General features: G+C 66.1%; 53 protein-coding genes, 3 tRNA genes and 1 pseudogene (1 of these 57 running past the window's edge). 13 read left to right on the plus strand and 44 right to left on the minus strand.

The window, feature by feature from the left end:
• Window positions 1–68: 68 nt before the first annotated feature.
• Both F817_RS0106635 and F817_RS0106640 read right to left on the minus strand, forming a co-directional pair.
• A tRNA-Ser gene (locus tag F817_RS0106635) sits at window positions 69–159 on the minus strand.
• 95 nt (window positions 160–254) lie between these two features.
• Window positions 255–584, minus strand: coding sequence for a DUF1820 family protein (locus F817_RS0106640; protein ID WP_024326914.1), 330 nt, complete (start codon window positions 582–584; stop codon window positions 255–257).
• 111 nt (window positions 585–695) lie between these two features.
• Here F817_RS0106640 and F817_RS0106645 point away from each other — a divergent pair, with 111 nt between their 5' ends.
• From F817_RS0106645 to F817_RS0106660, 4 genes are all read left to right on the plus strand, one after another.
• A complete protein-coding gene (locus F817_RS0106645) occupies window positions 696–1,556 on the plus strand; it encodes a diiron oxygenase (protein ID WP_024326915.1) in 861 nt (286 codons plus the stop codon).
• Between the two features lie 61 nt (window positions 1,557–1,617).
• On the plus strand, window positions 1,618–3,171 hold the full coding sequence (gene mltF / locus F817_RS0106650; RefSeq protein WP_024326916.1) for a membrane-bound lytic murein transglycosylase MltF: 1,554 nt from the start codon (window positions 1,618–1,620) through the stop codon (window positions 3,169–3,171).
• A 415-nt stretch (window positions 3,172–3,586) separates the two neighbouring features.
• Window positions 3,587–4,894 carry a TlpA disulfide reductase family protein gene (locus F817_RS0106655; RefSeq protein WP_024326917.1) on the plus strand — a complete coding sequence of 436 codons (1,308 nt, stop codon included), beginning with the start codon at window positions 3,587–3,589 and terminating at the stop codon, window positions 4,892–4,894.
• Between the two features lie 241 nt (window positions 4,895–5,135).
• Window positions 5,136–5,810, plus strand: a complete 675-nt coding sequence (locus F817_RS0106660; protein WP_024326918.1) for a rhodanese-like domain-containing protein — start codon at window positions 5,136–5,138, stop codon at window positions 5,808–5,810.
• Window positions 5,811–5,973: 163 nt separating this feature from the next.
• On the opposite strand, the gene F817_RS0106665 is transcribed toward F817_RS0106660, so the two are convergent.
• From F817_RS0106665 to F817_RS0106675, 3 genes are all read right to left on the minus strand, one after another.
• Window positions 5,974–7,263, minus strand: coding sequence for a TlpA disulfide reductase family protein (locus tag F817_RS0106665; protein WP_024326919.1), 1,290 nt, complete (start codon window positions 7,261–7,263; stop codon window positions 5,974–5,976).
• Window positions 7,264–7,338: 75 nt separating this feature from the next.
• On the minus strand, window positions 7,339–7,911 hold the full coding sequence (locus F817_RS0106670) for an NUDIX hydrolase (protein ID WP_024326920.1): 573 nt from the start codon (window positions 7,909–7,911) through the stop codon (window positions 7,339–7,341).
• Between the two features lies 1 nt (window position 7,912).
• Window positions 7,913–8,527, minus strand: a complete 615-nt coding sequence (locus F817_RS0106675) for a BMC domain-containing protein (protein ID WP_018167879.1) — start codon at window positions 8,525–8,527, stop codon at window positions 7,913–7,915.
• A gap of 316 nt (window positions 8,528–8,843) precedes the next feature.
• Between F817_RS0106675 and F817_RS0106680 the strand changes: the two genes are divergently transcribed.
• From F817_RS0106680 to F817_RS0106700, 5 genes are all read left to right on the plus strand, one after another.
• Window positions 8,844–10,865 carry a site-specific recombinase gene (locus tag F817_RS0106680; RefSeq protein ID WP_024326921.1) on the plus strand — a complete coding sequence of 674 codons (2,022 nt, stop codon included), beginning with the start codon at window positions 8,844–8,846 and terminating at the stop codon, window positions 10,863–10,865.
• The gene (locus tag F817_RS0106685; protein WP_024326922.1) at window positions 10,855–11,889 is read left to right on the plus strand and encodes an alpha/beta fold hydrolase; all 1,035 of its coding nucleotides are present in this window, start codon (window positions 10,855–10,857) and stop codon (window positions 11,887–11,889) included. Before F817_RS0106680 ends, F817_RS0106685 begins: the two co-directional genes overlap by 11 nt.
• A 224-nt stretch (window positions 11,890–12,113) precedes the next feature.
• Entirely contained in the window at window positions 12,114–14,696 is a 2,583-nt protein-coding gene (locus F817_RS0106690) for a bifunctional diguanylate cyclase/phosphodiesterase (protein ID WP_024326923.1), read from the plus strand.
• The gene (locus tag F817_RS0106695) at window positions 14,693–15,844 is read left to right on the plus strand and encodes a diguanylate cyclase (protein ID WP_024326924.1); all 1,152 of its coding nucleotides are present in this window, start codon (window positions 14,693–14,695) and stop codon (window positions 15,842–15,844) included. The genes F817_RS0106690 and F817_RS0106695 overlap by 4 nt, the downstream gene beginning before the upstream one ends.
• A gap of 18 nt (window positions 15,845–15,862) precedes the next feature.
• Window positions 15,863–16,246, plus strand: a complete 384-nt coding sequence (locus tag F817_RS0106700; RefSeq protein ID WP_024326925.1) for a YajD family HNH nuclease — start codon at window positions 15,863–15,865, stop codon at window positions 16,244–16,246.
• Window positions 16,247–16,274: 28 nt separating this feature from the next.
• Here the strand turns inward: F817_RS0106700 and F817_RS14145 are convergent.
• Together F817_RS14145 and F817_RS0106705 are read right to left on the minus strand one after the other, a co-directional pair.
• Window positions 16,275–16,451: pseudogene (locus F817_RS14145) on the minus strand (GNAT family N-acetyltransferase); the annotation flags it as partial.
• 17 nt (window positions 16,452–16,468) lie between these two features.
• Entirely contained in the window at window positions 16,469–17,506 is a 1,038-nt protein-coding gene (locus F817_RS0106705) for a DUF21 domain-containing protein (RefSeq protein WP_024326926.1), read from the minus strand.
• 223 nt (window positions 17,507–17,729) lie between these two features.
• On the opposite strand from F817_RS0106705, the gene F817_RS0106710 reads away from it, so the two are divergent.
• Window positions 17,730–18,179 (plus strand): host attachment protein, encoded by a 450-nt coding sequence (locus F817_RS0106710; protein ID WP_024326927.1) that lies wholly within the window; start codon window positions 17,730–17,732, stop codon window positions 18,177–18,179.
• An 80-nt stretch (window positions 18,180–18,259) separates the two neighbouring features.
• Here F817_RS0106710 and F817_RS0106715 read toward each other — a convergent pair whose 3' ends face one another.
• Together F817_RS0106715 and F817_RS0106720 are read right to left on the minus strand one after the other, a co-directional pair.
• The gene (locus F817_RS0106715; protein ID WP_369774204.1) at window positions 18,260–18,835 is read right to left on the minus strand and encodes a histidine phosphatase family protein; all 576 of its coding nucleotides are present in this window, start codon (window positions 18,833–18,835) and stop codon (window positions 18,260–18,262) included.
• A 77-nt stretch (window positions 18,836–18,912) separates the two neighbouring features.
• On the minus strand, window positions 18,913–19,509 hold the full coding sequence (locus F817_RS0106720; protein ID WP_024326929.1) for a histidine phosphatase family protein: 597 nt from the start codon (window positions 19,507–19,509) through the stop codon (window positions 18,913–18,915).
• 163 nt (window positions 19,510–19,672) lie between these two features.
• Here F817_RS0106720 and F817_RS0106725 point away from each other — a divergent pair, with 163 nt between their 5' ends.
• On the plus strand, window positions 19,673–20,497 hold the full coding sequence (locus F817_RS0106725; RefSeq protein WP_024326930.1) for a proteasome-type protease: 825 nt from the start codon (window positions 19,673–19,675) through the stop codon (window positions 20,495–20,497).
• Between the two features lie 18 nt (window positions 20,498–20,515).
• Here F817_RS0106725 and F817_RS0106730 read toward each other — a convergent pair whose 3' ends face one another.
• Together F817_RS0106730 and F817_RS0106735 are read right to left on the minus strand one after the other, a co-directional pair.
• Complete coding sequence (locus F817_RS0106730; protein ID WP_029681053.1) at window positions 20,516–21,475, minus strand: alpha-E domain-containing protein; 960 nt, start codon at window positions 21,473–21,475, stop codon at window positions 20,516–20,518.
• A gap of 1 nt (window position 21,476) precedes the next feature.
• Window positions 21,477–22,925 carry a circularly permuted type 2 ATP-grasp protein gene (locus tag F817_RS0106735; RefSeq protein ID WP_024326932.1) on the minus strand — a complete coding sequence of 483 codons (1,449 nt, stop codon included), beginning with the start codon at window positions 22,923–22,925 and terminating at the stop codon, window positions 21,477–21,479.
• A 137-nt stretch (window positions 22,926–23,062) separates the two neighbouring features.
• On the opposite strand from F817_RS0106735, the gene F817_RS0106740 reads away from it, so the two are divergent.
• The gene (locus tag F817_RS0106740; RefSeq protein WP_024326933.1) at window positions 23,063–23,341 is read left to right on the plus strand and encodes a hypothetical protein; all 279 of its coding nucleotides are present in this window, start codon (window positions 23,063–23,065) and stop codon (window positions 23,339–23,341) included.
• A gap of 240 nt (window positions 23,342–23,581) precedes the next feature.
• Here the strand turns inward: F817_RS0106740 and F817_RS0106750 are convergent, their stop codons facing one another.
• From F817_RS0106750 to rlmE, 31 genes are all read right to left on the minus strand, one after another.
• Window positions 23,582–24,199 carry a class I SAM-dependent methyltransferase gene (locus F817_RS0106750; protein WP_024326934.1) on the minus strand — a complete coding sequence of 206 codons (618 nt, stop codon included), beginning with the start codon at window positions 24,197–24,199 and terminating at the stop codon, window positions 23,582–23,584.
• Between the two features lie 67 nt (window positions 24,200–24,266).
• The gene (gene pnp / locus F817_RS0106755; protein WP_024326935.1) at window positions 24,267–26,354 is read right to left on the minus strand and encodes a polyribonucleotide nucleotidyltransferase; all 2,088 of its coding nucleotides are present in this window, start codon (window positions 26,352–26,354) and stop codon (window positions 24,267–24,269) included.
• Between the two features lie 122 nt (window positions 26,355–26,476).
• Entirely contained in the window at window positions 26,477–26,746 is a 270-nt protein-coding gene (rpsO, locus tag F817_RS0106760; protein ID WP_018867806.1) for a 30S ribosomal protein S15, read from the minus strand.
• Window positions 26,747–26,858: 112 nt separating this feature from the next.
• A complete protein-coding gene (gene truB, locus F817_RS0106765) occupies window positions 26,859–27,818 on the minus strand; it encodes a tRNA pseudouridine(55) synthase TruB (RefSeq protein ID WP_024326936.1) in 960 nt (319 codons plus the stop codon).
• Window positions 27,819–27,849: 31 nt separating this feature from the next.
• Window positions 27,850–28,311, minus strand: a complete 462-nt coding sequence (rbfA, locus tag F817_RS0106770; protein ID WP_024326937.1) for a 30S ribosome-binding factor RbfA — start codon at window positions 28,309–28,311, stop codon at window positions 27,850–27,852.
• Window positions 28,311–31,070: a translation initiation factor IF-2 gene (gene infB, locus F817_RS0106775; protein WP_024326938.1), complete on the minus strand. Its 2,760-nt coding sequence runs from the start codon at window positions 31,068–31,070 to the stop codon at window positions 28,311–28,313. The genes rbfA and infB overlap by 1 nt, the downstream gene beginning before the upstream one ends.
• 63 nt (window positions 31,071–31,133) lie before the next feature.
• On the minus strand, window positions 31,134–32,630 hold the full coding sequence (gene nusA / locus F817_RS0106780; protein WP_024326939.1) for a transcription termination factor NusA: 1,497 nt from the start codon (window positions 32,628–32,630) through the stop codon (window positions 31,134–31,136).
• Between the two features lie 75 nt (window positions 32,631–32,705).
• Window positions 32,706–33,176 carry a ribosome maturation factor RimP gene (rimP, locus tag F817_RS0106785; RefSeq protein ID WP_196801207.1) on the minus strand — a complete coding sequence of 157 codons (471 nt, stop codon included), beginning with the start codon at window positions 33,174–33,176 and terminating at the stop codon, window positions 32,706–32,708.
• Between the two features lie 179 nt (window positions 33,177–33,355).
• Window positions 33,356–33,432: transfer RNA gene (locus F817_RS0106790), tRNA-Met, on the minus strand.
• A 60-nt stretch (window positions 33,433–33,492) separates the two neighbouring features.
• Entirely contained in the window at window positions 33,493–33,837 is a 345-nt protein-coding gene (locus F817_RS0106795; protein WP_024326941.1) for a DUF2818 family protein, read from the minus strand.
• Between the two features lie 3 nt (window positions 33,838–33,840).
• Entirely contained in the window at window positions 33,841–35,289 is a 1,449-nt protein-coding gene (gene nuoN, locus F817_RS0106800; protein ID WP_024326942.1) for an NADH-quinone oxidoreductase subunit NuoN, read from the minus strand.
• 13 nt (window positions 35,290–35,302) lie between these two features.
• Window positions 35,303–36,817 (minus strand): NADH-quinone oxidoreductase subunit M, encoded by a 1,515-nt coding sequence (locus F817_RS0106805; protein ID WP_024326943.1) that lies wholly within the window; start codon window positions 36,815–36,817, stop codon window positions 35,303–35,305.
• 52 nt (window positions 36,818–36,869) lie between these two features.
• On the minus strand, window positions 36,870–38,873 hold the full coding sequence (nuoL, locus tag F817_RS0106810) for an NADH-quinone oxidoreductase subunit L (RefSeq protein WP_024326944.1): 2,004 nt from the start codon (window positions 38,871–38,873) through the stop codon (window positions 36,870–36,872).
• A 6-nt stretch (window positions 38,874–38,879) separates the two neighbouring features.
• Window positions 38,880–39,185, minus strand: coding sequence for an NADH-quinone oxidoreductase subunit NuoK (nuoK, locus tag F817_RS0106815; protein WP_018141813.1), 306 nt, complete (start codon window positions 39,183–39,185; stop codon window positions 38,880–38,882).
• 89 nt (window positions 39,186–39,274) lie between these two features.
• A complete protein-coding gene (locus F817_RS0106820; protein ID WP_024326945.1) occupies window positions 39,275–39,931 on the minus strand; it encodes an NADH-quinone oxidoreductase subunit J in 657 nt (218 codons plus the stop codon).
• A gap of 15 nt (window positions 39,932–39,946) precedes the next feature.
• On the minus strand, window positions 39,947–40,435 hold the full coding sequence (gene nuoI, locus F817_RS0106825; protein WP_024326946.1) for an NADH-quinone oxidoreductase subunit NuoI: 489 nt from the start codon (window positions 40,433–40,435) through the stop codon (window positions 39,947–39,949).
• Window positions 40,436–40,445: 10 nt separating this feature from the next.
• On the minus strand, window positions 40,446–41,510 hold the full coding sequence (nuoH, locus tag F817_RS0106830; RefSeq protein ID WP_024326947.1) for an NADH-quinone oxidoreductase subunit NuoH: 1,065 nt from the start codon (window positions 41,508–41,510) through the stop codon (window positions 40,446–40,448).
• 12 nt (window positions 41,511–41,522) lie between these two features.
• The gene (gene nuoG / locus F817_RS0106835) at window positions 41,523–43,922 is read right to left on the minus strand and encodes an NADH-quinone oxidoreductase subunit NuoG (protein ID WP_024326948.1); all 2,400 of its coding nucleotides are present in this window, start codon (window positions 43,920–43,922) and stop codon (window positions 41,523–41,525) included.
• A 33-nt stretch (window positions 43,923–43,955) separates the two neighbouring features.
• Window positions 43,956–45,236 carry an NADH-quinone oxidoreductase subunit NuoF gene (nuoF, locus tag F817_RS0106840; protein WP_024326949.1) on the minus strand — a complete coding sequence of 427 codons (1,281 nt, stop codon included), beginning with the start codon at window positions 45,234–45,236 and terminating at the stop codon, window positions 43,956–43,958.
• Window position 45,237: 1 nt separating this feature from the next.
• Window positions 45,238–45,768 (minus strand): NAD(P)H-dependent oxidoreductase subunit E, encoded by a 531-nt coding sequence (nuoE, locus tag F817_RS0106845; RefSeq protein WP_024326950.1) that lies wholly within the window; start codon window positions 45,766–45,768, stop codon window positions 45,238–45,240.
• Window positions 45,768–47,021 (minus strand): NADH-quinone oxidoreductase subunit D, encoded by a 1,254-nt coding sequence (locus F817_RS0106850; protein WP_018146234.1) that lies wholly within the window; start codon window positions 47,019–47,021, stop codon window positions 45,768–45,770. The genes nuoE and F817_RS0106850 overlap by 1 nt, the downstream gene beginning before the upstream one ends.
• Window positions 47,014–47,733, minus strand: coding sequence for an NADH-quinone oxidoreductase subunit C (locus tag F817_RS0106855; protein ID WP_024326951.1), 720 nt, complete (start codon window positions 47,731–47,733; stop codon window positions 47,014–47,016). Before F817_RS0106855 ends, F817_RS0106850 begins: the two co-directional genes overlap by 8 nt.
• Window positions 47,734–47,750: 17 nt before the next feature.
• Window positions 47,751–48,227, minus strand: coding sequence for an NADH-quinone oxidoreductase subunit B family protein (locus tag F817_RS0106860; RefSeq protein WP_024326952.1), 477 nt, complete (start codon window positions 48,225–48,227; stop codon window positions 47,751–47,753).
• Window positions 48,218–48,574, minus strand: coding sequence for an NADH-quinone oxidoreductase subunit A (locus tag F817_RS0106865; RefSeq protein ID WP_024326953.1), 357 nt, complete (start codon window positions 48,572–48,574; stop codon window positions 48,218–48,220). Before F817_RS0106865 ends, F817_RS0106860 begins: the two co-directional genes overlap by 10 nt.
• A 264-nt stretch (window positions 48,575–48,838) precedes the next feature.
• Window positions 48,839–48,923 (minus strand) — tRNA-Leu (locus F817_RS0106870).
• A gap of 22 nt (window positions 48,924–48,945) precedes the next feature.
• On the minus strand, window positions 48,946–49,326 hold the full coding sequence (gene secG, locus F817_RS0106875) for a preprotein translocase subunit SecG (protein WP_024326954.1): 381 nt from the start codon (window positions 49,324–49,326) through the stop codon (window positions 48,946–48,948).
• Window positions 49,323–50,090 (minus strand): triose-phosphate isomerase, encoded by a 768-nt coding sequence (gene tpiA, locus F817_RS0106880; RefSeq protein WP_024326955.1) that lies wholly within the window; start codon window positions 50,088–50,090, stop codon window positions 49,323–49,325. Before tpiA ends, secG begins: the two co-directional genes overlap by 4 nt.
• Before the next feature lie 178 nt (window positions 50,091–50,268).
• On the minus strand, window positions 50,269–51,609 hold the full coding sequence (gene glmM / locus F817_RS0106885; protein WP_024326956.1) for a phosphoglucosamine mutase: 1,341 nt from the start codon (window positions 51,607–51,609) through the stop codon (window positions 50,269–50,271).
• The gene (gene folP / locus F817_RS0106890) at window positions 51,609–52,502 is read right to left on the minus strand and encodes a dihydropteroate synthase (RefSeq protein ID WP_029681054.1); all 894 of its coding nucleotides are present in this window, start codon (window positions 52,500–52,502) and stop codon (window positions 51,609–51,611) included. Before folP ends, glmM begins: the two co-directional genes overlap by 1 nt.
• Before the next feature lie 98 nt (window positions 52,503–52,600).
• A complete protein-coding gene (gene ftsH / locus F817_RS0106895) occupies window positions 52,601–54,580 on the minus strand; it encodes an ATP-dependent zinc metalloprotease FtsH (RefSeq protein ID WP_024326958.1) in 1,980 nt (659 codons plus the stop codon).
• 42 nt (window positions 54,581–54,622) lie between these two features.
• Window positions 54,623–55,249, minus strand: a complete 627-nt coding sequence (rlmE, locus tag F817_RS0106900; protein WP_024326959.1) for a 23S rRNA (uridine(2552)-2'-O)-methyltransferase RlmE — start codon at window positions 55,247–55,249, stop codon at window positions 54,623–54,625.
• Window positions 55,250–55,316: 67 nt separating this feature from the next.
• Between rlmE and yhbY the strand changes: the two genes are divergently transcribed.
• Complete coding sequence (gene yhbY / locus F817_RS0106905) at window positions 55,317–55,616, plus strand: ribosome assembly RNA-binding protein YhbY (RefSeq protein ID WP_024326960.1); 300 nt, start codon at window positions 55,317–55,319, stop codon at window positions 55,614–55,616.
• Window positions 55,617–55,662: 46 nt separating this feature from the next.
• Here the strand turns inward: yhbY and greA are convergent, their stop codons facing one another.
• A complete protein-coding gene (gene greA, locus F817_RS0106910; protein ID WP_017941361.1) occupies window positions 55,663–56,142 on the minus strand; it encodes a transcription elongation factor GreA in 480 nt (159 codons plus the stop codon).
• On the minus strand, window positions 56,139–56,525 hold the end of the coding sequence (carB, locus tag F817_RS0106915; RefSeq protein ID WP_024326961.1) for a carbamoyl-phosphate synthase large subunit. Its footprint extends 2,847 nt past the window's final position; the window shows 387 of its 3,234 coding nt (coding positions 2,848–3,234); its start codon lies beyond the right edge, outside the window; it ends in the stop codon at window positions 56,139–56,141. The genes greA and carB overlap by 4 nt, the downstream gene beginning before the upstream one ends.

A 56,525-nucleotide genomic window follows, 5' to 3' on the forward strand; every position in this document is an offset into this window, starting at 1 on the left:
GGATTCGAATCCCAGAGCGCCGGGGACAACCATGCAAAAGGGGCCGCTCGGGCCCCTTTGCTTGAATCTGGCGGAGAGGGAGGGATTCGAACCCTCGATACGGGGTTACCGTATACACACTTTCCAGGCGTGCGCCTTCGACCGCTCGGCCACCTCTCCGTTTTCCGCAACCGCTACACGGCCACGAAGCGCGGAATCCTAAACCAGGCGCGGCATCGGCGCAATGCAGGGCCCCAGGGGAAATGCTTGCGCACTCAGGAACCGCCCTTGCCCGGCAGCCCGGGAAACGCGTGCACGTTACCGCCAGCCGTGCCCGCATCGTGGATGCGGGGCGTCCCGACGGCCGTGACCTCGTCAATCCGGATCAGCGCGTGCATCGGCACATGAAAGCGCTCCACCCCCTCGAACTCGGTGCGCAGTCGCTCCTCCGACGGGTCCACCACCACCTGCGAGCGTTCGCCAAACAACAGGCCCTCGATGGTGACGAACCCGTAGAGCTCGTCCTGGTAGACATCGCGGGCGAACAACTCGTACGTCTTTCCGTTGTTCAGGAAGCTGATGCGGTAGCGAATGTTCTTTTCCATGGGCTCCATAATGGGGGAGCAACCGCAGATTGCAACGGGTTGGCGTTGGTCCATGCGGACAGAGTCGGTATGATTCCCGCCGTCATCCGCATGGGCCCCGGCACACCAACGATGAATTCCTCCCAGGAGCTGCTCGATCACCTGAGCCGCAACAGCTCGCCGTACCAGGATCCGCTCACGCGGATTCGCTGGGATGCGCTGTCGTCGGAGGATTTCTGGATCCCGGAAGAGGCCATCTCGCTGTTCGGCACCCCGGAGTACTCCGCCCTGTCCGGCGAGCAGAAACGCCGCCTCTCGCAGTACGAGTTTCTCTATTTCATCAGCGGTGCGCTGTGGCTGGAAGGTCTGTTCATGGAGCGCATCTCGCGCATCTCCATGCACTCGACCGGCCGCCTGGACCGGCTGAACTACCGCCTGCACGAACTGCGCGAAGAGGCCGGGCACAGTTTGATGTTCATCGAGTTCATGCGCCGCAGCGGCCTGAACCTGCCCGAGAAGCGATTCCCCAAGCCCCGGCTCGCCACCCTGGTGGGCCGCTTTGCCCCGTTCGAGTCCTCGGTTTTCTGGATCGCGGTCATGATTGGCGAGGAAGTCCCCGACCGCATGAACCGCCTGATCCACCAGCGCCGCGAACAGATCAGTCCCACGGTGCATGACGTGGTGACCACCCACATGATCGACGAGGCCCGCCACATGGCGCATGCCCGGGATACGCTGGAAAGCTGTCTGGACACCCTACCGGCGTGGCAGAAGGCGGCCTACCGTCCGCTGATGCGGCACGTGTTCCGGCAGTTCGTGCACGCCTTCTACTATCCAACGGCGGATATCTACCAGTTGGCAGGCCTGCCCGCGGGTCCCGACTACCGGCGGCTTGCCCGCGATAACCCCCGCCGTGCGGCCTTTATCGATACCTGTGTCGATCCCGCGCTGCAGATCCTCCGCGCCCAGGGGCTGGTGCTGAACTGGCGGTAGCGGCAGCGCACCGGACCCGCGGTCACGCTGCCTGCATGACCGATTGGGTATGATCAGGCCCATGGCCCCGTACCTCCACCTCCGCCCGCCGAGCACCACGTGGCGCCAGATCGAACTGGGCCTCTTTGTCGTGCTGCTGGTCATGATCGGCCTGCGGGTATGGTTCCAGCCGCCCTCGGCCCTGCAGCAGCTTACGTTCCGCGAAGAGTTGCAGGTGGTGCTGGTCGAAAATCCGCTTGGGCGCTCGGAACTGGCGGCCACCAACGGTCACGGCCAGCTGGAACTGGACCTCCTGCACGGCTTTGCGCGGGAACTGGGCACCCGCATCCGGGTGACCCGGGTGGAGACGGCGGCCGAGGCGCACCGTCGGCTGCGCGAACAGCGCGTGGACCTGGCCGCCGGGCTGCTGGTGGCCCCCGACGACCCGTCGATCAAGGCAGGCCCGGAGATCCTCGCCATCCAGCAGGTCCTCGCCTTCTGGCGCGGGAACGAATCCACCGCCGCCCTGCCGTCCCTCACCGATCTGCCAGCCGGGACGCGGCTGGGGTTCACCGCCCAGTCGCCCCTGCCGGAGCGCCTGCGCCTGTACGTGGCCGGGGTCGACGACGACCCGGCACCGTACGCCATACCGGAACAGGACCCCGGTGCCGAGTCCGCGGATCGGGAGAGGCCCGGCCGGGAAGACGATATGGCGCACGTGCCGGCCGTAGAACTGATCCCCATGGGCACCGCCGAGGCACTGCGCCAGGCCCTGGCCGCGGGCGATATCGACTACGCCCTGATGAACTCGCTGGAATTCGGTCGCCTGCGGCGGCTGCACCCCGAACTGCGCACGGCACACGAATTCGAGACCGGAGCTACCGTCACCTGGCTGTTCCCGTCCGGGTTCGACCGCAGCCTGATCGACGCGGCGGAGCGTTTTGTCGAACGTCTGCGCGAAAACCGGGAACTGGAGCTGCTGAGCGACCGATACCTCGGACACCTGGAGATCCACGGCCTGGTGGACGCCCTGACCTTCGCCCGCCGGGTGGAAAATCGCCTGGGCCGTTTTCGCGAGCTGTTCGAGCGCGCGGGCGAGGAGTACGGCCTGGACTGGCGCTTTATCGCCGCGGTGGCCTATCAGGAATCGCACTGGAATGCGGATGCGGTCTCCCCGACCGGGGTCCGCGGGCTGATGATGCTGACCCAGGACACCGCCGCCGGACTCGGCGTCGAGGACCGCACCGACCCGGCATCCAGTGTGGATGGCGGCACTCGCTACCTGCTGGATCTGCGCGAACGCCTTCCGGAACGCATCCCGGAACCCGACCGAACCTGGATGACGCTGGCCGCCTACAACGTGGGCCTCGGCCACCTTCACGATGCGCGGCGCCTGGCCGAGGCCAATGGCGATGATCCGGATCGCTGGCTGGACGTAATGCAGTGGCTCCCGCGCCTGGCCGACCCCGAATGGTACGAGCGCACCCGCTACGGCTACGCGCGTGGCTGGGAGCCGGTGGTCTACGTGCAGAACATTCGCAGCTACTACGACAAACTGATCCAGCGCTTCCCCGAGAGCAATGACCATGCGCAACCGGCTCCCGAGCTCTACCGAAGGGTCCCGCTGTCGCTCTAGGGAAACACTGATCCATGTACACACTCGCGCTCGAGTCGCTTTTGCGTGCGAACAAGGCGCGGTGACTGCCGTGCAGTCATTCTGCACAAAGGAACCGCAACGCCGTGCGCGCGCAAAAGCGGCCGAGCCCCTTGGGGTTGGCACCCCAGGTTCCCCGATCCGGCGTTGCGCCGCTTGCGGGTAGAACCACTACCCGCTGCACGACGCGCCTTGTCTCGGAAAACCTGGGGTACCAACGCGAGTGTGTACATGGATCAGTGTTTCCCTAGGTGTGATCTCTCAATAGGTTGTCCACGGGGCGAGTTCGAATCCTGGCCGGTCCACGCGCATCCCGGGCACGGCTGCTCGCGGGCCAACCCTGGATCAATCCCGAGCGCTCGCGCGTCTATTCTCGAATCCCGCCACCAAGGTTTCCATGACTCGCCCCATTACCGCAGTACTGCTCGCTATGCTACCTCTTGTCTGGACGCCGTTCACGGCCGTGGCCCAGGCACCCGCCGACACTGCAGGCGCCGTGGATGCGTCCGCCGCGATCGAAGCCGGCGGTACCGAAGTGCCGATAGAACGCTACCGCGTCGCGGGTGACGCGGTCCTGCTGTGGTTTCCCTCCGAACACGGCGTCCAGGACGGGCACCGGGAACAGGCCCTGGCCCTTCAGGCGTCCGGGGTCGAGGTCTGGCTGGCCGATCCGTTCACCGGCCACTTCCTGCCCGAGGCGGCGTCCAGCTTCGACGACATGCCCACTGCCACGGTGGCGGAGCTGATCGAGGCGGCGCACGCCGACACCGGCCGCCCGGTTTTCGCGTTCGGGCACGACCGTGCCCTGCCCTGGCTGCTCACCGGGCTCTATCAATGGCAGCAGGCTCACCCCGGTGCGGATCACCTGGGCGGCCTCCTGATGGCCAGCCCCTTCCTGCACACCGGCGCGGACACGGAGGCGACCGAACTGCAGCCCATCGTCGGGCTGACCAACCTGCCGGTGTACATCCTGCAGCCCGAACAATCGCCCCAGCGCCAGCAACTCGGGCGGGTTCGCGCCGGGCTTGCCGAGAGCGGCAGCGCGGTAGGCGTCCGTCTGCTCGCCGACATCCGCGACCGGTTCTTTTTCCGTCCGGACGCCACGGAAGGGGAGCGGCTGGCAAGCGAGACCTTCCATCGCGAGATCGTCTTCGGCATGGAGCTGTTGTCGCGTCTACCCCGCCAGCGGATGCCCGCGGTCGCCGATGCCGACACGGACCTGGCCGTACGAACCCCCAGCGGCACCGACGCACAACTTAATGCCCTGGAGGAACCCGTGGTGGCCCCGCCACTGAAGCGCTCCGACCTGGAGGGCAACATCCACCGCCTGGAGGACTATCGCGGCGAGGTGGTGCTGATCAACTTCTGGGCCAGCTGGTGTCCGCCCTGCGTACACGAGATGCCCTCCATGCAGCTGCTGGAGGACGAACTGCGCGATGAAGGCTTCCGCATCCTGGCGGTGAACCTCGGCGAGGACGAGGACACCATCGGCCGCTTCATCGAGGACGAAGTGCAAACGGAATTCACCATCCTCCTCGACCCGGATCAGGATTCGCTCGAAGACTGGCGCGCCATGGCCTACCCCACCAGCTACGTCGTCGACCGCGAAGGCCGCCTGCGCTACTACCTGTTCGGCGCCATCGAATGGACTGAACCCGGCGTGATCGGCCAGATCCGCGAACTCCTTGAAGAAGATGATTCATAGGAACCGGGGGCCGCAGAACCGGCACATTCCCGGCAGCGCTCGGCACCGGGGGAACACTGACCGAAGCGACCCCGCCTTGGCGCATCCGGCATCCGGACGCTTTCCGCCGGGCCCCTGCGGCGGGCAGCCCGTCCCGCAAGAAACCGGACCCGGACAGCCCCGACGCGCGTGCGGTCTTGCGTGCGGACGCTGCCAGCCGGGCCTATCTTCAGGATTGGGGGCACGCGAACCGGAGATGGCCATGAAGACACGCCGGAGCACAGGAACAGCCGCACTCCCACTACTCGCGATCGCGGGATTCTGGCTCGCGTTACCGGCATTCGCGGAGGTGGAGGTCGGCATCACCACCGACCTTTCCGAGTTCGAGGTACTCCACGGCGACGAGCGTGTGACGGTGTCTCGCGACCAGGACACCTTCGCGACGATCGACCTCGACTACGCGCAGATCGCACGCCCCTGCCCGCCCTTCTGCATTCAGCCGATGAGCCTTGGACGCGGCGTCGAGACACTGGGTGAACTGGAGTTCATCGACTATCTGCAACAGACCACCGAGCGCGACGACCTGGTGATCATTGACTCGCGCACGCCGCGCGAGTACCGCCGCGGCACCATCCCGGGGGCCGTCAACATCCCCTGGGACCGGCTGCACTTCGCTTCCGGGGCCGACCCGGACGACGTGCGCAACGTGCTGACCGAAGACTTCGGCGCAATCTTCGACGGCGACTTCTACAACTTCAGCCGCGCGAAGACCCTGGTGCTTTTCTGCAACGGCCCCTGGTGCGGCCAGTCCCCCACCAACGTCCGCACCCTGACCAACCTCGGCTACCCGGCCGAACGCATCAAGTGGTACCGCGGCGGCATGCAGATGTGGCACGCCTTCGGCCTGACGATTGTTGAAGGCGAGACCGACGACTAGCCCAAGAGGACGTCGACCCCGTCATTGCGAGCGCAGCGAAGCAATCAGCCCGCTGAGGGCACCGCCATATGCGCGATCAAGGCCCCACTGGATTGCTTCTCTGCGCTCGCAACGACCGGGTGAGTGGCCGAATCAGCGATGACTCCGCCTGCCTGCCCGCAAGCTACTGCTGCTCCGCCATCAGGGCCTCGACGATGCCGATCACGTCGGGGTCGTCCCATTCGATGGCGCTGTTGACCGAAAAGCGCACGCGGCCATCACGGCCGAGGATGAACGAGCTGGGGAAGGCGAACACGCGCCAGTCAGCGGCGACCCGGCCGTCGAAGTCCATCAGGACCGGGAAGTCCACCTGTACCTCGTCCATGAAGGCGGTAATGTGCTCCGCGCTCTCCTGGTAGTTGACCGAAACGATGGCAAATCCGTCTCCCAGGGTCTCGGCCATGCGGTTCATCGACGGGATCTCGTGTACGCAGGGCGGGCACCAGCTGGCCCAGAAATTCAGCAGCACCACCTGCCCTGCGTAATCGGACAGCGACTGCTCGTCACCCAGGTGATCGGTGAGCGTGAAGTCATTCACGGGTGGCCGCTGATCGCGCGCCACCAGCCCCCGACCGGCCTCGATGTCACGCGCAGTCTCGGGCATCGGCGCGGCCTCCAGCGGGCGCCGGACACTGGCGAGAAGCCGGCCCGCCTGCAGCAACTGCGCGGGCAGTCGCCCGGCCGCGGCGGCCTCCTCCGGCTCGGGCTCGGAACGGCGCAGGTAGTAGAAATCGCGCACGTCCGGGACCATCTGGACGAACACCGCACTGCCGCCGCGGCGCAGGTCGGCGAGGATCTCGTCGAGGTGCCAGCGATAGACGCCCTGGGTCGGCTGCAGCAGGTAGACGGGCAGGCTGGTGGCCTGCACGACGTCCACGAACTCCGCGGGCGCACCAGCCACCGGGGTGTCCACCATGAGGTTGGGGAAGGCCAGTGCCGCACCGAGCACGTAGGCTGCCTCGGGCCCGTCTTCCTGCCACTGGCGCAGCCCTCGCAGGGCCGTGATGGCCGGACGGCCCGAGGCCACCAGCATCACCTGCTTGCCGGTCTGCGTGTTCGCGGCGCGCAGCAGCGCGGCAACGCTGACACCGTCCAGGCTGCGCATGCTCTCGTTGGTGCGAGGGAGGAAGTGGGCATCCAGCAGATCCACCTGCCAGACCTCTATACCCATCGCGGCCAGCTCGTGGCCGAAGCGCGCATGGTTGGCGTGTTCGCCCGCCTGCGGCAGCAGCCAGAGATAGAGGCGGTCGCCGGCGGCCGGGTACACGGTGACGTCCAGGCCGACGCCTGCGGGATCGGTGACTGTCAACGTGCGCGGTTCAATCTCTCCGGCACTCGCCGGCGAGAGCAGGAGAAGCAGAGACAGCAGCAGGTACACGCACGGCAGGAATCGTATCGACACGCGGGCATCCATCAAGGGAACCGACCGCGACTATAGCGCCCCGCCCCGTCTGCGGGAATGCCGCGCGCAGAGCCCGCGCGGGTGGCGTCAGCGCGGGTGCGTGTGCCGGTAGGTCCGCAGGCGGCGGGTCTTCTCCACCATGCGCCAGAGAGAACGGCTGTTGTTGTAGCGCGAGACATGCTGCAGCGGCACCCAGAGGATGTCATGCGACTCGTGGCTGCCGGGCACCGGCAAACGGTCGTCGATCTCGAGCAGGAAGCGCACGTCGATGTGCTCGTGCATGGGGAAATGCGGGCTGGCCGGGATGGTGTGGATGTCGAGGTCGAAGACATCCTCCTCCACCAGGCGGATCTGCTCGGGGGCCAGACCGGTCTCTTCGTGGGTCTCGCGCAGGGCCACCTGCAGGATGTCGGCCTGGCCGTCGGCATGCCCGCCCGGCTGGAACCAGCGGTGGTGCTTGCCGTGCAGCAGCAGCAGGGCCTGTTCGCGGTCGGGGCTGACCACCCAGGCGGAACCGGTCACATGCGCGGGCAGGAGGTCGCAGTGGAAGCAGTCCGGGTGCTCGCTGACGAACTCCAGGGCGCGACGGACGTATCCGGCCTCCTCGATGAAGGTCGTCTGGTGTCGGGCGAGCAGGTCCAGCAGCTGGGCGCGATGCATCTCAGGTCCCGGCGGGGTTGTGCAGCGCGTGGATCGCCGCACGCGCGGCCTCGTCCACGTCGCCTTCCCGGCCGGCCAGCGTCAGACGGCCAAAGGCACCCACCGCACGCACGTCGATCAGCGAGACGTTAGCGGCCTTCAGCGCCTGGTTCGCGGCGTAGATGATGTACCCGGCCGGCTCCGCCTCGAGGATGAACATGCTCTGTTCCGGAAGGATCATGTTGCCGCGACGGTTCTGGCGGTTGATCAGCACGGTGTGGTCCGGCGTCATCCCGCGGATGGTCTCCTGCCACGGGATGCGACAGGGCTGGCGATCGTCCTGGCTGGCACCCAGGCGCGCCAGCAGTACGCGGCCAGCCTCCTGCACGTCACTCTGGTCGCGGTGGTGGATCACCATGGAGCCGAATTCGCGCTCCACCACCTGCTGCGCGAGGTGCACGTTGGTCGCCTTCAGCGCCACGTCGGTCAGGCGGTGCACCGCCATACCCGGCGAGACCTCCACCCACAGACAGGAGTCCCCCGGAACGGGCAGAAAACCCTGGGAGACCGTAGCCATGTATTCCGCCAGCTGCGGCTGGAGAGAATCCATGTAGACGTAGGTACGCAGCTGGATCATCGATTCGCTCTGGGCCAGGACCCGGGGTCGCGTGGTTCCCGCGCGTCGCGGCCCGAACCCGCACGGGAGTCCGCGCACGCGCGCTGCCGGCCGCCTCGTCAACGCCGGCCTGCGCGGGCACACGGGAGAATTGGAGTGCGTATTGTGAACGCAGCGCGCCCCAAGCTCAATCTCCGGGCCCGGGCCGGCGGCACCGCCCTACCCACGTCGGGCCACTCCAGCGACGCGCGCCGGCATGGATCGACGCCCCGGGAAGCGCCGCCCTGGCCTGCATTCGTATAATGATTCGCTCACGTCCATCAGCCCAGGGATTGCCATGCCAAAGCAGGATGCGGACCACCTTCTCGCCCGCGTGGAAGATGCCGATCTCGACCTGGCCGAGACCCTGCGCCAGATCGTCGACTGGCTGCGCCCGGAAGACCCGCGCAACGTCGCGCCGGTGATCGCCCGGATCGAACAGCTGACCCTGGCGCTGGCGGAGAACCCGCGCCTTCAGGAGCGGCTGCGCACGCGGCTGGAAGACGGGCTGGAAGACGCCCGGCACCTCACGCTGTACACCGGCATCGGGTTGTTCTCGCGCAAGGGGTTCTTCCGCGAGGCGGCCGAGCTGATCTACGAGCGCGTCAATCCGCGACCGATGGATCGGGGCGACCTGAAGGACGTGTTGTTCCACGTCTTCCACCAGACCGATGACGCCATCTGGGTCGCGGCCCTGCCGGACGATGCCTGGTGGCGTTTCCTGGAATCGCTGGGTTGCCTCTCCGGCGAGCACCCCGGCGTCCTGCACCGGGCCCGCGAAGAGATCCTCTACGCCCTGGAGATGCTCTCCATCTGGGTCGCCGCGGAGGAACTGGAACCGGAGCTGCTGCGCCTGGACCCCTCGATCGCCGAACGCAACTCGGCGTTTGTCGCCCAGGAGCGGGAGATCTCGGCCTACGTGCGCGACTACCGCGCCGCGCTGGAAGACCCCAACCGCGAGCGCATGGACGACCGCCACGCCCGGGTGCTGCTCGAGCAGTGCGGCGAGCAGATCGCGCGTCTGCGCCGTCTGGCCATCACCCACGGCAACAGCCTGTCGCTCACGCACCTGCTGGAGCGGCTGGACCAAACCCTCCGGCGCATCCACAAGCTGCTCGACCTGCTGGAGCCCGACCCGGACCGCGACGCCCGCGCCGCCTCGGTAGGGGTGTTCCGCGAACTCATCACCATCAGCGCCCGCCAGCACGGCGTACGCGCGCTGTGGCAGGACAACATCAAGCTGGTCTCGCGCAGCATCACCCAGCATGTCAGCGACACCGGCGAGCATTACATCACCCAGTCGCGCGGCGAATACTTCCAGATGCTGCGCTCCGGGGCCGGCGCCGGGCTGATTATCGCAGTGATGGCCCTGATCAAGATCCAGATTGAATCCCTCGGGCTGTCCCACGCGGCCAACACCCTTTGGGTAAGCCTGAATTACGGCCTCGGCTTCGTGCTGATCCACATCCTGCATTTCACGGTGGCCACCAAGCAGCCGGCCATGACCGCCGCGCGCCTGGCCGCCGCCATCGAGGAGAGCGACCGCGGCACGGCCGACCCGCGCAAGATGGCGGATCTGCTGATGCGCGTGGGACGTTCGCAGTTTGCCGCGGTGCTTGGCAACGTGGGCATCGCCCTGCCCACCGCCATCGTGATCGGCTTTCTTGCGGCCACCATGTTCGAGGCCCCGATCCTGTCCAGTCGCGAGATCGACTACCTGATGGACGGCCTGCGCCCGATCATGGGCCTGGCGCTTTTCTTCGCCGCGATTGCCGGGGTATGGCTGTTCGTCTCCGGCCTGATCGCCGGCTTTTTCGACAACCGCTGCGCCTATCTCGACCTGCCCGGGAGACTGCGCGAACACCCACTGCTGCGCCGGCTCCTGCCGACCGGCGCACGCCACCGCCTGGCCGACTGGATCGGCTACAACTACGGCGCGCTGATCGGCAACTTCCTGTTCGGGGTCCTGCTGGGGGTTACCGGCTATATCGGTTACCTGCTGAACCTCCCGCTGGATATCCAGCACGTGGCCTTCGCCTCGGCCAACCTGGGCTATGTGACCGCCAGTGAGGCCCCCGGCCTGGCCATGTTCGCACTGTTCCTGGTGTTCGTGCTGCTGATCGGCGCGGTCAACCTGTGGGTCAGTTTCGGGCTCGCGCTGTACGTCGCGCTGCGCGCACGCGGCGTGCGTATCGGGGCCTTCGGCCGCGTGTTCCAGGCCTACGGTCAACACCTGCGCGAACGCCCCCGCGAGTTCCTGTTCCCGCCCGGTCCCCCGAACAGCGCCGACGGGGACGACGACCCGTCCGATGCGCGGTAACCGGGCCCTTCGCCTGCTGGTGCCGGTAGCCGCACTCTGGCTGGCCGGCTGTGCCGGGGCGGCCCCCAGTCCATCCGGCGACGGGACGCGCGCCGCGATGATCGCACCGGACGCCATCCACACGGCCGATGGCGACCAGCTGCCGCTGCACCGCTGGGGACCGGACGACCCCGAGCAGGTCGCGCTCGCGCTGCACGGCTTCAATGACCACGGGGGCAGCATGCAGGCCCTGGGCGAGGCCCTCGCCGGGCACGGGATCACCGTCTACGCCTATGACCAGCGCGGCTTCGGGGGCACGCGGAACGTGGGCTACTGGTCCGGTCATCATCTGATGGCCGAGGACGCCCGCACCGCGCTGCGGCTGCTGCGCGAGCGCTATCCCGAACAGCCCCCGTTCGTGATTGGCAAGAGCATGGGAGGTGCCGTGGCCCTGCTGGCCGTGGCACACACACCCGAGCCCGGTGAGGCATCGTCGCTGGTGGCCGGTTCGGTACTGATCGCACCGGCGGTATGGAGCCGCGGCGACATGCCCTGGTACCAGCGCTTCGGCCTGTGGCTGGGGGCGCGCCTGGCGCCCGGCTGGCGCCTGGACGGGGAGATGGCGGCGGAACTGGATATCCGCCCTACGGATGACCCTGCCGTGCTGGAGCGGATGCGCGACGACCCACTGGTGCTGCGCGATGCCCGCATCGATGCCCTGGACGGCCTCACCACCCTGATGACCCACGCGCTGGAGGCCGGCCCCGACCTTCCCCCGCCCAGCCTGACGCTGTACGGGGCCCGCGACGACCTGGTGCCGCCCCTGCCCCTGGCGCGCCTGCTGGAGGGCCTGGCCGCTCAGGAGTCCAGTGATCATCGCGCCGTGCTCTATCCCGAGGGCTATCACATGCTGACGCGCTACACCCGCGCCGAGGCCACCTTCGCGGACATCGCCGCGTGGCTGCAGGACCCGCGGGCCACCCTGCCCTCGGGTCACGAACGCACACCCGCGGACCTGGCCCGGCACCTGCGCGACAAGGACTGAGCCCCGGCCACCGGGCGGCGGCCGTCACCCGCCGCGCATCCCGCCGGCCCCGCAAGACCCGGCGCCAGCAAGCACCGGCAAAGACCACCCCATCCATCGATACATACCGATATATGGATTTTCGATGGTTGTTGATCCAGATCAAGCCAAAACTGTGACCGAGTCCGCACCCTGACGACCTCCATGCCCGGCCACGGGCCGTCCACCCATGCTCGAGGTCATCCATGAATGCGGCATCTCGACCCGCCCCCCGCCGTGCCCTGCGCCTGAGACTGTTCATCATCGCGGCGATCATGGCCGTGGCCCTGCTGGTATTCCTGGCCGTCAACGCGACCACCACCCTGATCTACGAACGCACCATGGCCCGTCAGGCGGAGCAGACGGCCAGCGGTATCGCGCACCAAACCTTTGCCTCGATGTTCCAGATCATGCGCGAGGGCTGGAGCCGCGAGCAGCTGGAGGCCTTCTCCACCGGGATCGAGGAATCGCTGGACGGGACACCGCTGACGCTGGAGCTGTACCGCGGGGAAAAGGTCGCGGCGCTCTATGGCGAGGTTGGACAACCCTCGTGGAACGAACGCATCGAGCACGCCTTTGACACCGGGGTCATCGAAAGCCGCCAGGACAACGGCGAGCTGCAGTACACCTTTCCGCTGCGGGCGCGCAACGAATGCCTGAGCTGTCACACCAATGCATCCGCCGGCGATGTCCTGGGCGTCATGGAGGTGCGACAGGATCTCGGCACCGCGATCAACGAAGCACGCAGCCAGCACATATGGACCTTCTTCGGCACCGGGCTGGGAACCCTGCTGCTGGGCACGCTGATCGCGACCTGGGCGACCGGGCCCATCACCCGTTCGGTGCGGCGGTTCCAGGACCAGGTGACGCGGGTCAACGCGATCAAGGATCTCAACGAGATGGAGCCGCAGGCAATCGACACCGGCTTCGTCGAGCTGAACCAGGTCGTCGACCAGGTGGACGAGCTGGTGCGCAAACTGCGCTCGGTGGCCGTGGACAAGGACATCCTCGAGTTCGAGCTGAAGCTGCTGGACAAGTTCATCATCACCTCGGACGTGGTCCGTGACTGGCGCGAGTACATCGGTGTCCTGCTGACCGAGATCAACACGATCATCGATGCCTACACGTTGTTCACGCTATTCAAGGCCAACGACGAGGTCTACGAACTGGAGATCTTCTGGCGCGCCGAACCGAGCGAGAACACCCGGCGCACGGTGGAGCGCCTGGCCGCACACCGGATCCGTGCGGCCGAACAGTTCGCAATGGACGCCAACCTGACCATCCGCCACAACGTCGCGGACTCCAGCCACGCACTGCCGGAGCTATCGCCACACACCATCGAGATGGCGACCAAGTCACTGCTGCTGGATGCGCCGCGCATCGGCGGGGTGGTCGGCATCGGCGTGCAGTCCGACCTGGTGCGCGATCCCGTGAGACATGTGGTCATCGAAAGCATCCTCTCCACCCTCCTGAATCTGGTCGGGTCGGTGAAGGCCATCTACAAGTACACCCAGGATCTGGAGTACTACGCCACCCGTGACCCGCTGACCAACCTGTACAACCAGCGGGTGTTCTGGGAGCTGTTCAACTACGAGATCAAGCGCGCCGAGGGGCATGCCTATCCGTTTTCGGTGATGGTCGTGGATCTGGACAACTTCAAGACCATCAACGACCGCTATGGCCACGCCTTCGGCGACCGCTTCCTGCAGGCCTACGCCGAGACGATCCAGGGGGCCATCCGCAACGAGGACATCCTGGCCCGGTACGGCGGCGACGAATTTGCGCTGATCCTGCCGGAGACCGACCAGCAGGCCGCCTGGCAACTCGCCGCGCACATGGCCGAAGCGACGGACCGGCTGTCGCTGCCCGCCCCGGACGGGTCGCGGGTCAAGGCGACGACCTGCATCGGGATTGCCGCCTACCCACGCCACGGCCGCGACACCCGAGACCTGTTCCTGGTGGCCGACAACATGATGTACAAGGCCAAGCGCGAGGGGAAAAACGCCGTCTGCGTCCCCAGCGACGAAGAGGTCGCCGCGGTGTTCCGGGAGGCCGGCGAGACCGGGATCATGATCATGGAGGCGCTGGAGGACCGGCGTATCGTGCCCTTTTTCCAGCCCATCATGGACACGGCTACCGGCGAGGCCCGCATCCACGAATTGCTGATGCGCATCCGCGTGGGTGACCAGTTGATCCCGGCCGGCCAGTTCGTGGAAGTGGCCGAGACCATGGGGGTGATGCACCAGCTCGACTACGTCCTGATCGAACAGGCCTTTGCCGAGGTGCAGCGCTCGGACTATACCGGACTCCTGTTCATCAACCTGTCCCCGCGCGCGCTGATCATTGGCGAGTTCATCGGCAAGGTCCGCAAGCTGGCGCAGGATCACCAGATCGATCCGGCCACGGTCGTATTCGAGATCACCGAACGCGACACGGTGAAGAACATGGCCGTGCTGGAGAAGTTCGTGCTCGATCTCAAGCAGCAAGGGTTCCAGTTCGCCGTGGACGACTTCGGCTCGGGGTTCTCCTCGTTCCATTACCTGAAGCGCTTTCCCATCGACTTCGTGAAGATCGAAGGTGACTTCGTGCGCAACATGGTCCACGACCCGCGCGACCAGGCCTTCGTGCGTTCCATCGCCGCACTCGCCCGTGACTTGGACGTGCGCACCATTGCCGAATTTGTCGAGGATCAGGAGATCCTCGAAGCGGTCCAGTCCATCGGCATCCATTACGCCCAGGGTTTCCATGTCGGCCACCCCGGTCCACGGCTCGGGAACCCACCGGCATGAGCGGGCCCCGGACCACCCTGATCCAGGGGCTGAAACAGCAGCTGGGCTGCCCCGATCCGGAGTTGTTGCTGATGCCCTGGCGGCACCACGCCCTGCTGGAGCATCAGCGAGCCCGCCTGATTATTTCCCGGGTGCGCCTGGTCGCGTTTCTTTTCGCCCTGCTCACGCCCCTGTGGATCCTGGTGGACCTCGTGTTCCTGCCCTGGCCGGTCTGGGGCGAGCTCGCGCTGGCGCGCCTGCTGACGAGCGCCGCCTTCCTGTGGATGTCGCTGCGCTATCAGCCCTCCGACAGCATGCCGCGGGCCTGGGTCGCGCTGGCCCTGCTGTTTGCCATTCCGACCCTTTTCTTCCTCTATTCCCACCCGCTACTCGCCTTCCGGGAGATGGCCGGGATCGAGGCCGCCATCGCCGCCGGCTACGCCTTCCTGCCCTTCGTGATGATCGCGGGGCTGGCCATCTTTCCACTCACCGTCACCGAGGCCGTGGCCTACTCGATCCCGGTGCTCGCCGGCCAGGCCGTGGCGGCCCTGCTCCAGCTCGACAGTATGGACTGGACCACGCACGTCGGTGCCTTCTGGTTGCTGCTGCTGATCGCGTCGGTTGGCGCGCTGGCCAGCACCAGCCAGTTACAGTTCCTGGCGGCCCTGGTGCGGGAGTCTTCGCGTGATGCTCTGACCGGGTGCTACACGCGCGGGAGCGGCAAGCGCCTGCTGGAACGCGAGATGGCACGGACCCGGCGACAGGGCCGGCCCCTCGCCGTGGCCTTTGTCGACCTCGACCGCTTCAAGGCGCTGAACGACCGCTTCGGACACGAGGAAGGCGACCGGGCCCTGCGCGCCGTCGCCAACGCCCTGACCAAACGCCTGCGCAGCATCGACAGCGTGATCCGCTGGGGCGGCGAGGAGTTCCTGATCCTGATGCCGGAGACCAGCCGGGAGGAGGCACGCCAGGCCCTGGAACGGGTGCTGAGCGAACCGGCCAGTCACACCCCCGACGGCCAGGCATTGACCGCGAGCATCGGCATCGCGAGCTGGCCGGAGGATATCCGGGCGACCGACGCCGAGGCCCTGGTGCACGAGGCGGACCTTCGGATGTATCGTGCCAAGAACAAGGGGGGTGATCGCATCATCGACGCCCGCGCCGCCTGAGCATGACTGGAGGGCAGCATGAAGCATTCCAATGACCGGCTGGACCAACTCGTTGCACAGGCACGGCAGTCGCAGGCCGAACGGGAGCGCGGCTACCGCGAGCAGGCGCTCAAGATGTACCCGTGGGTGTGTGGCCGCTGCGGGCGCGAGTTCACCCGCGCCAACCTGCGCGAGCTGACCGTGCACCATCGCGACCACAATCACGACAACAATCCCAGCGACGGCAGCAATTGGGAGCTGCTGTGCCTGTACTGCCACGACAACGAGCACCAGCGCTACACCGACGCCACCCCCGGCAGCGACAAGACAACGGGGACCGCCGCCACGCACAACCCGTTCGCCGGACTGGCCGGCCTGCTCAAGGGCGACAGCGATCCGGACGACGACCATTCCGGGACGTAGCGCCCGGACACCAGGAGCCGCTCAGAGCCAGCGCCAGCACCAGCGTGCTCTCCGGACAGTCGACGTAGTCCTGCAGGTAGCGCGCCTCGTACTCCGCGCGGTCCTGGTAGAGATAGGACCACTCACGGAACACCGCAATGCGCAGGCGCGCCACATCCTCCAGGTAGGGCACGATCCCCGCGCCGCTGACAATCCTGAATTCAATCCGTCCCGAACTCCTCGTCAGGCCAGTCCAGGCGCCTGCGCCGGTACCGGACGTCCCACGCCGCGCAGCAGGCGTCCCAGGATATCGGTCCCGCTCAGGATGCGCCGCTGGTCATCGGTCCACAGCAGGATCACGTCGTCGCCGACCACGGTGTCGCCGCTGCTCGCCGGTCGCACCTTGAAATACGGCACCAGCCCGCCGAGGCGCCGGGCGCCGTCGCGCACCACCAGCGGGTGATGGCAATGATGGTGGGGATCAAAGCGTTCTGGCGCAAACAGGGCCTCGCGGGTGAACTCCGCGACCCGGATCACGGTGCGCGGCTCGCCCTCGGGATCGGTGATCACCATCCAGCCACGTCCCGGCCGATTGAGTCGACGCAGGAACGGATCGTCGGTGCGGGGCTCGATCGCCGGAAACACCGGAAGACTGTCCGCGAATTCGAGCGTGATCACGCTGTCCGGGTCCAGTGCCTCGCCCTCGTGCTGCACCAGGATGTCATCCAGCTCGAGGAAATTGCGCGCGCCGCGCCCCTCCACACGCGTGATCTCGCTGCCGTGCGCCTGCATGTGCAAATCGAGCAGATGGTGCAGGTCCCGTTCGGGAAAGAAGCGAATCTCCTCGCCTCCCAGCCAGCGATCCAGAACCCAGGCAGTGGGCCGCGCCACCGGATACATCAGGACCTGATAGAAGCGCAGCAACGGATACAGCGTCCCGGCCACCTTGAGGGCGTGCCGGGAAAAATAGGACTGCGGCAGGATCTCGGCAAAGATCGTGATCACCACGGTGGAAAACAGGAATGCCGCCACGCCGCCCATCGCCGAACCCGACAGCAACGCCAGCAGGACATTGACGCCGACATTGCCCCACAGGATGGTCACCAGGGCGAAGTTGGCATCGCCGCGCAGGGCCAGCAGCCGCTCCGCGCGCGCGTCCCCCTTCTGCGCCTCGACCTCCAGCTCCAGCTTGCTGCGCGAGAACAGGCCCAGATTCAGTCCGGACAGAATGGCGGACTGGGACAGGCAGACGAGGATACCCAGCCAGGTCAGGAGGCTCATGGCAGCTTTTCCTTGGCATTCAGAGGCATTCAGGGTACCGCGCGAGGTGGTGCGTGCGCGTCCGCACGGAACGCCCGATCCATTGCACGGGACCCCTCCCGGGACACCGCAAAGCATCTACACTTGGAAACGGGGCCGGCGCCTGCCGGGCCAACCCCGCAGCGGTCCCCGCGGCCCGGAAACGGGCCGGACGGGACCCCGTCTACGCTACAGGAGGATCTGCATGGATACTGTCTGGATCGTTGTCGCCGATGCCGCGCGCGCCCGCATCTTTTCCTGCGAGGGCCGCGCCTGCCAGGGGATGCACGAGAGCGAGACGCTCTCGCACAGCGAGTCCCGCGCCCACAATCAGGACCTTGTCTCGGACCGCCCCGGGCGCAGCTGGAGCAGTGCCAGCGGGGACGCCCGCCACGCCATGCAGGACAGCACCGATCCCGCCGCCAACGAGCGCAACCGCTTTGCCCGCCAGGTGGCGGAGCGGCTCAGGGCCGCCTACCACGACGGCACTTTCAAGAAGCTGGTGATCGTCGCCGCACCCTCGTTCCTGGGCGCCCTGCGCGACATGCTGGACCCCACCGTCGCCCAGAGTGTCACCGCCGAGGTGGCCAAGAACGTGACCAAGTCCACCGACGCCAGCACCCTGCGCAAGCACCTGCCCGACTTCCTCTACTAGCGGGCCCACCCCGGCCCCGCCCTGCGGGGCCGGTTCGCCCGGTCCGGCCGCGGACGGCCCACGTCTTCGCGGCATCCCGGTCAGGGGCCTGCCAGAGCGTCCGGCTGCAGCGTCCCCAGCAGGCGCGCCCCGTCGGCGTGCGGCTCGAACACCGCCATCTCCGCCTCCTCGATCTCCACCTCGGCGGCATGGCGCAGGTTCAGGTCGTGTCCGACCATGACGGTGTTCTTCCGTGGATCCTCGGGTGGGGTGTTCAGGAGGCGCCGCAGGCCCTCGATCAGATCCTCGCGCCGTTCGTCCTCCTGAATGATGGGAAGATTGTAGAGTTCGGTCCGGATCTCGTACCGGCCGAAGCCGTAGTGCGCGGTCTCCCAGTTGCGGCAGAACTCGCTGGTCAGCACCTCCTCCACCGGGATCGCGTGCTGTTCGAAGCCCTTGCCCACCTGCCGCGCCTGCTCGCGCCCGCGCGTACTCAGGTTGCGCTGCCCTTCGCAGTCATCCATGTCCGACAGGTCGTAGTCGTCATGCGAGCGATCCGTCGCCGCGTGCCGCCAGTAGACCACCAGCCCGCCCGCCTGCAGGCGCTCGATCAGTGCCTCCGGCGCAAGTGTGTCGGCGATCGCCGTGGTGAACCCGCCCAGCAACAGCACCAGCATCCCGATCGCGATGGTGTCTCGCATCCCGCCCTCCTCGTGATTTCCGTCCCTTGCGTACGCAGACGATCCGCCGGCGGTCAGTCGAAATCCTCGGGGCTGAGGATGCCGAGTACCCGGGGCTCGCCACCGCCCGGCTCGAACACCGCGATCTCGCCCTCGTCGATGCGCACCCGTGCCGCGCGTTGCAGATTGATATTGTGGCCCACGATGACCACGTTCTTTTGCGCATCCTTCGGTGGCGTCACGAGATAGTCCTGCAGGGCGCTCACCAGGGCCTGCTGACGCTGCCGATCGCGTACCGGTGGCACGTTGAACAGGTCGTCCCGGATCTCGAAGGAATCCTCGCCGAAGGCGATCCGGGCGGTGTCGATATTGCGGCAGAACGGCGAGCTCAGGATGCGTTCCACCGGAATCGCGTGGCGTTCGAGGCCCTCGCCTACCCGGCGAGCCTGCTCGCGTCCAAGATCATCGAGATTCCTCTGCATCTCGCAGCGGCTCATGTCAGTGAGATCCCGGTCACGGCGGCTGTGATCCGTGGCCGCGTGGCGCCAGTAGATCACCAGCCCGCCGGCCTGCATGCGCTCGATCAGGGCGTCGGGTTCGAGGGTGTCGGCACTTGCCGCAGAGGGCAGAAACAGCAGGATCAGCAAGAGCCACAAGGCGGACCGGACCATCGGGATCTCCTCGACGAATAGGCATTCTATGGGTTAACTGACCACGGCTGGGCGGAACCAGTTCGGTGCACCCGCCCGCGGCGCTCACCGGTGCAGTGCGTTGACGCCCCCCGACCCCAGCCCTAGTATGCCGTCACTGCCTTGCCCGGAAACCCGCGCCCCCATGACCTACTGTGTCGCCATTGACCTGGACGACGGCCTCGTCTTCGCCTCCGACTCCCGCACCAATGCGGGCGTCGACCAGGTCAGCACCTACAGCAAGATGCACACCTTCGAGATCGAGGGTCAGCGGGTCTTCGTGGTCCTCGCCGCGGGCAACCTGGCCACCACGCAGTCGGTGGTGCAGCAGCTCAAGCGCGACATGGAGGAAGGCGCGGAGGAAAGCCTGTCAACGGTGGAGCGCATGTCGGATGCCGCCGAATACCTCGGGCGGCTCAACCGCGAGGAAGCGGAAAAGCACTCCGAGGCCCTGTCCCGATCCGGCATCAAGGCCGAGGCCACGCTGATCATCGGGGGCCAGATCGGCGACGACGCCCCGGCGATCTTCCTCGTCTACCCCCAGGGCAACTACATCACCACCTCGCAGCAGACGCGCTTCTTGCAGATCGGCGAGAGCAAATACGGCAAGCCGATCCTGGATCGCATCATCGAACCGGCCACCCCGCTGGGGGATGCCGCCCGCTGTGCCCTGGTCTCCATCGACTCGACCATCCGCTCGAACCTGACCGTGGGGCCCCCGATCGAGGTGATGGTTTACGAGCGCGGCACCCTGACCTTCGATCACTACCTGTGCCTGGAAACCGACGACGCCTACCTGCGTTCGCTCACTCAGGCCTGGGATATGAACATCAAGAAGGCCTTCACCGACCTGCCGCGCTTCGACTGGGAGTCCGCCCACGCACGCAAGCAGCGCGGGACCCGCGTCAGCCGTGAGTCGGGCAAGACGGCGGGCACCTCCTCGAGCAAACCGAAAAAATCCCGCCGCTGACCCCCGGTCGGCCGCGGACTACGCCACCTGGGTCTGCACCTGCGCCGGCGCAGCCAGGAACCAGGTCTCGGCGTTCGCGCCGTGAATGTCCGCGATATCGCGCTGCAGCACGTCGATGAAGGCGTGCAGGCCATCCTCCTTGATGAGTTCGTCCACCTGCGCGCTGGAGGCATGGCGGCGCGCCTGGATCACCAGCCGCAGCGGCAGTTCGTTGTTCGGCAGCTTCTCCAGCGCGTCCTGTACCTGGGTCAGGGCGTGGGTGACCGAGCGCGGGAAGGCCTTGTCCTGCAACAGGTAGCGCACCACGTCCACCCCATTGATGCGCCGCTTCACGTGCTGACGATACATCTGGAAGCCGCTCTCCGAGCGCAGGATGCTGGTCCACAGAAGCCCCTCGTACGGCTCCGGATCCTCGCCGTCCTTCTTCAGGTGCCGCAGCGCCCCAACGTCGATCTGGCGCGTCCCCATGTCGGCCCGCTCCAGGTTGCGCCCCAGGCGGATGAAGTCGTAGGCCGCGTCGTGGCTCATGGTCCCGGCCAGCAGCCCGGTGAGGGTCTGGCAGCGCTGGATCACCTCGGACAGGAACTCGAAACGCCCACGCTTGCCAATGCCCTGGTCGATGTGGTCACGCGCGAACAGGTACAGTTCGTTCATCACCTCCCAGGCCTCGGACGGCACGAGGTCGCGCGTGGTGCGCACGTTCTCGCGGGCCGCACGCAGCGAATTCAGCACGGAGCTCGGGTTGTCCGCGTCGGCCAGCAGGAACTTCACGCAATTGCGTTCATCGTCGCGCTGGTAGTGGTTGTCGAACGACACCTCGTTGCCGGTCACCTCGACCAGCCCCTTCCACGACAGCTGGACGGACTTCGGCATGTCCAGGGCCAGCAGGTTGAAGGCCATGACCATGCGCGCGGTGTTCTCGGCACGTTCGACATAGCGCGCCATCCAGTAGACGCGTTCAGCGACTCTCGAGAGCATCTCAGTTCTCCTCGTCCACGATCCAGGTGTCCTTGCTGCCCCCGCCCTGCGACGAGTTCACCACCAGCGACCCCTTGCGCATGGCGACGCGCGTCAGCCCGCCGGCGGTCACGTCAGTGCGTACCCCCTGCAGGATGAAGGGACGCAGGTCCAGGTGACGCGGCTCGATCTCGTCACCGCACAGGGTCGGTGCCACGGAAAGATCCAGCGTTGGCTGGGCAATGTAGTTGCGCGGGTCCTTCTTGATCAGCTGCGCAAACTCTGCCCGCTGCTTCTTGGTGGCATGCGGGCCGACCAGCATCCCGTAGCCGCCGGACTCGTTGGCCGGCTTCACCACCAGCTCGTCGAGATGGTCCAGCACGTAGGCGCGATCCTTCTCGTTCACGCACAGATAGGTCGGCACGTTGGGGATGATCGGTTCCTGGTCCAGGTAGTAGCGGATGATGTCCGGCACGTAGGCATACATCACCTTGTCGTCCGCCACGCCGGCGCCGGGGGCGTTGGCCAGCCCGACGTTGCCCTGGCGCCAGGCCCGCATCAGGCCGGGCACGCCCAGCATCGAGTCGGGATTGAAGACCTCCGGATCGAGGAACTCGTCGTCGATGCGGCGATAGATGACGTCGACGCGTTCCAGCCCGTCAATGGTGCGCATGTAGACACAGTCGTCGTCGCCGACCACCAGGTCCGCGCCCTCCACCAGCTCCGCGCCCATGCGCTGCGCGAGGAAGGAGTGCTCGAAGTACGCGGAGTTGTAGATGCCGGGCGTCAGCACCGCGATCTCCGGGTAGTCCTGCGGCCGCGGCGAGATCGACGCCAGCATGTCGAACAGCTGGGTGGGGTATTCGTCCACCGGCAGGATGCTGGAGCTCTCGAACATCTCCGGGAACACGCGCTTGGTAACCTGCCGATTCTCCAGCATGTAAGAGACCCCGGAGGGCACGCGCAGGTTGTCCTCCAGGACATAGAACTGCCCCGATCCGTCACGCACCAGATCGCTGCCGCAGATATGCGCCCAGACGCCCTGCGGCGGCTTGATCCCGATGCACTGCTCGCGGAAATTCTTAGACTGGTTGAGGACGTAGCGCGGGATCACCTTGTCCTGGAAGATCCGCTGCTCGTTGTAGATATCGTCGATGAACAGGTTCAGCGCGTTCAGCCGCTGCTCCAGCCCGGCCGAGACCTGATCCCACTCCTTGCGCGCGATGACCCGGGGGATGATGTCGAACGGCCAGGCGCGGTCGATGTTCTCGCCCTCGGTGTAGACCGTGAAGCTGATGCCCATCTCGAGGATCGCGCTGTCCGCCGACTGCTTGCGGCTGTGAATCTCGCCCTCGTCCAGCGAGGCGAGGTATTCGGCCAGCGCCTTGCCCGGGCCACGGGGCTTGCCGGGCTTTTCGATCAGTTCGTCATAGAACGGGGCGGGGTCGTAGCGCTTCCAGTCGATGGCCATTCGTCGGGGTCCTCTGACGCGGTGGGCGGGGTTCCTCTACAGTAACGCCTTTTCGTGACAGCAGGCGCAACCGTCATGCAAACGCGGATCAGCGTCTCGCTCAGGTCTTCGTCCGCCACGCCCCAACCGAGGTTCCCATGTCCGACCTACTCGAACAACGGCTGATCGAACTGTTCCAGCACCCGCAGATCCAGGGCTGCAACTGGCAACCGCGCCTGTTCTGGCGCCCGACGGCGGACGGTTCGGCCTTTGGCGAGTTGCGGGTGGATGGCCGCGAACTCGAGGTCTTTTTCGCGACCATCATCGGCGAGGCCTCGACCGAGCAGGCAGCCCTGGACCAGGAGCACGACGGCAGGGGCCGCTTCATCGCGGCCAATGCGCGACGCCACGAACTGCCGCTGTTCACGCGCCGCTGACTGCCGGCGCGCCTACTCCAGGCACCGTCATCACGACGCCCCGTCAGGGGCCATGGCACAAAAGCGCGAAGCGCATTGAACGACCGCAGTTCGGCCCGAAGGGCAAGCGCAGGGAGGACCCTTCTGACGGAGCCCCGGCATTTGCCCGCCTCCGGCGTCGGGGCGCTCCATGGAGATCGCCACGGCGCTGCGCGCCTCGCGATGACGGTGCTCCTGGCGGAGCCCTGCGAGGAACTGCGTTCAGGCCGGCTTGCGGAACTCGACTTGCTTCCAGTAACCGAAAAGACTGGCCGGGGCGACCATGCAGGGTTCCTGCCCGGTTACCCGCACGAAGTCCTCGTATTCCATGTCCGGGCGAAAGCCCACGGCCTTGGAGAGCGGCCGCAGGCACCGCTCGAAGCCCCGGAGCAGCCATTGCTGCGAGGCGAAGTGATTGACCACTAGCAGGCGCCCGCCCGGACGGCAGACCCGCCACATCTCGGCGAACAGCGCCTCGGGGTCGGGGACAACGGTCGCCACGTACATCGCCACCACCGCGTCGAAGCTGTTGTCGGCGAAACCGAGTTGCTCCGCGTCCATCTCGCACAGCCCCGATACGGCGGGCAGACCGCCATTCAGGCGGCCGCGCGCGACCTCCAGCATCTCCCGGGAGACGTCGATACCCACGACCTCGCAGTCGTCGGGGTAGTCCGGCAGCGAGATGCCGGTACCCACGCCAACCTCCAGGATTCTCTTGCCGGAAAGCGGCGCCAGGGTTTCCTGCGCACTCGCGCGCCCGGTCGCGAACACCCGCCCGAACGTCGCGTCGTAATGGCGGGCGTAGCGGCGATAACTCTTGCGAATACTGACGAGATCCATGCCGAAGCGTCCCGAATCTGAATAGCCGGGCACCGGACTCCGGTGCCCCTGAACGAACCGCGTCCGATCAGGACTCGGGCTCGACCGCCTTCATGCTCAGACGAATGCGACCCTGCTTGTCCACCTCCAGCACGCGCACGGTCACGGAATCCCCCTCGGAGAGGAAATCGCCGACGTTCTCGACCCGCTCGTCGGAGATCTGCGAGATATGCACCAGGCCGTCGCGGCCCGGAAGGATCGAGACGAACGCGCCGAAGTCCATGATCTTGGCCACCTTGCCGGTGTACTGGCGACCCACCTCGATATCCGCGGTCAATTCCTCGATACGGCGCTTGGCCTCGAGCCCGGCCGCCTGGTCGGTGGAGGCGACCTTCACCGTACCGTCGTCCTGGATGTCGATGCTCGCACCGGTCTCCTCGGTCAGGGCACGGATGGTCGCCCCGCCCTTGCCGATCACGTCACGGATCTTGTCCGGATTGATCTTCATGGTGATGAAACGCGGCGCGTGCGAGGACATCTCTTCACGGTGCCGCGGCAGCGCCTCGTTCATGCAGCCGAGGATATGCATGCGGCCCTCGCGCGCCTGCGCCAGCGCCTGCTCCATGATCTCGCGGGTGATGCCGTCGATCTTGATGTCCATCTGCAGGGCGGTGACGCCGTCCGAGGTCCCGGCGACCTTGAAGTCCATGTCACCAAGATGATCCTCGTCGCCCAGGATGTCGGAGAGCACCGCGAAGCGTTCGCCTTCCTTGATCAGGCCCATGGCGATCCCCGCGACCGGGGCCTTCAGCGGCACACCGGCATCCATTAGCGCCAGCGAGGTACCACAGACCGAGGCCATCGAACTGGACCCGTTGGATTCGGTGATCTCGGAAACCACGCGGATCACGTAGGGGAAGTCGGTCTCGCTCGGCATGACCGCCTGTACACCGCGCTTGGCGAGTCGCCCGTGACCGATCTCGCGGCGCTTGGGCGTGCCGACGAAACCGGTCTCGCCGGTGCAGTAGGGCGGAAAGTTGTAATGCAGCATGAAGCGGTCGCGGCGCTCGCCTTCCAGGGCGTCGATCACCTGCGCATCGCGGTCGGTCCCAAGGGTCGCAACCACCATCGCCTGCGTCTCGCCTCGCGTGAACACCGCGGACCCGTGCGCGCGCGGCAGCACGCTCGTATCCACGTGGATCGGGCGCACCGTCTTGGTGTCGCGGCCATCGATGCGCGGGTTGCCGTCGAGGATGCGATCCCGCACCAGGCGGTACTCGAGGTCGTGGAATGCCGTCTTTACATCGTCCGCGCCGGGCCCGGACTCGTCCTCGCTGGCCAGGGCCTCCACGGCCTTGCCGCGCAGCTCGCCAATGCGCTGGGTGCGTGCCTGCTTCTCGGCGATCTGGTACGCCTCGACGAGCTCACTGCCAACCACGCCCTTGACCTGGTCCTCCAGCGACTCGATGGATACCGGCGGCTGCCAGTCCCAGGCGGGCTTGCCGGCCTCGGCAGCCAGCTCCCGGATCGCCTGGATGGCGGCCTGCATCTGCTCGTGACCGAACATCACCGCGCCCAGCATCGCCTCTTCGGAGAGCTGATTGGCCTCGGATTCCACCATCAGCACGGCGTTCTCGGTCCCCGCCACGACCAGGTCGAGGTCGGATTCCTCCAGGGCGCTGTAGGTAGGGTTCAGCAGGTACTCGCCAGCGCGGTAACCGACGCGCGCGGCGCCGATCGGGCCGGCAAACGGCACGCCGGACAGCGCCAGCGCCGCGGAGGTGCCAAGCATCGCGGGGATGTCGGGGTCCACCTCGGGGTTGATCGACATCACGGTCGCCACCACCTGGGTCTCGTTCTTGAAGCCCTCGGGGAACAGCGGACGGATCGGGCGATCAATCAGTCGGCAGGTCAGGGTCTCCTTCTCGCTCGGACGCCCCTCGCGCTTGAAGAACCCGCCGGGGATCTTGCCGGCCGCGTAGGTGCGTTCCTGATAGTTCACGGTCAGGGGGAAGAAGTCGCGTCCCGGATCCGCGTCCTTGCGGGCCACCACGGTGACCAGAACCACGGTCTCGGCCATGTTGACGAGGACGGCGCCACTGGCCTGGCGGGCGATGTCACCGGTCTCGAAGGTGACGGTATGGTTTCCGTACTGAAACGACTTCTTGTATGCCACGTTATTTCCCGTTTCCCGTGTTCATGCGACGTTGATGCCTGAATTCTAGCCTTCGCGGGACGTTTGCGCGGCCCCGAAAGCGAACGGGCCCGCACCAGTGGCGCGGGCCCGTTGTGCCAGCCTTAGCGGCGCAGCCCAAGCTCCTGAACCAGGGCCTGATAGCGGTCCTGGTCGTGGCGCTTGAGGTAGGTCAGCAGCTTGCGACGCTGGCTGACCATCTTCAGCAGCCCGCGGCGCGAGTGATGATCCTGCTTGTGCTTGTCGAAATGCCCCATCAGATGCTGGATGCGGGCCGTCAGCAGCGCGACCTGGACCTCCGGCGAACCGGTGTCGTTGGCATCGCGCTTGTGCTTCTCGACGATGGCCGATTTTTCTTCGGTAGTGAGCGACATGAAAACCTGACTCCTGAGATTTCTAGACCGTTAATCGACCAGTGGCGCTGGCGATAGGCGCGCAATGGTAGCACGACGCACGCGGCCATGAACAGAAAACAACCCGGCGCGCTCAGGCCGCCGGCACGAACAGACGCCGCGCCCGAACCTGCCCCTGATCGTCGCGCACGCCCACCGCCAGGAAGCGACGGTCGGCATCGAATATCCGCACCAGCGGCCAGCCGGTTTCCGCCTCCAGCGGGGCATCGGGCGCACCCGGGGACTGTGCCAGTACCGCGCCGGCGCCGGCCGGATTGCCATGACGCATGGCGGCGCTGGCGGCCGCATCCAGCGTCACGGCCGGCCAGTGCGCCAGCGCCGTCTGTGCGGGTTGCAGCAGGGCCTCGATGGCGGGCGCCCCACCCGCCTCGAAGGCGGCCTCGATGGCCTCCAGCGACACCATCGCGGACGCATCGAAGTGACCATGCCCCACCCGGTGCAGGGTATCCACCGCCGCGCCACAACCGAGCACGTGGCCGATATCGGCCACCAGCGACCGGATATAGGTCCCCTTGGAGCAATGCACCTCAAGCCGCAGGCGATCCGGGGCCGTCTGCTCGATGCGGAGGGAATGGATGCGCACGGCGCGCGGGGGCCGGTCGACCTCCACGCCCTGGCGGGCGAGTTCGTACAGCCGCCGGCCCTGGTGCTTCAGCGCCGAGACCATGGGCGGCACCTGCGCCTGTTCGCCACTGAAGCGCTGCTCCAGTTCGCGAAGGGTCGCCGGCGCGATCTCCGGAACAACCGCCTCGCGGATCACCGCGCCATCGAGATCCGCGCTGTCGGTCTCCACACCCAGGCGCGCCTCGGCGATGTAGCGCTTGTCCGCATCCAGCAGCCAGCCGGAGACCTTGGTGGCCTGCCCGAAGCACAACGGCAAAAGGCCGGTCGCCCGCGGGTCCAGTGCCCCGGTATGACCGGCCTTCTTCGCCTGCAACAGATACTTGACCCGGCCAAGCGCCTGGTTGGAACTGCGCCCGCGCGGCTTGTCCAGCAACAGGATGCCGTCGACCTCGCGCCGCTTGCCCGCCATGGAAGAACCGTCCGGCCGGATACGCGCGGCCTCAGGCCCCGCGTTCCGGTCCTTCGCCGGGCTCGCGTCCGTGATCTCCGTCTTCATCCGGAGCATCGCCCGTCCGCGATTCCGCGTCGTCGGCATGATGCGCCCGGTCCTCTGCCAGCGCCTGGTCGATCAGCGAAGATAGATGGGCACCGCGCTCCGGGGTGTCGTCGTAGACAAAACGCAGCTGCGGCACCGACCGCAGCCGCATGCGCTGGCCCAGTGCCCGGCGCAGGAAGCCGGCCGCATTGTTCAGCCCTTTCTGCGCTTCCTGGCCCTTTTCCGCACCCCCCAGCTGGGTGAAGAACACCCGGGCATGGGCGAGATCACGCGAGACCTCGACACCGGCCAGGGTAATCATGCCCACGCGCGGGTCCTTGACCTCCATGCGGATCAGCTCGGCCAGCTCGCGCTGGATCTGCTCGCCGACACGGTCCGAGCGATGGAAATCACGGTTCCCGGGCATCAGAGCGTCCGGGCCACCTCGACGCGCTGGAAGACCTCAATCTGGTCACCCGCCTTCACGTCGTTGTAGTTCTTCACCGCGATACCGCACTCGGTACCGGCCTTGACCTCGTTCACGTCCTCCTTGAAGCGACGCAGGCTCTCCAGCTCGCCCTCGTAGATCACCACGTTGTCGCGCAGCACGCGAATCGGGTTGCCACGCTTGACCGCGCCCTCGACCACCAGGCAGCCCGCGACCTGGCCAAAGCCCGAGGCCTTGAACACGTCGCGCACCTCGGCCAGACCGATGACCTCTTCGCGGATCTCCGCCGAGAGCAGGCCGGACAGCGCCTGTTTCACGTCGTCGATGGCCTCGTAGATGACCGAGTAATAGCGCACGTCGATCTCGTTCTCGGCCGCCAGGCGCTTGGCCCCGGCATCGGCACGCACGTTGAATGCGATCACGATCGCCTCGGAGGCCATCGCCAGGTTCATGTCGGACTCGGAGATCCCGCCCACACCGGCGGACACCACCTTCACCCGGACCTCGTCGGTCGACAACTTGACCAGCGACTCGCGCAGCGCCTCGGCCGACCCCTGGACATCCGCCTTGATCAGGATGTTCACGGTGGCGATCTCGCCTTCCTGCATCTGGTTGAAGATGTTCTCCAGCTTGGCCGCCTGCTGCGCGGCCAGCTTGCGCTCGCGCTGCTTGGTGTCGCGGTGCTCGGCCACCTCGCGGGCGGTCTTGTCGTCCGCGACCACCAGGACCTCGTCGCCCGCCTCCGGCACGCCGGAGAGCCCGAGGACCTCCACCGGCATCGACGGACCGACTTCCTTCACCGCCGTACCGGTATCATCGAACATCGCCCGCACGCGACCGTATTCCTTGCCCGAGAGCAGGATGTCGCCGTGCTTGAGCTTGCCGGACTGCACGAGGATGGTCGCGACCGGGCCACGCCCCTTCTCCAGGCGCGATTCGATCACCACGCCACGGGCTGGACCTTCGTCCGGGGCCTTCAGCTCCATCACCTCGGCCTGCAGGCCCAGGGCCTCGAGGAGTTCGTCGATCCCCTGCCCGGTATGGGCAGAGACATGGATGAACTGGGTATCGCCGCCCCAAGCCTCCGGGATCACTTCGTGCTGGGCCAGTTCGTTCATGACCCGGTCCGGTTCGGCTTCTGGCTTGTCGACCTTGTTTACCGCGACCACAACGGGCACACCCGCCGCCTTCGCATGCTGGATCGCCTCTATGGTCTGCGGCATCACGCCATCATCCGCGGCCACCACCAGGATCACGATATCCGTGGACTGCGCGCCACGGGCACGCATAGCGGTAAACGCGGCATGTCCCGGCGTATCCAGGAAGGTCACGCCATCGTGATTGTTCTTCACGTGGTAGGCGCCGATGTGCTGGGTAATCCCGCCGGCCTCGCCAGACGCGACCTTCTCCTTGCGGATGTAGTCCAGCAGCGAGGTCTTCCCGTGGTCGACGTGTCCCATGACCGTGACCACCGGGGGACGCGGCTTGGCCTCGGCGTTCTGTTCGAGACCGGTATCGATCTCGTCCTCCACCGACGTCTCCTTCGCGGCGATCGGCTTGTGGCCCATCTCCTCGACCACCAGCATCGCGGTGTCCTGGTCGATGGACTGGTTGATGGTGGCCATCACACCCATGCCCATCAGGGCCTTGATCAGCTGCGGGGCCTTGATCGCCATCGCCTGGGCCAGATCGGCCACGGTGATGGTCTCCGGCACCTCGACCTCGCGCACCACCGGAGCGGTCGGCTTGGCAAAGCCGTGCTTGCTGGTCACCGCCTGGGCGGCGGCGGACTGGGCCTTGCGGCTCTCGCCCTTCTTGCGGCGGCCGCGACGATCGCCAGCCACGTGCAGTTCCTTGCGGTCGTCCTTGCGGCCACCCTTGCGGGCGCCCTTGCCGGACTTGGCATCGCCTTCCGGCGCCGCCGGCGCGGCCGCCCGGGCCGCGGCCTCGCGCTCCAGACGCGCCTGCTCTTCCTTCTCGCGCTTGGCTTCCTGGGCCTCCAGTTCCTTCTGACGACGCTTCACGCGTTCCTCGCGGTCGGCGGCTTCCTGCTTGCGCGCCTCGGAGGCCTTGCGCTGGGCCTCGCGCTCGGCCTCGACCTGCAGCGCCAGTTGCTCGGTCCGGCTCAGCGGACGCTTCGGCTTGGCCGGCGCCTCTTCAACGGGCTCCGGTTCCGGCGCGGGCTCTTCGGCCGGCGCCTCTTCAGCCACCTCGGGTTCCGGCTCGGCCGGCGTCTCTTCCACGGGTTCCGGCTCCGCGGCGGGCGTATCTTCGGCGGCCGGGGTCTCCTCCACCGGGGCCTCGGCCGCGGGCTCTTCCACCGGGGCGACGGATGCACGGGTCTCCTCGGGGGCCTCCGGAGCCGGGGCCTGTTCCTCGGCCGCCGGTTCCTCTTCCACCGGCGCCTCGGGCTGGGCCTCGGCCGGCTTGCGCTTCAGGGTACGCTTCTTGCGCACCTCGACGTTGACCGTCTTTGAGCGGCCCTGACCGGAGCTGACCTTGAGGGTCTGCGCCTGGGTCCGGCGCTTCAGGGTCACACGCCCGGACTCGCCGCCCTCGCCGTGCGACTGGCGGAGGTGATCGAGCAGCTTGCGCTTCTCGGCATCGGTGATCGCCGCCTCGGGACCATCGACGTCGACGCCCGCCTCCTTGAGCTGAACCATGAGGCGGTCAACCGGTGTCCCCACCGATTCCGCGAATTGCTGCACTGTCATTTGCGCCATGGCGCCTACCTCCATTCCAGATTCTTTTCAGGCCAGCCGACAGCCTGTGATACGGGTTCGCGATGCCAGCGACCGGGGTTAGTCCCCGGTCTCGAACCACGGGGCGCGCGCCGTCATGATCAGCGCCGACGCCTCTTCCGTATCCAGGCCGGTCATCTCGACCACATCGTCGGATGCCTGCTCCGCCAGGTCCTCCATGGTGCACACGCCGTGTGACGCCAGCTTGTTCGCCAGCGCCGCCGTCATGCCGTCCATGTTGAGCAAATCCTCCGCGGGCTGATAACCCTCGCGACCTTCCTCGGCCGCGATGGCCTTGGTCAGGAGCGCATCGCTCGCGCGGTTGCGCAACTCCTCGACCATGTCCTCGTCGAACTCCTCGATGGCCAGCAACTCGGCCTCGTCCACATAGGCCACCTCGTCCAGGGTGGTAAAGCCTTCCTGGACCAGAATGCCGGCGACTTCCTCGTCGACATCCAGGGCCCCCATGAAGAAGGTGACCAGCTGCTGTGCCTCGGCCTCGCTCTTCTCGGCCGCCTGTTCCTCGGTCATCACGTTCAGTTCCCAGCCAGTCAGCTGGGAGGCCAGACGGATGTTCTGCCCGCCACGGCCGATGGCCAGCGACAACTTGTCTTCCTCGACCGCGATGTCCATCGACTGCTTGTCCTCGTCGACCACGATCGACAGGACCTCGGCCGGCGACATCGCGTTGATCACGAACTGCGCCGGGTTTTCATCCCAGACGATGATGTCGATACGCTCGCCGGCGAGTTCGTTGGAGACCGACTGCACGCGTGACCCGCGCATGCCGACGCACGCGCCCACCGGGTCGAGGCGTGAATCGTTGGAGCGCACGGCGATCTTGGCACGCATGCCCGGATCGCGGGCCGCACCCATGATGTCGATGATGTTCTGACCGACCTCGGGCACCTCGAGCTTGAACAGCTCGATCAGGAACTCCGGCGCCGTCCGGCTGAGGATCAGCTGCGGCCCACGCGCCTCGGGGCGGATCTCCTTCAGGAATCCGCGCAGACGGTCGTTGGTGCGCACCGTCTCGCGCGGAATCATGTGTTCCCGCGGGATCAGCGCCTCGGCATTGTTGCCCAGGTCCACGTAGGTGCCGTTGCGATCGGTGCGCTTGACGATCCCCATCACCAGCGTGCCGACACGATCCTGATATTCCTCGACCACCTTGGCGCGCTCGGCCTCGCGCACCTTCTGCACGATGACCTGCTTCGCGGTCTGCGCCGCGATGCGCCCGAAGTCCACGGCCTCGACCGGCTCCTCCATGACGTCGCCCACCTGGGCGTCCGGGTTCTTCTGCCGGGCATAGGACAGCAGGATCTGGTACTCCGGGGATTCGAACTCCGGATCCTCGTCGTCCACCACGGTCCAGCGGCGGAAGGCCTCGTAGTCGCCTTCCTCGCGGTCGATGCTCACGCGGACGTCCATCTTGCCGCCGTGGTACTTGCGAGTCGCCATCGCCAGGGCCGATTCCAGGGCGTCGAAGATGATGTCCTTCTCCACTCCCTTCTCGTTCGCCACGGCATCGGCGACCAGCAGGATCTCCTTGTTCATGTCTTGCCTCTCCGCACTCGGCAGTCGCCTGCCGATTCAACAAAAGCGTAGCAGCGCCCTGTACGACAGCCGCCTTTACAGCTGTTCGAGGACCCGCGCGTTATGGATGGCGGCCAGCGGCAGCTCGTAGGCCATGCCGTCCACTTCCACTTCGATCATGGGATCGTCCACCGACAGCAACATGCCGCGGAAATTGCGGCGGTCGTGCTCCGGCCACGACAGGCGCACCTTCACCGGGTGGCCGATGTAGCGACGGAACTGCTCGGGGGTGAAAAGGGGGCGTTCCACCCCCGGGCTGGATACTTCCAGGGTGTAGTTGCCCTTCAGGATCTGCTCGACTTCCAGCACCGCGCCGACCTGTTCGCTGACGCGTGCGCAATCATCTACCGTGACGCCATTCTCGCCATCAATGAAAATGCGCACCACGGGCGGCTTGGAACCGGCATGATACTCCAGCCCCCACAGCTCCATACCCTCCCCCTCGACCACCGGGGTTAGCAGCGTATTCAGTTGTTCGGCCTTTTGCGACAAGGGCGTCTCGATCAACTCCGTCCCGTTGGCGGGACCCGGAAACAAAAAAAGGGCGCCGAACGCCCCTCGTACACCTCTGAAGATGACAGCGGCACCGTGGGTGCCACGAGGCGCGCGGGAGCGCGGCCCAAGGGCGATTCGCCAGCGGCGACCTCCCTTAACAAAAAGGCCCCGTACGGGGCCTCTCTGACAATTGGTAGCGGGGGCAGGATTTGAACCTGCGACCTTCGGGTTATGAGCCCGACGAGCTGCCAGACTGCTCCACCCCGCATCCGAGACGCAGAACTATACCAAAGCGCCGGCCCGCCCCGCAAGGGCTGCCGACGATTATTTACCGGGTCCGGCGCTGGCCGGTGCGCAGATGAGGCCGCAGGTCGTAGCGCCAGATGTAACCCGGCAGCGCGAACATCGCGAACAGCGACAGGGTGATCACGTAGAACTCCCAGCCCTGTGGGTGGATGCCGCCCGTCGCCTGGAACTCCAGGCCCTTGCCAATGGCTCCCACCAGGAAATAGAGCACGAGCCATTCGCCGATCCGGGTCCAGGGACCCTTGGTCCCGCTCTCCGGGAGCACCATCAAGCCGATGCGCTCACTCAACCAGGGCAGGTTCGCGCTGACGAACGCGACGACCACAAACCCCCAGACCAGTACTTCAAACGGAATCCACTGTGTCACGACTTACCCGATGATTGCGTAGTGTGTGAGAGACAGCAGAAGGCCCGGGAAAATTCCCAGCAGCAGAACCGCCAGCCCGTTGATGCTGAGCGCCGTGGCCAGCGCGCCGGACGGCTGCACGGGCTCCTCGGCCCCCTCCTGCGGGTCATCGAAGAACATCATCTTCACCACACGCAGGTAGTAGAAGGCACCGATGATGGAGAAGATTACCGCGACGATCGCCAGCCAGACCAGGTCCGCACCCACGGCCGCCTGGATCACGGCCAGCTTGGCGTAGAAGCCGACCGTCGGCGGTACACCGGCCATGGAGAACAACAGGAGCAGCATGATGAACGCAAACCAGGGGTTGCGCTTGGCCAGCCCCTTGAAGTCGTCGATCTGGTCGGCCTCATAGCCCTTGCGCGACAGGAACACGATCATGCCGAAGCCACCCGCCGCGGTAATCGCGTAGACGATCACGTAGAACATCGCCGAGGCGTACCCGCTGTCGGTGCCCGCCAGGATGCCCATGAACAGGAAGCCGATATGGGCGATGGTCGAATAGGCCAGCATGCGCTTGATGCTGGTCTGGGCGATCGCGATCACGTTCCCCACGGCCAGCGACAGCACGGCCAGGATGATCAGCATGCCCTGCCAATCGGCGTGCAGTGGCCCCATGCCTTCCACCAGCAGCCGCATCAGGAAGGCGAACGCCGCAATCTTCGGCGCCGTGGCGATGAACAGCGTGACCGCCGTGGGCGCACCGTCGTAGACGTCCGGGACCCACATATGGAACGGCACCGCCCCCAGCTTGAACGCGATCGCCACGACCAGGAACACCAGACCGAACACCAGCGGAATATTCAGGCTCTCGTCCGCGGCCACCAGTTCGGCGGCGATCACCGCGATATCCAGCGATCCGGTCATGCCGTAGATCATCGACATGCCGTACAGCAGCAGACCGGAGGCCAGCGCGCCCAGCACGAAGTACTTCATCGCCGCCTCGGTGGCGCGCGAGTTGTCGCGCCAGAACGCGACCAGCGCGTAGGACGATAGCGACAGCAGTTCCAGGCCCAGGTACAGGGTCAACAGATTGTGCCCGGAGATCATGATCATCATGCCGAGCACGGCAAACAGGCCCAGCACGTAGAACTCGCCCTTATGGATGCCCCGCTCCATCAGGTACGGCCGGGAATACAGGAAGACAAGGAAGCTGGTCACGTACACCGCCACCTTCAGGATGTCGGCCATCGGGTCCTTCACGAAGGTATCCGAGAAGGTCAGGACCGTCTCCGGCCCCATCATCCACAGTGTCAGGCCGGCCGCCGCGACCAGCGTCGCCTGCACCAGGCCGTAGGTGACATCGCGCCGCGAATCCGGCAGGAACGCGTCGATCACCAGGATCAGGCACGCCATCCCGAGCACGAACATCTCGGGCACGGCGGGGAGGAAATTGGGGATCTCGAAATTCATGTCAGGCGTCCCTTCAGAGCTTCGACTGCGCGATATGCGCCACGAGGTGGTCGATGGTCGCGTTCATCACATCCAGCAGCGGGGCCGGCCACACACCCAGCAGCAGCGTGAAGAAGGCCAGCACGCCCATCAGGAAGAACTCGCGGCGATTCATGTCGGAAAGACCGGCCACGTTCTCGTTGGCCACGGCGCCGAAGATCACGCGCTTGACCAGCCACAGGGTGTACCCGGCGGCCAGGATCAGGGTGGTCGCGGCCAGAAAGGCGATCCAGAAGTCCGCCTTGAACGCGGCCAGGATGACCATGAACTCGCCGACAAAACCGGAGGTGCCCGGCAACCCGGTGTTCGCCATCGCGAACAGCACGAAGAACGCCGCGAACCACGGCATGGTGTTCACCACGCCGCCGTAGTCGGCGATCTGGCGGCTGTGCAGGCGGTCGTACAGCACCCCCACCGCAAGGAACATCGCCGCCGAGATGAAGCCGTGCGAGATCATCTGCACCATACCGCCGGCGATACCCAGCGAGGCGCCTTCCCAGTCACCGGTGTTGGAGTAGATGTAGAACGCGAGGAAGAAGCCCAGGGTCACGAAGCCCATGTGGGCGATCGACGAATACGCAATCAGCTTCTTCATGTCGCTCTGGATCAGCGCCACCAGGCCGATGTAGACGATCGCGATCAGCGACAGCACGATCATCATGGTGTCCAGCACGGCGCTGGCATCCGGGGTGATCGGCAGCGAGAAGCGCAGGAAGCCGTAGCCCCCGATCTTCAGCATGATCGCCGCCAGGATCACCGAGCCACCGGTGGGCGCTTCCACGTGCGCATCCGGCAGCCAGGTGTGGACCGGGAACATCGGAATCTTCACCGCAAACGCCATGAAGAATGCGAGGAATATCAGGATCTGCGCAGTCAGCCCAATCTGCAGGGCATGGAAGTCCTGGATCAGGAAGCTGCCGGACTGGATATACATCCAGATCAGCGCGACCAGCATGAACACCGAGCCGAGGAAGGTGTAGAGGAAGAACTTGATGGTCGCGTACACACGCCGCGGACCGCCCCAGATCCCGATCACCAGGAACATCGGAATCAGCATGGCCTCGAAGAACACGTAGAACAGCACCGCGTCCATCGACGCGAACATGCCGATCATCAGGCCTTCCATCACCAGCATCGCGGCCATGTAGTAGGCAATGCGGTCCTTCACCGACTCCCAGGCGGCGATCACGACAACCACGGTGATCAGCGTGGTCAGCAGGATCAGCGGCATGGAGATGCCATCCACGCCCAGGTGGTAGTTCACGTTGAACGCCGGGATCCACGAGGCCAGCTCCTGGAACTGCATGTCCGCCGTGCCCCGCTCGAAGGCAAACCACAGCGGCAGGCTGGCCACGAAGGTCGCCACGGCCACCGCGAGCCCGAGACGCCGCGCCACGTGGGGCGCGTCGCGCCCGGCGGCGAGCACCAGGAAGCCGCCGAGAATCGGCAGCCAGATCAACAGACTCAAGATAGGCCAGTCAGCAAACATGGTCGTTCCTTGAAACAGCGATGGGCTTCGAGCGCATGGGTGTCGAAGCCGCTCAGATCACGAAGGCGAACATCAGGACCAGCAGGCCGATGATCATCACGAACGCGTAGTGGTAGAGGAAGCCGGACTGCATGTGGCGAACCCGCGACGAGATCCAGCCAATCGAGCGCGCGGTGCCATTGACCAGCAGTCCGTCGATAATCAGCGCGTCACCATAGCGCCACAGCGCACGCCCGAGACGGACCGTCCCGCCGGCGAAGAACCAGTCATTGAAACGATCGAAGCCGTACTTGTCCTCGAGGATGCGCACACCCAGTTTCAGACGTTCGGCGATCACCGCCGGCAGTTCCGGGCGCTTCATGTACAGATACCAGGCCGTCGCCAGGCCCGCCATCGCCAGCCAGAACGCTGGCAGCATCAGGCCGTGCAGCACGAAGCCGATGACTCCGGTGTAGGTCTCGCCCTTGGTCGCCAGCACGTCCTGTTCCGGCAGCACGAACAGGCTGTTGGCGAAGAAGTCGCCGAACAGCATCGGCCCGATGAAGTAACCGGCCACGACCGACGGGATCGCCAGCAGGATCAGCGGCACGGTCACCACCCAGGGCGACTCCTTCGGCTGCAGCGGGCCGTGATCGTCGTGATGATCGTCGTCGTGATCATCCCCGTGGTCGGGCATGTACTTGTGCGCCTGGTCATAGCGTTCCTCGCCGTGGAACACCATGAAGAACATGCGGAAGGTATACAGCGCGGTCACGAATACCCCGGCCAGTACCAGCCAGTAGGCGAAGGTCGCACCCGGGATCTGCGAATACCCCACCGCCTCGATGATCGCGTCCTTGGAGAAGAACCCGGAGAAGAACGGGAAGCCGATCAGGGCCAGCGACCCGATCAGCGCGGTCACGTAGGTGATCGGCATGTGCCGGCGCAGGCCGCCCATCGCGCGCATGTCCTGCAGGTGGTGCATGGCGATGATCACCGAACCCGCGGCCAGGAACAGCAGCGCCTTGAAGAAGGCGTGGGTCATCAGGTGGAACAGGCCGGCGGCGTAGGCCGAAGCGCCCAGCGCCACGGTCATGTAGCCGAGCTGGGACAGCGTCGAGTACGCGACCACGCGCTTGATGTCGTTCTGCACCAGACCGATGAGTCCCATAAAGAACGCGGTGATGGCGCCGATGATCAGGATGAACGACAGCGCCGCGACCGAGAACTCGTACAGCGGCGACATGCGCGCGACCATGAAAATCCCGGCGGTCACCATGGTGGCCGCGTGGATCAGCGCGGAGATCGGCGTCGGGCCTTCCATGGAATCCGGCAGCCAGACGTGCAGCGGCACCTGGGCGGATTTCCCCATCGCACCGATGAACAGGAAGATCAGGGCCAGATCCAGCAGGCCGAAGGTCCAGCTCGGCCAGATGGTGATGGTCGCCTCGCTCATCGACTGCCCTTCGGCGAACACCTCGGTGTAGTTGAGGCTGCCGGTATAGAACACCAGCGCGGCGATCCCGATCAGGAACCCGAAGTCCCCGACGCGGTTCACGATGAACGCCTTCATGTTCGCGTAGGTCGCGGTCGGGCGCTTGTACCAGAAGCCGATCAGCAGGTACGAGACCAGGCCCACGGCCTCCCAGCCGAAGAACAGCTGCATGAAGTTGTTCGCCATCACCAGCATCAGCATGGAGAAGGTGAACAAGGAGATGTACGCGAAGAAACGCTGGTACCCCGGATCATCCTTCATGTAGCCGATGGTGTAGATGTGCACCATCAACGAGACGAAGGTGACCACGAGCATCATCATCGCGGTCAGGTTGTCCACCAGGAAGCCGACCTCGAACTGGATGCCGTCGGAGACCATCCACGTGTAGACGGTCTCGTTGTAGACCCCGGCGTCCCCGAAGACGTGGGCCCAGAACACCACCACCGACAGGACGAACGACACCGCCACCCCCAGGATGGTGACGGTATGCGCGCCAGTGCGGCCGATCTGGCGGCCGAACAGGCCGGCGGCGATCGCGCCGAACAGCGGCGCCAGGACGATGAGCAGATAAATCGTATCCATGGCCGGTTATCCCTTCATTGCGTCCATGTCCTGGACGTTGATGGTTCCGCGGTTACGGAACAGCAACACCAGGATGGCGAGGCCGATGGCGGCCTCGGCCGCGGCGACAGTCAGGATGAAGAACACGAACACCTGGCCCGCGAGGTCCTGCAGGAAGAACGAGAAGGCAATGAAGTTGATGTTGACCGCGAGCATCATCAGCTCGATGCACATCAACAGCACGATCACGTTTTTCCGGTTCAGGAAGATCCCGGCCACGCTGATGGAAAACAAAAGCGCGGCCAGCACCAGGTAGTGCTCTAGCGTAATCATGTTCTAGCCCTGAGTTCTTTCGGGGGCGGCAACCGCCCCCGGTGTCCGGGTCCCGGCGCGGGGCCGGGATGCCTGTGTACTCGGTTTGCCTACTTCGGGTCGTCGTCGCCGTCCGGCGCGTTCGCCCCGGACCCCTGCGCCCCACGGCGCGGAGCCTTCTTCTTTTCAGACGGCATGGCGACCATGCGCACCCGGCCCTCGCGGGAGACCGCCATCTGCTTGCCGGGGTCGATGGACTTGTTATCCGGGCGCTTGCGCATGGTCAGCGAGATCGCGGCGATGATCGCGACCAGCAGGATCACCGCGGCGATCTCGAATGGATACACGTATTCGGTGTACAGGATCGCGCCCAAGGCCTCGGTGTTGGCGTACTCGGGCCCGGCGCGCTCGGGAACCTCCATGGTGATGTAGCGCGTAATCACCAGCACCAGCACGGTGGCCATGGCCAGCGCAACCACGATGCCCACCGGGAGGTATTCGGTGAAGCCCTCGCGCAGCTTGGCGAGATTGATGTCCAGCATCATCACCACGAACAGGAACAGCACCATCACCGCCCCGACATAGACGAGGACCAGGACGATGCCGAGGAACTCGGCCTCCGCCAGCAGCCACAGCGCGGCGGCGGACACGAAACACAGCACCAGGAACAGTGCCGCATGCACCGGGTTGCGCACGCTGATCATCGCCAGCGCGCCGCCCAGCAGGATCGCGCCGAACAGGTAGAAAAGGACGAGCTCGAAGGTCATGAGGCGTTCCCTGCGTTACCGGTAGGGGGCATCGACCGCGCGGGCCTGCGCGATCTCTTTCTCGAAGCGGTCACCAATGGCCAGGAGCTTGTCCTTGGTCATGATCTGCTCACCCCGGTTCTCGAAGTGGTACTCGAAGATGTGCGTCTCGACGATGGAATCCACCGGACAGGCCTCCTCGCAGAAACCGCAAAAGATGCACTTGAACAGGTCGATGTCGTAGCGCGTGGTGCGCCGCGTGCCATCGTCGCGCTCCTCGGAGTCGATGGTGATCGCCAGCGCGGGGCACACCGCCTCGCACAGTTTGCAGGCAATGCATCGCTCCTCGCCGTTGGGATAACGGCGCAGGGCATGCAGCCCGCGAAAGCGGGGCGACATCGGGGTCTTTTCGTCCGGGTACTGCACGGTGAACTTGCGGCTCAACAGGTAGCGCCCGGTCAGGCGCAACCCCAGCAGCAGCTCGAAGAACAGGAAACTCTTGAAGAAACGGCGCACGGCTTTCATCACGATCTCCTCAGGCGAACCACGGGCCGACGTTGAACGCGACCAGCACGCCCTCGACAAACAGCCAGACGATGGTCACCGGGATCAGGACCTTCCAGCCCAGGCGCATGATCTGGTCATAGCGATAGCGCGGGAAGGTGGCGCGGAACCACAGGAAGGCAAACAGGAACACCGCCGTCTTGAACAGGAACCAGTGAATCCCGTGATCCAGCAGCGACCCGATCACCGGCCAGTCGAACACCGCGGCCGGCAGGATGCCCTGGAACGGCGACAGCCAGCCCCCCAGGAACAGGATCGCGGTCAGCGCCGAGATCAGGATCATGTTGGCGTATTCCGCGAGGAAGAACACCGCGAACGCCATGCCGGAGTATTCCACGTGGAACCCGGCCACGATCTCGGACTCGCCCTCCGCGACATCGAAGGGCGCGCGGTTGGTCTCGGCGATCCCGGAGATGAAGTACACGAAGAACATCGGCAGCAGCGGCAGCAAGAACCAGTGGTACATGCTCCCCGACTGCGCCTCGATGATACCGCCCACGTTCAGCGTGCCCGCGGCCATCAGCACGCCGACCAGGGCAAAGCCCATGGCGATCTCGTAGGAGACGAGCTGTGCCGCCGACCGAAGGGAGCCCAGCAGCGCGTACTTCGAGTTCGACGCCCAGCCCGCGATGATGATCCCGTACACCCCCAGCGAGGTCAGGGCGAGCAGGTACAGCAGGCCCGCGTTCACGTCAGCCAGGGCACCGCCCTCGAAGAACGGCACCACGGCCCACGCGGCCAGCGCCGGGGCGATGGTCAGCACCGGGGCACTCAGGAACAGGAAGCGGTTGGCATTGGTCGGGAGGATGACCTCCTTGGTCAGCAGCTTCAGCGCGTCCGCAATCGGCTGCAGCCAGCCCCGCGGCCCAACCCGGTTCGGGCCCACACGCACGTGGGCGTAGCCGATCACCTTGCGCTCGGCGAAGGTGGTGTAGGCCACGGCCAGCATCAGCGGGATCACGATCAGCTGAATGCCGATCAGGATCTGCATCACCGTCGGCAGGCTGTAGAAGAGGTTCATCATCCAGTCGAACATGTCTTAAGTCCCTCAGGCCCGCGCCAGCGCGACCGTCGTGTTCGGCAGGCCAAGCGCCCCCATGGCCGCGGAACCGGCGAAGGTCACGGCCAGTCCCGGCGGCACCGAGTCATCCAGCAACAGGGTCAGCTCCGTCTCGGCCTTGCCCTGGCGCAGCCGCACGCGACTGCCGTGGGCATGCCCGCCGGCCGACTCGGGATGCACCAGCACGCTCTCGGCGAGCAGCCCCTCGGGGCTGGCCTGCAGAGGCTCGGCGCGGCGCAGCAGCGGATCGCCGCTGTAGAGGGCCGCCGCCTGGACGCGATGCAGGCCGTCACGTTCGCTGGCCTCGGGCAGTTCCACATGGACCTTGTTGAGGTTGACGCCGGTATCGAAGCTGGCTTCCGCCAGCTGCCCCTTCAGCTCGTCCCGCACCGCGGGCGAATCCAGGAAGTCGAAGCCCCGCTGGTCGAGCAAGTTGCCCAGTACGCGCCAGACCTTCCAGCCTGGTCGGGCATCATCCGGCGCCCGCGAGGCCGCACGGAAGCTCTGCCAGCGGCCCTCGGCGTTCACGAAGGTCCCGGAGTGCTCGAAGCTCGTGGTCACCGGCAACAGGACGTCGGCCACGGCCTCCAGCTCGGCGTTCACGAAGCTGGTCAACGCGACCACCAGACCGGCCCGCTCCAGGGCCGCGCGGAAGGCCACCGGATCAGCGCCATCCCGGCCCGGTTCGAGACCGGCGATCACGAAGGCATCACGACCCTGCTCGATCATCTCGGCGGCATTCGCGCCGGAGGTGTCCAGTTCGGTACCACCCGGGCCGCGATGCGGCAGGGCACCGGCCAGCCAGGCGCCGGCAGCATTCCCGCCCGGCGGCAGGTAACCCAGGCTCGCACCGGTATGCTTGGCGATCCAGCCCGCCAGGGCACGCAGGGTGGCAAAGACCGGCCCGTTGATGGCGGCCGCCCCCAGCAGGACATGGCCCTGCTTCCCGTCCAGCAGCGCCCGCGCCGCGCGCTCGAACGCCTCGCGGGTGGCGGCGTCATCGGTCTCGGCGGCCTTGACCACCTTCTCGAGTTTCTTCGGCAGAGCCTTGCCGGCCGCGGCGATCTGGCCGGCGATCCCCGCCAGCGCCAGGACCTGGTCGTGCGCGTCACCGACCAGCTGCGCCTGTACCGGATAGGTCAACTCCAGCAACATGTCGTTGATCAGGCTGACCCGGGCCCCGCGCGACGCGGCCTTGCGCAGGCGATGGGCGATCATCGGCTGCTCGCGGCGCGGATTGCTGCCGACCAGCAGCACGGCATCTGCGTTTTCCAGATCGCCGATCGCGGCACCCAGGTAGGGGAACAGCGGCGCGGCCGCCTCGTCGCGGAAATCGCGCTGGTTCACGCGGTGGTCGATGTCGGCCACGCCCATGCCCCGCAGGACCTTCTGCGCCAGGTAGTGCTCCTCCAGTGACAGCCCGGGTGACAGCAGGGCACCCACGCGCTCCGGAGCGACCTCTTTCAGGCCCTCGACGGCGTAGCTCAGGGCGGTCTCCCAGGAGACCTCCTGCCACTGCCCGTCGACCTTGATACGCGGGCGGGTCAGGCGATCCTCGGCATACAAGCCGGTGTAGCTGAAGCGGTCGCGGTCCGAGATCCAGGTCTCGTTGATGGCCTCGTTCTCGCGCGGGACCACGCGCATCGCGCGGCCGTCATCGGTATGCAGGAACAGGTTCGAACCCACGGCGTCGTGCGGGGCGATGGTCGCGGCCTGGGCATATTCCCAGGCCCGCGCGCCGTAGCGCGACGGCTTGGCGGTCAGCGCGCCCACCGGGCACAGGTCGATCACGTTGCCGGACAGCTCGTGCGCGACGGTCTTCTCGACATAGGTGCCGATGCGCATGTGCTCGCCGCGGCCGGTCGCGCCCAGCTCGCGCACCCCGGCGATCTCCTCGCCAAAGCGCACGCAACGGGTGCAGTGGATGCAGCGGGTCATCTCGGTCTCGATCAGCGGACCGATGTCCTTGTCCTTCACCACGCGCTTGGCTTCGGTGTAGGTGGAGACACTCTCGCCATAGCCCATGGCGACGTCCTGCAACTCGCACTCGCCGCCCTGGTCGCAGATCGGGCAGTCCAGCGGATGGTTGATCAGCAGGAACTCCATGGTCCCCTTCTGCGCGCGCAGCGCCAGCGGGGACTGGGTGTAGACCTTCATGCCGTCCATCACCGGGGTGGCACAGGCCGGCAGCGGCTTCGGCGCCTTCTCCACCTCGACCAGACACATACGGCAGTTCGCCGCCACCGACAGCTTCTTGTGGTAGCAGAAGCGCGGAATGCGGATATCGGCATCATCGGCGACGTCGATGAGCATGGCGCCCTTGGGCGCCTCCACCGTACGGCCGTCAATCTCGATGCTGACCAGATCCTGTTTCTGATCCTGACTCATGCTCGATTCCTGATGCGATGGCGCGGTAGAGCGTCAGGCGGCGTCTGCCACCGGGCTCCGGCCGTGCTGGATGTAGTGTTCGAATTCGTGGCGAAAGTGCTTGACGAAGCTGCGCACCGGCATGGCGGCCGCGTCGCCCAGGGCACAGATGGTGTGCCCCTCGATCTTGCTTGCCACGTCGTCCAGGCGTTCCAGGTCCTCGGGACGCCCCTGCCCCTCGACGATGCGGGTCAGCATGCGGTAGAGCCAGCCGGTCCCCTCGCGGCAGGGCGTGCACTGGCCGCAGGACTCGGAGAAATAGAAGCGCGAGATCCGCTGCAGGGCCTTGACCATGTCGGCGGTCTCGTCCATCACGATCACCGCCCCGGAACCCAGCATGGACCCGGCGTGGGCGATAGAGTCGAAGTCCATGTTGGCCTGCAGCATCACGTCACCCGGCACCACCGGCACCGACGACCCGCCCGGGATTACGGCCTTCAGCTTGCGCCCGTTCAGTACGCCCCCGGCCATTTCCAGCAGGTCCTTGAACGGGGTCCCCAGCGGGATCTCGTAGTTGCCCGGCTTGTTCACGTGGCCGGACACGGAAAACAGCTTTTCGCCGCCGGACTTGGGCACACCCAGGTCCGCGAACCACTGCCCGCCGTTGCGAATGATCGACGGAATCGAGGCCAGTGACTCGGTGTTGTTGATGGTGGTCGGCTTGCCGTACAGGCCGAAGTTGGCCGGGAACGGCGGCTTGAAGCGCGGCTGGCCCTTCTTGCCTTCCAGCGATTCGAGCAGCGCGGTTTCCTCGCCACAGATGTAGGCCCCCGCGCCCAGCGACGGGTGCAGGTCGAAGTCCACCCCCGAGCCGAAGATGTCCTTGCCGAGATAGCCGGCGTCGTAGGCCTCCTGCAGGGCGGTGGTAAAGCGGGTGTTCACCTCGTCCATGAACTCGCCGCGCATGTAGTTGTAGCCCACCGTCGCACCGATCGCGTAACCGGCGATGGCCATGCCCTCGATCAGGGCGTGCGGGTTATACATCAGGATCTCGCGATCCTTGCAGGTGCCGGGCTCGGATTCGTCCGAGTTACACACGATGTACTTCTGCCCGGCGGTGTTGCGCGGCATGAACGACCACTTGAGCCCGGTCGGGAACCCGGCGCCGCCGCGACCGCGCAGGTTGGAGGTCTTGACCTCCTCGATCACGTCCTCGGGGGCCATCTTGCCCTTGTAGACCTTCTCCAGCGCCTGGTAGCCGCCGACGCTCTTGTAGGTCTCGAGCGAGGCGGGGTCGTCCAGGTAACGCGTGGCAAAGCAGATCTGGTTGGCCATGCTACTTCTCCAGACCGTCGAGGATCTCGTCGACCTTTTCGGGCGTGAGATTCTCGTAGTACCTGTGGTCCACCTGCATCATCGGGGCGCCGCAACAGGCTGCAAGGCACTCCTCTTCCAGCTTCAGGTAGAACTTGCCGTCCGGTGTGCTCTCGCCGCGCTTGATGCCCAGACGCTTCTCGAGGTGCTCGATGATGGGCTCCGCGCCACGCAGCATGCAGGAGATGTTGTTGCACACCATGATGGTGTGCTTGCCCACCGGCTCGAGCTCGTACATCGAATAGAACGAGCCGACTTCGTAGACCGCGATGGCCGGCAGCCCGAGGTAATCGGCCACGGCGTCCATCTTCGCGGTGGAGAGATAGCCGTCCTCGTGCTGCACCGCGCGCAGCGCGCCCAGCACGGCCGAGCGCTTCTGGTCGTCCGGATAGCGCGCCAGCCAGGCGTCGATCTCTTCGCGCTCGTGATCGCTAAGCTCGACCTTCTTGCCGGCCGGCTTGTGGAAGGCAACGGTTTTCTGTTCGGCAGCCATCAGCGGTCGATCTCCCCGAATACGATGTCCTGGGTCCCGATGATGGCGACCACGTCGGCCAGCATGTGGCCGCGCGCCATCTCGTCCAGCGCGGACAGGTGCACAAAGCCCGGCGGACGGACCTTCAGACGATACGGTTTGTTGGAACCATCCGAGACCAGGTAGACCCCGAACTCGCCCTTCGGATGCTCGATCGCCGCGTAGGCCTCGCCTTCCGGCAGGCACATGCCCTCGGTGAACAGCTTGAAGTGGTGGATCAGGGCCTCCATGTCGGCCTTCATCTCCTCGCGCTTTGGCGGGGTGATCTTGTGATCCTCGAGGAGCACCGGGCCCGGATTCTGGCGCAGCCAGTCCACACACTGACGAATGATGCGGTTCGACTGGCGCATCTCCTCGATGCGCACCAGGTAGCGGTCGTAACAATCGCCGTTGGTGCCCACCGGGATGTCGAAGTCGAGACGGTCGTAGACCTCGTAGGGCTGCTTCTTGCGCAGGTCCCACTCGATGCCCGAGCCGCGCAGCATCGGGCCGGTGAAGCCCAGCTGCTTCGCACGATCCGGGTCGACCACGCCGATCCCGACGGTGCGCTGCTTCCAGATCCGGTTATCGGTCAGCAGGGTCTCGTACTCGTCCACGCAGCCGGGGAAGCGCTCGGTAAACGCCTCGATGAAGTCCAGCAACGAGCCCTGACGGATCTTGTTCAGGTCATCCACCACCTCCTGCGACTTCCAGGAGGACGGTTGATACTTCGGCATCGTGCCGGGCAGGTCCCGCGCGACGCCGCCAGGGCGGTAATAGGTCGCGTGCATGCGCGCACCCGAGACCGCCTCGTAGCAGTCCATCAGGTCCTCGCGCTCACGGAAGGCGTACAGGAACACCGCCATGGCGCCGATATCCAGCGCATGCGCCCCCAGCCACATCAGGTGGTTCAGGATGCGGGTGATCTCGTCGAACATCACCCGGATGTACTGCGCGCGCAGCGGGGCCTCGATGCCCAGCAGCTTTTCCATCGCGAGCACATAGCCGTGCTCGTTGGCCATCATGGACACGTAGTCCAGACGGTCCATGTAGCCGATCGACTGGTTGTAGGGCTTGCTCTCCGCGAGCTTCTCGGTGCCGCGGTGCAGCAGGCCGATGTGCGGGTCGGCCCGCTGCACCACCTCGCCATCCATCTCCAGCACCAGGCGCAATACGCCGTGGGCGGAGGGATGCTGCGGCCCGAAGTTCAGGGTGAAGTTGCGAATCTCAGGCATTCTCGGCTCCTTCGCCCGGCTTCTCGCCCTCGCTGTAGCGATGGTCGTCGCGGATCACCTTGGGCACCAGCACGCGCGGCTCGATGGTCACCGGCTGGTACACCACGCGCGCCTGCTCGGCGTCGTAGCGCATCTCGACATGCCCGATCAGGGGGAAATCCTTGCGGAACGGATGCCCCACAAAGCCGTAGTCCGTGAGGATGCGGCGCAGGTCCGGGTGGCCGGAGAACAGGATGCCGAACAGGTCGAAGGCCTCGCGCTCGAACCAGTTGGCCGAGGCCCAGACCTCCACCAGCGACTCGACCTCGGGGAATTCCTCGTCATCCAGCCAGGCGCGCATGCGTACACGGCGGTTGTGTTCCACCGACAGCAGGTGGGCCACCACGGTGAAGCGCGGCCCGTCCCAGTTGGAGTCTTCCGGGGCGTCGTCGAAGGTGAAGCGCCCGGAGGTCGCCGCCTCCACACCGCGCGAGAACCCGGTGTTGGTGGCGGAGTCCGTGCCCCATTCGTCCTGGCCGTATTCGAGGTAATCCACCCCGCACAGGTCGATCAGGATCTCGAAGCCCAGGGCATCGCGGAGCTTCTCGCCCGCCGCGCGCCAGGACTCGGGCACGATATCGACGGTGATCTCGTCGTTCGCCTCGTGCAGGCTCTCCAGGGCATCGCCCAGTTCCGCCCGCAGGGCGTCGATCCAGTTGTCTTGTTCAGCCATCTGAAACCCCGGGTGCGTCAGCGCGCGATGGTGTTCGTGCGCCGGATCTTGTTCTGCAGCTGGATGATGCCGTAGAGCAGTGCCTCCGCCGTTGGCGGGCACCCCGGCACATACACGTCCACCGGGACGATGCGGTCGCAGCCGCGCACCACAGCGTAGGAGTAGTGGTAGTAACCGCCGCCATTGGCGCAGGACCCCATGGAGATCACCCAGCGCGGCTCGGGCATCTGGTCGTAGACCTTGCGCAGGGCCGGGGCCATCTTGTTCACCAGCGTGCCGGCCACGATCATCACGTCCGACTGCCGGGGACTCGGCCGGAAGATAATCCCGAACCGGTCCATGTCGTAGCGAGCCGCGCCGGCGTGCATCATTTCCACCGCGCAGCAGGCCAGACCGAAGGTCATCGGCCAGAGCGACCCGGTGCGGGCCCAGTTGATGAGCTTGTCCGCCGAGGTGGTGACGAAGCCCTTCTCAAGAACGCCTTCTATTCCCATTCCAGCGCCCCCTTCTTCCACTCGTAGATGAAACCGACGACCAGAATGACAAGAAACAGGGCCATCGCAAGAAGCCCGAACAGGCCAATGGTGTCTAGCGACACGGCCCACGGGAAGAGAAACGCGATCTCGAGATCAAAGATGATGAACAGGATCGCGACCAGGTAGAAGCGGACATCGAACTTCAGCCGCGAATCCTCGAAGGCCTCGAAACCGCACTCGTAGGGCGAGTTCTTCGCGGCATCGGGCTTGTTGGGTCCAACCGCCATACCGACGATCAACGGCACAATGCCGATCACGATGCCTACTGCGATGAACAGCAGGATGGGTAGATAACCTTCCAGCATTTCTCTCTCCCGTACGCCGCCTCGGGCGGGCAGGTTCGCGAGGCGTCGCGTGGATCGGGCGCGCCGGCGAGCCGTTCAGCGTTGCTGGTTGAAAGCGCGGGTACGGGTCGGTCTCGCAGGGGCGAGACAGGGCCGCACACCGGGCACGGAGTCTAGGTGATGCCCAAAAACGGTGTCAAGTATTCGTAATTTTATAAGATGCTGTTTTTATTGTTATTTGCCCCGGGGACCAACGAATGTTCAGAACCCGAGCCAACCGAAATTTGGTGCAGATGGTGGGACTCGAACCCACACGGCTTGCGCCACTACCCCCTCAAGATAGCGTGTCTACCAATTCCACCACATCTGCCGTTTGCTACAGGGGCCCGATGTCAGTCGGGCACGTCGGCCGGCCGGCCGGATTGCGGGGTGTCCCCGGCGGGTTCGCCATCCGGAATCACCTCGCGCGGAAGGTCCGGCGGACCATCGCCTTCCTCTTCCATGGCCTCCATCTGGTCCAGCAGGCTCTCGGCCTCGGGGCTGGACGCAGCGAGATAGGCCAGCGTCAAGCTGTTCAGGAAGAACACCACAGCCAGCACGGCGGTCGAGCGGCTGAGGAAGTTGGCCGACCCGGCCGCCCCGAACACCGTCGCGGAGGCACCGCTGCCGAAGGCGGCGCCGGCATCGGCGCCCTTCCCGTGCTGCATCAGGATCAGCGCAATCAGGCCGATCGAGACCGCGACCTGGACGACCAGGAGCAGGCCGTAAATCATGTTGCGGCTCGCTCGCCCGCGGCGCGGACGATGGCGGTGAATGCGTCGGCGTCCAGCGAGGCCCCGCCGATCAGCCCACCGTCGATATCCTCCAGCGCCAGCAGGCCGGCCGCGTTGTCGGCCTTCATGCTGCCGCCGTAGAGGATGCGCAGGTCGGCGGCAACTCGCGGATCGCGACCGGCAACCCGATTGCGGATGAAGGCGTGCGCTTCCTGGGCCTGCTCCGGCGTCGCGGTCAGGCCGGTTCCGATGGCCCAGACGGGTTCGTAGGCGATGACCGCGCGATCGAATGCCTCGACCCCGGCGGCGTCCAGCACCGCGTCCAGCTGCTCGGCCACCACCGTCTCGGTACGGCCGCCTTCGCGATCGGCCTTCTGCTCGCCCACGCACAGGATCGGGGTCAGCCCGGCGGCCTGCGCGGCCACGAACTTGGCGGCCACCCAGGCGCTGTCCTCGTTCTGGCGTTCGCGGCGCTCGGAGTGTCCGACGATCACATAGCGGCAACCGACCTCGGCCAGCATGGAGCCGGCGAGTTCGCCGGTGTAGGCGCCCTTCTCCTGATCCGAACAGTCCTGGGCACCCACCGCGATGGGGCTGCCGGAGAGCTCGCTGGCGATCTCGCCGAGGTAGACGGCAGGCGGGCACACCGCCACGTCCACGCCCCGGATGTCGCCCAGGCTGCCCTTCAGGGCGGACAGGAGCGCGCGATTCGCGTCCCGCGAACCGTTCATCTTCCAGTTTCCGGCGACCAGCGGCATGCGCATGCGGATCTTCCTCCTGCGATCGGCCGGACCCCGCGGATAGACGGGGTCCGATCATGATGATTAGAGCGGCGGGATGTTACCGGCGCACCGGGAGCAAATCAACCAAGCGGGCACGCAGCACCGGGCCAGGGGCATGCCACGGGAGGCGACAGGGCGCGCCCCGGAGCGAGGCCGCGGGTCAGATCGCGGCGCGGATGCTGTCCGCGATGCGTTCGGCCGCCGAGCGAGTCTCGTCGGCGTTCTCGCCTTCGACCATCACCCGCACCAGGGGTTCGGTACCCGAGGGGCGCAACAGCACGCGGCCGCGCTGGCCGAGCTGCCCCTCCACCGCGGCAACCTGCGTACGCACCGGCTCGGCCTCCAGACAGCCGGCGACGGCGCCGCTGACAGGCACATTGATCAGGCATTGCGGGAGCTTGGGAATGGCCGCCGCCAGCGCCGACAGCGGCTGGCCCGTCCGGTGCATCAAGTGCGCGACCTGCAACGCGGCAACGGTGCCGTCCCCGGTCGTGGTGTGCTCGAGACAGACGATGTGGCCCGACCCCTCGCCGCCCAGGGTCCAGTCCCGCCGGCGGAGCTCTTCGAGCACGTAGCGATCCCCGACCCTGGCGCGCACGAACGGGATGCCGGCAGCGCTCAGGGTCTGCTCGAGGCCCAGATTGGTCATAAGCGTCCCGACCACGCCGCCATCGAAGCCACCGGCCTGCTGCCGCGCGAGGGCGAGGATCCCGAGGATCTGGTCGCCGTCGACGACCGTCCCGTCAGCATCGGCCAGGATTACCCGATCGCCGTCACCGTCCAGCGCGATCCCCAGATCGGCCCCGCTTGCCCGCACCTGTTCCGCCACCTTCTCGGGATACAGCGCGCCGACACCCTCGTTGATGTTGTAGCCATCCGGGCTGGCCCCGAGGGTCTCGACACGGGCGCCGAGCTCCTCGAACACGTGCGGGGAGACGTTGTAGGTCGCCCCGTGGGCGCAGTCGATCACGATCTTCATGCCGCGCAGCTCGGAGCGCGCCGGGATCGCGCTCTTGCAGAACTCCACATAGCGCCCGGCCGCATCGGCAATACGCACGGCCTTGCCCAGGCGCGCGGCGTCGATCGGCTGCGCCGGCTGGTCCAGCCGTGCCTCGATGGCGGCCTCGGTTGCATCCGGCAGCTTGTCGCCCTCGGGCGTGAAGAACTTGAACCCGTTGTCGTGAAACGGGTTGTGCGAGGCGCTGATCACGATTCCCGCCGTGGCGCGGAAGGTGTGCGTCAGGTAGGCAATGGCTGGCGTCGGCATCGGCCCCAGCAGCGCAACGTCGAGCCCGGCGGCGGACAACCCCGCCTCCAGGGCCGACTCGAACATATAGCCGGACACGCGCGTGTCCTTGCCCACCAGCACCGGGCCCTGGCGCTGGCCATTCTCGCCCAGCACCTCGCCCACGGCGTAACCCAGGCGCAGCGCGAACTCCGGCGTCATTGGCCAGTCCCCGGTGCGCCCGCGAATCCCGTCGGTTCCGAAATACTTGCCCATCAGTTCCCTCGACTGTCCTGCTCGTTGTCACCATCCGCATTCAGTACCGAGTATAGCGCCAGGGCATCACGGGTCGCCGAGACGTCGTGCACACGCAGCACACGCGCCCCGGCCTGCGCGGCCAGCAGGGCGGCAACCGCACTGCCCGGATCCCGCTCGGCGACCGGACGGTCGCCGAGCAACTGCCCGATCATCGACTTGCGCGAGACCCCGACCAGCAGCGGCAACCCGGCGGCCGCCAGGCGCGGCAATCCGCGAAACAGCGCAACGTTGTGCTCAAGGGTCTTCCCGAAGCCAAACCCCGGATCCAGCAGGATCTGCCCACGCGACACCCCGGCCGCCATCAGCTCGGCCGCCCGCTGGTCGAGGAACGCACCGACATCGGCCACCACGTCGTCGTAGTGCGGCGAACGCTGCATCGACTGCGGCTCGCCCTGCATATGCATGGCACAAAGCGCCACGCCGCGCTCGCGGGCGGCCTCCACCGCCACGGCCAGGGCCCCCTCGGCGCGAAAGCCATTGACGGCGTTCAGCAGCCCGGCGCCCGTGGCCACCGCCTCGCGCATGAGCGCCGGCTTCATCGTGTCCACCGACAGGGGCACGGCCAGTTCCGCATACAGGGCCTCAATGACTGGCAGCACGCGACGGCGTTCCTCCTCCAGCGGTACCGGCTCGGCCCCGGGGCGCGTGGACTCGCCGCCAATGTCGAGGATGTCGGCGCCTTGCGCGACCAGGGCCCGGGCACGCGCGAGGGCCTCGTCGACCCGGGCGTACCGGCCACCATCGGAGAACGAGTCGGGGGTCACGTTGAGGATACCCATGATGCGCGCCTGCCCAAGATCGAGGGTGCGCTCCCCGCATTGCAGGACGGCTTGATCAATCGGCACGGTCATTCTCCCGAAGAGCCCAACGAAAAAGGCCGCCAGGCAACGGGCCTGGCGGCCTGATACAGCGACCGGACACGAGCCCGGTCACACACGGAACGGGCCGGTCAGGACTGCGGCGCGGGGCCGCCCACGACGCCCTTGTTGTCGTCATCCCTGCCCTCTGAGCCGTCACCGGAGCCACCCTCGGCATCCGTGGCGCCGGCCTCGGCATCATCACTGGCCTGAGCGGAACCGCCAGAACCACCGCCACTGTCCCAGTCAGCCGGCTCGCGAGGTTCCCGCCCGGCCATGATGTCCTCGATCTGCTTGTCGTCGATGGTCTCGTACTTCATCAAGGCCCCAGCCATCGCGTGCAGCTTGTCGATATTGTCCACCAGGATCTGCTTCGCATGCTGGTAGTTGGTATCAATGATCTGGCGCACCTCGGCGTCGATCTGGCGCGCGGTGTCATCCGACATCGGCTTGGACTTGCCCATCTGACCACCGAGGAAGGGGTGCCCCTCTTCCTCGCCATAATCCAGCGGCCCCAGTTTTTCCGAGAGCCCCCATTTGGTCACCATGTTGCGGGCGATCTGGGTCGCACGCTCGATGTCATTGGAAGCCCCGGTAGTCACCTTTTCATCGCCAAAGATGATCTCTTCCGCCAGGCGTCCGCCGAACAGGCTCGCCAACTGACTCTGCAAGCGAGTCTTGGAATGACTGTAGCGGTCTTCCTCGGGCAGGAACATGGTCACACCCAGGGCACGGCCACGCGGGATGATGCTGACCTTGTACACCGGGTCGTGCTCCGGCACCGTCAGGCCGACGATCGCATGCCCGGCCTCGTGGTAGGCCGTCAGCTTCTTCTCGTCCTCGGACATCACCATGGACTTGCGTTCGGCGCCCATCATGATCTTGTCCTTGGCACGCTCGAAGTCGGACATGTCCACCAGGCGCTTGTTGGCGCGTGCCGCGAAAAGCGCGGCCTCGTTCACCAGGTTCGCCAGATCAGCGCCAGAGAAGCCCGGCGTACCGCGCGCGATCAAGTCCGGTCGGACATCGTCGGCGATCGGGGTCTTCTTCATGTGGACCTTGAGGATCTGCTCGCGGCCGCGCACATCCGGCGGCGGCACCACCACCTGGCGGTCGAAGCGGCCCGGCCGCAGCAGAGCCGGATCCAGCACGTCCGGACGGTTGGTCGCCGCGATCACGATGACCCCCTCGGTGCCCTCGAAGCCGTCCATCTCGACCAGCAGCTGGTTCAGGGTCTGCTCGCGCTCGTCGTGACCGCCACCCATGCCGGCGCCACGCTGGCGACCGACCGCATCGATCTCGTCAATGAAGATAATGCAGGGGGCATGTTTCTTGGCCTCGGAGAACATATCGCGCACGCGCGAGGCGCCCACGCCAACAAACATCTCGACGAAGTCGGAGCCGGAGATGCTGAAGAATGGCACCTTGGCCTCGCCGGCGATGGCTTTGGCCAGCAGCGTCTTCCCGGTACCCGGCGAACCGACCATCAGCACGCCCCGGGGGATCTGGCCGCCCAGCTTCTGGAACTTGGAGGGATCACGCAGGAAGTCGACCAACTCGGTCACCTCCTCCTTGGCCTCGTCGCAGCCCGCGACGTCGCCAAAGCCGACCTTCACCTGGTCCTCGGACATCAGCTTGGCCTTGGACTTGCCGAAGGACATCGCGCCCTTGCCACCGGCACCCCCGCCCTGCATCTGGCGCATGAAGTAGATCCACACGGCGATCAGCAGCAGGATCGGGAACCAGCTGATCAGGATGCTCATCAGCAGGGAACGTTCGGCCTCCTCATGGGCATTGACCTCCACGTTGTTCTGCAGCAGATCGCCGATCAGGCCGGGGTCATTCGGATTCACCGTAGTGAACTGCTGGCCCTCGATCGTGGTGCCCTTGATCTTCTCGCCCTCGATGGTCACGTTGTCCACGCGACCACCCTGCACATCGCGGATGAACTCGGAGTAGGTAATACTCCGCACGTCCTGCGTCTGCTGCTGCGGGCCGAAGTTGTTGAAGACAGACATCAGGACGACGGCAATCACCGCCCAGATGATCAGGTTCTTGGCCAGACCGTTCAAAACGACACCTCGAAAAACATCAATCGTCAGTTGCGGGGAGCTTTACACATCCCGGGGCTCGCGCGCCAATACATACACTTCCCGTGACCGTGGCCGCGAGGCCTTCGGCTTGCGCACCTTGACCGATCCGAACCGGCGGCGGACTTCGGCCAGGTAGGCGTCCGAACCCTCCCCCTGAAACAGCTTGACCAGAAACGCCCCCCGAGGGTTCAGAATCTGGGTGGCCAACTCCAGTGCCAGTTCACAAAGGTGGATCGAGCGCGGCTGGTCCACGGCATCCGTACCGGTCAGGTTGGGGGCCATGTCGGAAAGGACCAGGTCGGCGGGTTCGCCCCCGAGGGCCGCGAGGATCGCGTCCAGAACGGTATCCTCGCGGAAGTCGCCGGTCACGATCGCCGCGCCCGGGACCGGGTCCATCGGCAGGATGTCCGTGGCGACCAGCACCCCCTTGCGACCGATCTTCTGGGCCGCGTACTGGGTCCAGCCGCCGGGGGCCGCGCCCAGATCCACCACGCGCATCCCCGGCTTCAGCAGCCGGTCACGTTCGTCGATCTCCTGCAGCTTGTAGACCGCGCGCCCGCGATAGCCCTCCTGCTGGGCCCGCTGGACGTAGGGGTCGTCGAAATGCTCCTTCAGCCAGCGCTGGCTGGAGCGGCTACGCTTGGGCATACCCGATCCTCGCGCCGGGGCGCGGCGTGCTACAATTTCGTGGTTTCAACACCGAAAACGGCCTCCCGTGAATCTGACCGACGCGCAACGCCGCCATCTGCGCAGCCTCGCCCATCCTCGCAAACCCATCGTGACCATTGGCCGCAATGGGCTGACCGACGCGGTGCTCGCGGAGCTGGAGCAGGCGCTCACCCACCACGAACTGGTCAAGATCAAGGTCAACATCGGCGACCGCGAGGCCCGCAACGGGACCGTCGAAGAACTGTGCGAACGCACCGGCGCCGAGCGGGTACAACGCATTGGTCATGTGGCCACCCTGTTCCGGCGCAACCCGGACGACCCCAAGGTCTCGCTAGACCCCGCCTGACAGCGCCGCCCGGCCCCGCAACCGGGCGCAACCGGGCACGGCCACGTCAGTTGACGTAGCGAACCTCCAGGATCTCGTATTCCGTCTCCCCGCCCGGGGCCTGCACGGTGACCACATCGCCCTCTTCCTTGCCGATCAGCGCCCGCGCGATGGGGGAGGAGACCGAGATCATGTTGTTCTTGATGTCGGCCTCGTCCTCGCCCACGATCTTGTAGGTCACCTGGCGCCCGTCCTCGGTCGCCTCCAGCACCACGGTCGTGCCGAACACCACCTTGCCGGTCTGCGGCAACGTGGTCACGTCGATGATCTGCGCGTTGGAGAGCTTCGCCTCCAGCTCGCGGATGCGGCCCTCGATGAAACTCTGCTGCTCGCGTGCGGCGTGATACTCGGCATTCTCCTTGAGGTCACCATGCTCGCGCGCCTCGGAGATCGCGTTGACCACGCGCGGGCGATCCTCGCCCTTCAGCTTCTTCAATTCTTCCTTCATCTTTTCCGCGCCGGTCACGGTCAAGGGCGTCTTGTTCATGCGCTTTTCCCTCCGAGATTTTCCTGGTGGAGGTCCTGCAGCCGGAAGACGTCGTTCGCCCCCAGATGGTCCAGGGCCTGCACGGTGGCCCTGGCCCCGGCGATGGTGGTGGTATAGCCCACCTTGTGCATCAGCGCCTCGCGGCGGATGGTGTAGGAGTCGGAGGTCGACTGCTTGCCCTCCACGGTATTGATGATGAAGCTGATTTCGTCGTTCTTGATCATGTCCACAATGTGCGGGCGGCCCTCGGTGACCTTGTTCACCCGGGTCACCGCGATACCCGCTTCTTCCAGCACGTTCGCCGTGCCGCGGGTCGCCAGCACCTCGAAGCCCAGCTCGACCAGACGCCGGGCGACCTCGCCCACCAGCGGCTTGTCGATCTC

It is taken from the genome of Thioalkalivibrio sp. AKL19, from assembly GCF_000420165.1.
Classification (GTDB): Bacteria; Pseudomonadota; Gammaproteobacteria; order Ectothiorhodospirales; family Ectothiorhodospiraceae; genus Thioalkalivibrio.

What these genes read in the sequence shown, in the direction of transcription:
- F817_RS0106640 (WP_024326914.1), bottom strand. Translation starts at nt 584, where the DNA reads ATGGAAAAGAACATTCGCTACCGCATCAGCTTCCTGAACAACGGAAAG.
- F817_RS0106645 (WP_024326915.1), top strand. Translation starts at nt 696, where the DNA reads ATGAATTCCTCCCAGGAGCTGCTCGATCACCTGAGCCGCAACAGCTCG.
- mltF (WP_024326916.1), top strand. Translation starts at nt 1,618, where the DNA reads ATGGCCCCGTACCTCCACCTCCGCCCGCCGAGCACCACGTGGCGCCAG.
- F817_RS0106655 (WP_024326917.1), top strand. Translation starts at nt 3,587, where the DNA reads ATGACTCGCCCCATTACCGCAGTACTGCTCGCTATGCTACCTCTTGTC.
- F817_RS0106660 (WP_024326918.1), top strand. Translation starts at nt 5,136, where the DNA reads ATGAAGACACGCCGGAGCACAGGAACAGCCGCACTCCCACTACTCGCG.
- F817_RS0106665 (WP_024326919.1), bottom strand. Translation starts at nt 7,263, where the DNA reads ATGGATGCCCGCGTGTCGATACGATTCCTGCCGTGCGTGTACCTGCTG.
- F817_RS0106670 (WP_024326920.1), bottom strand. Translation starts at nt 7,911, where the DNA reads ATGCATCGCGCCCAGCTGCTGGACCTGCTCGCCCGACACCAGACGACC.
- F817_RS0106675 (WP_018167879.1), bottom strand. Translation starts at nt 8,527, where the DNA reads ATGATCCAGCTGCGTACCTACGTCTACATGGATTCTCTCCAGCCGCAG.
- F817_RS0106680 (WP_024326921.1), top strand. Translation starts at nt 8,844, where the DNA reads ATGCCAAAGCAGGATGCGGACCACCTTCTCGCCCGCGTGGAAGATGCC.
- F817_RS0106685 (WP_024326922.1), top strand. Translation starts at nt 10,855, where the DNA reads ATGCGCGGTAACCGGGCCCTTCGCCTGCTGGTGCCGGTAGCCGCACTC.
- F817_RS0106690 (WP_024326923.1), top strand. Translation starts at nt 12,114, where the DNA reads ATGAATGCGGCATCTCGACCCGCCCCCCGCCGTGCCCTGCGCCTGAGA.
- F817_RS0106695 (WP_024326924.1), top strand. Translation starts at nt 14,693, where the DNA reads ATGAGCGGGCCCCGGACCACCCTGATCCAGGGGCTGAAACAGCAGCTG.
- F817_RS0106700 (WP_024326925.1), top strand. Translation starts at nt 15,863, where the DNA reads ATGAAGCATTCCAATGACCGGCTGGACCAACTCGTTGCACAGGCACGG.
- F817_RS0106705 (WP_024326926.1), bottom strand. Translation starts at nt 17,506, where the DNA reads ATGAGCCTCCTGACCTGGCTGGGTATCCTCGTCTGCCTGTCCCAGTCC.
- F817_RS0106710 (WP_024326927.1), top strand. Translation starts at nt 17,730, where the DNA reads ATGGATACTGTCTGGATCGTTGTCGCCGATGCCGCGCGCGCCCGCATC.
- F817_RS0106715 (WP_369774204.1), bottom strand. Translation starts at nt 18,835, where the DNA reads ATGCTGGTGCTGTTGCTGGGCGGGTTCACCACGGCGATCGCCGACACA.
- F817_RS0106720 (WP_024326929.1), bottom strand. Translation starts at nt 19,509, where the DNA reads ATGGTCCGGTCCGCCTTGTGGCTCTTGCTGATCCTGCTGTTTCTGCCC.
- F817_RS0106725 (WP_024326930.1), top strand. Translation starts at nt 19,673, where the DNA reads ATGACCTACTGTGTCGCCATTGACCTGGACGACGGCCTCGTCTTCGCC.
- F817_RS0106730 (WP_029681053.1), bottom strand. Translation starts at nt 21,475, where the DNA reads ATGCTCTCGAGAGTCGCTGAACGCGTCTACTGGATGGCGCGCTATGTC.
- F817_RS0106735 (WP_024326932.1), bottom strand. Translation starts at nt 22,925, where the DNA reads ATGGCCATCGACTGGAAGCGCTACGACCCCGCCCCGTTCTATGACGAA.
- F817_RS0106740 (WP_024326933.1), top strand. Translation starts at nt 23,063, where the DNA reads ATGTCCGACCTACTCGAACAACGGCTGATCGAACTGTTCCAGCACCCG.
- F817_RS0106750 (WP_024326934.1), bottom strand. Translation starts at nt 24,199, where the DNA reads ATGGATCTCGTCAGTATTCGCAAGAGTTATCGCCGCTACGCCCGCCAT.
- rpsO (WP_018867806.1), bottom strand. Translation starts at nt 26,746, where the DNA reads ATGTCGCTCACTACCGAAGAAAAATCGGCCATCGTCGAGAAGCACAAG.
- truB (WP_024326936.1), bottom strand. Translation starts at nt 27,818, where the DNA reads ATGGCGGGCAAGCGGCGCGAGGTCGACGGCATCCTGTTGCTGGACAAG.
- rbfA (WP_024326937.1), bottom strand. Translation starts at nt 28,311, where the DNA reads ATGCCCGGGAACCGTGATTTCCATCGCTCGGACCGTGTCGGCGAGCAG.
- infB (WP_024326938.1), bottom strand. Translation starts at nt 31,070, where the DNA reads ATGGAGGTAGGCGCCATGGCGCAAATGACAGTGCAGCAATTCGCGGAA.
- nusA (WP_024326939.1), bottom strand. Translation starts at nt 32,630, where the DNA reads ATGAACAAGGAGATCCTGCTGGTCGCCGATGCCGTGGCGAACGAGAAG.
- nuoN (WP_024326942.1), bottom strand. Translation starts at nt 35,289, where the DNA reads ATGAATTTCGAGATCCCCAATTTCCTCCCCGCCGTGCCCGAGATGTTC.
- F817_RS0106805 (WP_024326943.1), bottom strand. Translation starts at nt 36,817, where the DNA reads ATGTTTGCTGACTGGCCTATCTTGAGTCTGTTGATCTGGCTGCCGATT.
- nuoL (WP_024326944.1), bottom strand. Translation starts at nt 38,873, where the DNA reads ATGGATACGATTTATCTGCTCATCGTCCTGGCGCCGCTGTTCGGCGCG.
- nuoK (WP_018141813.1), bottom strand. Translation starts at nt 39,185, where the DNA reads ATGATTACGCTAGAGCACTACCTGGTGCTGGCCGCGCTTTTGTTTTCC.
- F817_RS0106820 (WP_024326945.1), bottom strand. Translation starts at nt 39,931, where the DNA reads ATGACCTTCGAGCTCGTCCTTTTCTACCTGTTCGGCGCGATCCTGCTG.
- nuoI (WP_024326946.1), bottom strand. Translation starts at nt 40,435, where the DNA reads ATGAAAGCCGTGCGCCGTTTCTTCAAGAGTTTCCTGTTCTTCGAGCTG.
- nuoH (WP_024326947.1), bottom strand. Translation starts at nt 41,510, where the DNA reads ATGTTCGACTGGATGATGAACCTCTTCTACAGCCTGCCGACGGTGATG.
- nuoG (WP_024326948.1), bottom strand. Translation starts at nt 43,922, where the DNA reads ATGAGTCAGGATCAGAAACAGGATCTGGTCAGCATCGAGATTGACGGC.
- nuoF (WP_024326949.1), bottom strand. Translation starts at nt 45,236, where the DNA reads ATGGCCAACCAGATCTGCTTTGCCACGCGTTACCTGGACGACCCCGCC.
- nuoE (WP_024326950.1), bottom strand. Translation starts at nt 45,768, where the DNA reads ATGGCTGCCGAACAGAAAACCGTTGCCTTCCACAAGCCGGCCGGCAAG.
- F817_RS0106850 (WP_018146234.1), bottom strand. Translation starts at nt 47,021, where the DNA reads ATGCCTGAGATTCGCAACTTCACCCTGAACTTCGGGCCGCAGCATCCC.
- F817_RS0106855 (WP_024326951.1), bottom strand. Translation starts at nt 47,733, where the DNA reads ATGGCTGAACAAGACAACTGGATCGACGCCCTGCGGGCGGAACTGGGC.
- F817_RS0106860 (WP_024326952.1), bottom strand. Translation starts at nt 48,227, where the DNA reads ATGGGAATAGAAGGCGTTCTTGAGAAGGGCTTCGTCACCACCTCGGCG.
- F817_RS0106865 (WP_024326953.1), bottom strand. Translation starts at nt 48,574, where the DNA reads ATGCTGGAAGGTTATCTACCCATCCTGCTGTTCATCGCAGTAGGCATC.
- secG (WP_024326954.1), bottom strand. Translation starts at nt 49,326, where the DNA reads ATGATTTACGGCCTGCTCCTGGTCGTCCAGGTCGCGGTCTCGATCGGC.
- tpiA (WP_024326955.1), bottom strand. Translation starts at nt 50,090, where the DNA reads ATGCGCATGCCGCTGGTCGCCGGAAACTGGAAGATGAACGGTTCGCGG.
- glmM (WP_024326956.1), bottom strand. Translation starts at nt 51,609, where the DNA reads ATGGGCAAGTATTTCGGAACCGACGGGATTCGCGGGCGCACCGGGGAC.
- folP (WP_029681054.1), bottom strand. Translation starts at nt 52,502, where the DNA reads ATGACCGTGCCGATTGATCAAGCCGTCCTGCAATGCGGGGAGCGCACC.
- rlmE (WP_024326959.1), bottom strand. Translation starts at nt 55,249, where the DNA reads ATGCCCAAGCGTAGCCGCTCCAGCCAGCGCTGGCTGAAGGAGCATTTC.
- greA (WP_017941361.1), bottom strand. Translation starts at nt 56,142, where the DNA reads ATGAACAAGACGCCCTTGACCGTGACCGGCGCGGAAAAGATGAAGGAA.